Annotated in this window: 44 protein-coding genes (1 of these 44 running past the window's edge); 34 read left to right on the forward strand and 10 right to left on the reverse strand. The window is 60.6% G+C overall.

Features of this window, described 5'->3' with window-relative positions:
- The first annotated feature begins 504 nt into the window (after positions 1-504).
- Complete coding sequence (locus tag HUV26_RS07425) at positions 505-1,977, forward strand: DUF438 domain-containing protein (protein WP_174409474.1); 1,473 nt, start codon at positions 505-507, stop codon at positions 1,975-1,977.
- 67 nt (positions 1,978-2,044) lie between these two features.
- Here the strand turns inward: HUV26_RS07425 and HUV26_RS07430 are convergent, their stop codons facing one another.
- Positions 2,045-2,848 carry a sugar phosphate isomerase/epimerase family protein gene (locus tag HUV26_RS07430; RefSeq protein ID WP_174409475.1) on the reverse strand — a complete coding sequence of 268 codons (804 nt, stop codon included), beginning with the start codon at positions 2,846-2,848 and terminating at the stop codon, positions 2,045-2,047.
- 369 nt (positions 2,849-3,217) lie between these two features.
- On the opposite strand from HUV26_RS07430, the gene HUV26_RS07435 reads away from it, so the two are divergent.
- Both HUV26_RS07435 and HUV26_RS07440 read left to right on the forward strand, forming a co-directional pair.
- On the forward strand, positions 3,218-5,032 hold the full coding sequence (locus HUV26_RS07435) for a methyl-accepting chemotaxis protein (protein WP_174409476.1): 1,815 nt from the start codon (positions 3,218-3,220) through the stop codon (positions 5,030-5,032).
- A 94-nt stretch (positions 5,033-5,126) separates the two neighbouring features.
- Positions 5,127-8,153 (forward strand): hybrid sensor histidine kinase/response regulator, encoded by a 3,027-nt coding sequence (locus tag HUV26_RS07440; RefSeq protein ID WP_174409477.1) that lies wholly within the window; start codon positions 5,127-5,129, stop codon positions 8,151-8,153.
- A 137-nt stretch (positions 8,154-8,290) separates the two neighbouring features.
- On the opposite strand, the gene HUV26_RS07445 is transcribed toward HUV26_RS07440, so the two are convergent.
- The 3 genes from HUV26_RS07445 to HUV26_RS07455 are packed head-to-tail and all read right to left on the reverse strand — an operon-like array spanning position 8,291 to position 11,389.
- Positions 8,291-8,890: an epoxyqueuosine reductase QueH gene (locus HUV26_RS07445; RefSeq protein WP_174409478.1), complete on the reverse strand. Its 600-nt coding sequence runs from the start codon at positions 8,888-8,890 to the stop codon at positions 8,291-8,293.
- Between the two features lie 2 nt (positions 8,891-8,892).
- Positions 8,893-10,362, reverse strand: coding sequence for an Rne/Rng family ribonuclease (locus HUV26_RS07450; RefSeq protein WP_174409479.1), 1,470 nt, complete (start codon positions 10,360-10,362; stop codon positions 8,893-8,895).
- A gap of 46 nt (positions 10,363-10,408) precedes the next feature.
- The gene (locus tag HUV26_RS07455; protein WP_174409480.1) at positions 10,409-11,389 is read right to left on the reverse strand and encodes a radical SAM protein; all 981 of its coding nucleotides are present in this window, start codon (positions 11,387-11,389) and stop codon (positions 10,409-10,411) included.
- Positions 11,390-11,687: 298 nt separating this feature from the next.
- Here HUV26_RS07455 and HUV26_RS07460 point away from each other — a divergent pair, with 298 nt between their 5' ends.
- Positions 11,688-12,602 carry a tRNA (adenine-N1)-methyltransferase gene (locus tag HUV26_RS07460; RefSeq protein ID WP_174409481.1) on the forward strand — a complete coding sequence of 305 codons (915 nt, stop codon included), beginning with the start codon at positions 11,688-11,690 and terminating at the stop codon, positions 12,600-12,602.
- Between the two features lie 171 nt (positions 12,603-12,773).
- Here HUV26_RS07460 and HUV26_RS07465 read toward each other — a convergent pair whose 3' ends face one another.
- Positions 12,774-14,066 (reverse strand): phenylacetate--CoA ligase, encoded by a 1,293-nt coding sequence (locus HUV26_RS07465; protein WP_174409482.1) that lies wholly within the window; start codon positions 14,064-14,066, stop codon positions 12,774-12,776.
- Positions 14,067-14,245: 179 nt separating this feature from the next.
- Between HUV26_RS07465 and purD the strand changes: the two genes are divergently transcribed.
- The 22 genes from purD to HUV26_RS07575 all read left to right on the forward strand — a co-directional run bounded on the left by purD (position 14,246) and on the right by HUV26_RS07575 (position 38,601).
- Positions 14,246-15,514 (forward strand): phosphoribosylamine--glycine ligase, encoded by a 1,269-nt coding sequence (gene purD / locus HUV26_RS07470; protein WP_174409483.1) that lies wholly within the window; start codon positions 14,246-14,248, stop codon positions 15,512-15,514.
- A gap of 45 nt (positions 15,515-15,559) precedes the next feature.
- Positions 15,560-16,063 (forward strand): 5-(carboxyamino)imidazole ribonucleotide mutase, encoded by a 504-nt coding sequence (gene purE / locus HUV26_RS07475; RefSeq protein ID WP_174409484.1) that lies wholly within the window; start codon positions 15,560-15,562, stop codon positions 16,061-16,063.
- A gap of 180 nt (positions 16,064-16,243) precedes the next feature.
- Positions 16,244-16,681 (forward strand): hypothetical protein, encoded by a 438-nt coding sequence (locus HUV26_RS07480; RefSeq protein WP_174409485.1) that lies wholly within the window; start codon positions 16,244-16,246, stop codon positions 16,679-16,681.
- Between the two features lie 194 nt (positions 16,682-16,875).
- Complete coding sequence (locus HUV26_RS07485; RefSeq protein ID WP_174409486.1) at positions 16,876-19,668, forward strand: ATP-dependent DNA helicase; 2,793 nt, start codon at positions 16,876-16,878, stop codon at positions 19,666-19,668.
- 497 nt (positions 19,669-20,165) lie between these two features.
- The gene (hmcA, locus tag HUV26_RS07490; protein WP_174409487.1) at positions 20,166-21,782 is read left to right on the forward strand and encodes a sulfate respiration complex hexadecaheme cytochrome HmcA; all 1,617 of its coding nucleotides are present in this window, start codon (positions 20,166-20,168) and stop codon (positions 21,780-21,782) included.
- 14 nt (positions 21,783-21,796) lie between these two features.
- Positions 21,797-22,906, forward strand: a complete 1,110-nt coding sequence (gene hmcB, locus HUV26_RS07495) for a sulfate respiration complex iron-sulfur protein HmcB (protein WP_174409488.1) — start codon at positions 21,797-21,799, stop codon at positions 22,904-22,906.
- A complete protein-coding gene (hmcC, locus tag HUV26_RS07500; protein WP_174409489.1) occupies positions 22,907-24,067 on the forward strand; it encodes a sulfate respiration complex protein HmcC in 1,161 nt (386 codons plus the stop codon).
- An 18-nt stretch (positions 24,068-24,085) separates the two neighbouring features.
- Positions 24,086-24,229 (forward strand): sulfate respiration complex protein HmcD, encoded by a 144-nt coding sequence (gene hmcD, locus HUV26_RS07505; protein ID WP_174409490.1) that lies wholly within the window; start codon positions 24,086-24,088, stop codon positions 24,227-24,229.
- Positions 24,230-24,268: 39 nt separating this feature from the next.
- A complete protein-coding gene (hmcE, locus tag HUV26_RS07510) occupies positions 24,269-24,949 on the forward strand; it encodes a sulfate respiration complex protein HmcE (RefSeq protein ID WP_174409491.1) in 681 nt (226 codons plus the stop codon).
- Positions 24,950-24,972: 23 nt separating this feature from the next.
- Positions 24,973-26,367, forward strand: a complete 1,395-nt coding sequence (gene hmcF / locus HUV26_RS07515) for a sulfate respiration complex iron-sulfur protein HmcF (RefSeq protein WP_174409492.1) — start codon at positions 24,973-24,975, stop codon at positions 26,365-26,367.
- Between the two features lie 83 nt (positions 26,368-26,450).
- On the forward strand, positions 26,451-26,807 hold the full coding sequence (locus HUV26_RS07520) for a response regulator (protein ID WP_174409493.1): 357 nt from the start codon (positions 26,451-26,453) through the stop codon (positions 26,805-26,807).
- A gap of 61 nt (positions 26,808-26,868) precedes the next feature.
- The gene (locus tag HUV26_RS07525; RefSeq protein ID WP_174409494.1) at positions 26,869-27,318 is read left to right on the forward strand and encodes an Rrf2 family transcriptional regulator; all 450 of its coding nucleotides are present in this window, start codon (positions 26,869-26,871) and stop codon (positions 27,316-27,318) included.
- A 434-nt stretch (positions 27,319-27,752) separates the two neighbouring features.
- Positions 27,753-28,256: an LSm family protein gene (locus HUV26_RS07530; RefSeq protein ID WP_174409495.1), complete on the forward strand. Its 504-nt coding sequence runs from the start codon at positions 27,753-27,755 to the stop codon at positions 28,254-28,256.
- Positions 28,257-28,319: 63 nt separating this feature from the next.
- Entirely contained in the window at positions 28,320-29,633 is a 1,314-nt protein-coding gene (nusA, locus tag HUV26_RS07535; protein WP_174409496.1) for a transcription termination factor NusA, read from the forward strand.
- Between the two features lie 45 nt (positions 29,634-29,678).
- Complete coding sequence (locus HUV26_RS07540; protein WP_243451310.1) at positions 29,679-29,867, forward strand: YlxR family protein; 189 nt, start codon at positions 29,679-29,681, stop codon at positions 29,865-29,867.
- A gap of 15 nt (positions 29,868-29,882) precedes the next feature.
- A complete protein-coding gene (gene infB, locus HUV26_RS07545) occupies positions 29,883-32,987 on the forward strand; it encodes a translation initiation factor IF-2 (RefSeq protein ID WP_174409498.1) in 3,105 nt (1,034 codons plus the stop codon).
- Positions 32,988-33,059: 72 nt separating this feature from the next.
- The gene (locus HUV26_RS07550; RefSeq protein WP_174409499.1) at positions 33,060-33,350 is read left to right on the forward strand and encodes a DUF503 domain-containing protein; all 291 of its coding nucleotides are present in this window, start codon (positions 33,060-33,062) and stop codon (positions 33,348-33,350) included.
- Between the two features lie 31 nt (positions 33,351-33,381).
- Positions 33,382-34,362: a DHH family phosphoesterase gene (locus tag HUV26_RS07555; RefSeq protein ID WP_243451306.1), complete on the forward strand. Its 981-nt coding sequence runs from the start codon at positions 33,382-33,384 to the stop codon at positions 34,360-34,362.
- Between the two features lie 4 nt (positions 34,363-34,366).
- Positions 34,367-35,293 (forward strand): tRNA pseudouridine(55) synthase TruB, encoded by a 927-nt coding sequence (gene truB / locus HUV26_RS07560; RefSeq protein WP_174409501.1) that lies wholly within the window; start codon positions 34,367-34,369, stop codon positions 35,291-35,293.
- Positions 35,294-35,321: 28 nt separating this feature from the next.
- Positions 35,322-35,591 carry a 30S ribosomal protein S15 gene (rpsO, locus tag HUV26_RS07565; RefSeq protein ID WP_174409502.1) on the forward strand — a complete coding sequence of 90 codons (270 nt, stop codon included), beginning with the start codon at positions 35,322-35,324 and terminating at the stop codon, positions 35,589-35,591.
- A 187-nt stretch (positions 35,592-35,778) separates the two neighbouring features.
- Positions 35,779-38,031, forward strand: a complete 2,253-nt coding sequence (pnp, locus tag HUV26_RS07570; RefSeq protein ID WP_174409503.1) for a polyribonucleotide nucleotidyltransferase — start codon at positions 35,779-35,781, stop codon at positions 38,029-38,031.
- 297 nt (positions 38,032-38,328) lie between these two features.
- Positions 38,329-38,601 (forward strand): hypothetical protein, encoded by a 273-nt coding sequence (locus HUV26_RS07575; protein WP_174409504.1) that lies wholly within the window; start codon positions 38,329-38,331, stop codon positions 38,599-38,601.
- 129 nt (positions 38,602-38,730) lie between these two features.
- Here the strand turns inward: HUV26_RS07575 and selB are convergent, their stop codons facing one another.
- Positions 38,731-40,650 (reverse strand): selenocysteine-specific translation elongation factor, encoded by a 1,920-nt coding sequence (gene selB, locus HUV26_RS07580; RefSeq protein WP_174409505.1) that lies wholly within the window; start codon positions 40,648-40,650, stop codon positions 38,731-38,733.
- Between the two features lie 365 nt (positions 40,651-41,015).
- Here selB and HUV26_RS07585 point away from each other — a divergent pair, with 365 nt between their 5' ends.
- Positions 41,016-41,411: a secondary thiamine-phosphate synthase enzyme YjbQ gene (locus HUV26_RS07585; protein ID WP_174409506.1), complete on the forward strand. Its 396-nt coding sequence runs from the start codon at positions 41,016-41,018 to the stop codon at positions 41,409-41,411.
- Positions 41,412-41,522: 111 nt separating this feature from the next.
- Here HUV26_RS07585 and ahcY read toward each other — a convergent pair whose 3' ends face one another.
- Entirely contained in the window at positions 41,523-42,962 is a 1,440-nt protein-coding gene (gene ahcY, locus HUV26_RS07590; RefSeq protein ID WP_174409507.1) for an adenosylhomocysteinase, read from the reverse strand.
- A 24-nt stretch (positions 42,963-42,986) separates the two neighbouring features.
- A complete protein-coding gene (locus HUV26_RS07595; RefSeq protein WP_174409508.1) occupies positions 42,987-43,910 on the reverse strand; it encodes an ArsR/SmtB family transcription factor in 924 nt (307 codons plus the stop codon).
- Positions 43,911-44,250: 340 nt separating this feature from the next.
- Between HUV26_RS07595 and polA the strand changes: the two genes are divergently transcribed.
- From polA to argC, 5 genes are all read left to right on the forward strand, one after another.
- On the forward strand, positions 44,251-47,127 hold the full coding sequence (gene polA, locus HUV26_RS07600) for a DNA polymerase I (protein WP_174409509.1): 2,877 nt from the start codon (positions 44,251-44,253) through the stop codon (positions 47,125-47,127).
- 42 nt (positions 47,128-47,169) lie between these two features.
- Complete coding sequence (locus HUV26_RS07605; protein WP_174409510.1) at positions 47,170-48,372, forward strand: class I SAM-dependent rRNA methyltransferase; 1,203 nt, start codon at positions 47,170-47,172, stop codon at positions 48,370-48,372.
- Positions 48,373-48,590: 218 nt separating this feature from the next.
- On the forward strand, positions 48,591-49,757 hold the full coding sequence (locus tag HUV26_RS07610) for a pyridoxal-phosphate-dependent aminotransferase family protein (RefSeq protein ID WP_174409511.1): 1,167 nt from the start codon (positions 48,591-48,593) through the stop codon (positions 49,755-49,757).
- Positions 49,758-49,805: 48 nt separating this feature from the next.
- On the forward strand, positions 49,806-50,123 hold the full coding sequence (locus HUV26_RS07615; RefSeq protein WP_174409512.1) for a DUF1844 domain-containing protein: 318 nt from the start codon (positions 49,806-49,808) through the stop codon (positions 50,121-50,123).
- Positions 50,124-50,297: 174 nt separating this feature from the next.
- Positions 50,298-51,350 carry an N-acetyl-gamma-glutamyl-phosphate reductase gene (gene argC / locus HUV26_RS07620; RefSeq protein WP_174409513.1) on the forward strand — a complete coding sequence of 351 codons (1,053 nt, stop codon included), beginning with the start codon at positions 50,298-50,300 and terminating at the stop codon, positions 51,348-51,350.
- 202 nt (positions 51,351-51,552) lie between these two features.
- Here argC and HUV26_RS07625 read toward each other — a convergent pair whose 3' ends face one another.
- A complete protein-coding gene (locus HUV26_RS07625; RefSeq protein WP_174409514.1) occupies positions 51,553-53,580 on the reverse strand; it encodes a methyl-accepting chemotaxis protein in 2,028 nt (675 codons plus the stop codon).
- Between the two features lie 185 nt (positions 53,581-53,765).
- Positions 53,766-54,119 carry a hypothetical protein gene (locus HUV26_RS07630; protein ID WP_174409515.1) on the reverse strand — a complete coding sequence of 118 codons (354 nt, stop codon included), beginning with the start codon at positions 54,117-54,119 and terminating at the stop codon, positions 53,766-53,768.
- A gap of 522 nt (positions 54,120-54,641) precedes the next feature.
- On the opposite strand from HUV26_RS07630, the gene HUV26_RS07635 reads away from it, so the two are divergent.
- Both HUV26_RS07635 and HUV26_RS07640 read left to right on the forward strand, forming a co-directional pair.
- On the forward strand, positions 54,642-56,390 hold the full coding sequence (locus HUV26_RS07635; RefSeq protein WP_174409516.1) for a methyl-accepting chemotaxis protein: 1,749 nt from the start codon (positions 54,642-54,644) through the stop codon (positions 56,388-56,390).
- Between the two features lie 362 nt (positions 56,391-56,752).
- Positions 56,753-57,671 carry the 5' portion of a sigma-54 interaction domain-containing protein gene (locus HUV26_RS07640; RefSeq protein ID WP_174409517.1) on the forward strand. Its footprint extends 698 nt past the window's final position, so the window shows 919 of its 1,617 coding nt (coding positions 1-919); the start codon lies at positions 56,753-56,755; the stop codon falls past the right edge of the window.

The following is a 57,671-nucleotide window of genomic DNA, read 5'->3' on the forward strand; positions in this document are numbered from 1 at the left end:
AGGAAAAATCCGCCCGCAAAAGCCACCCCCTCCTGCCCGATGCGTAGTCATATCAGCGCCATTCCCTGCCAGAACCGCACCGCCGCTGCTCCGCGAGCACCTCTCCAGCACCTGAGAGTGCCTCCCTAAAGAAAATGGTCACTCACACCGATATGCGGGTAACGGATATCGTTCCCGGGTCAGTAACGGGAATCATGCCACACCGGCCAAAGATTATCAGCGTCAGGGCACCGACGGAATGTACCGGCAGCCCGGTGCGACACCATCCGGCATGGGGAGATGCCGGAGGCGCAAGCCCGCACCGGACACTGGCCGCAAGGCCCGAACACCGCACACCCGTTTTTCATGATGCAACCGCGCCGGGAACGATATCCTCCGCCAGCCGCCTGCCCTGCAATGGGCATCGTGTTTTTCCGTATCCATCCTTGTCCTTGCCGCCCAGACCGTGCTACCCTTCCGTCATTCGCCCCCCAAGCATACTCTCCGCCATGACAAGGAGCCCATATGGAATTACGCAACGATACCAAGATATTGGACCTGACCAAGCAATACCCCTTTCTCGTGGAAGCTCTGGCAAACTACAACACCGCCTATGAAAAACTGCGCAACCCCGTGCTGCGCAACACACTGGGCCGCGTGGCCACCCTGTCGCAGGCTGCTTCCATGGGGCAGGTGGCCCCGGTGGACCTTCTTGTCTTCATCGCGGGCGAGATCATGCGCCAAACAGGCGAAGCGGTAACGGTGGTGCCGCCGCAGGTGGCCGCCCCCGCCTCCAAGGGACTTTCAGACGCGGAACGCCGCACCAAACTCAAGGAAATGATCCGCGCCCTGCACGACGGAGAGAGCGTGGAATCGCTGAAAGCCCGCTTTGCCGAAACCGTGGGCGATATCTCTGCGGCAGAAATAGCCACCCTGGAACAGTCTCTGGTGGCGGAAGGGTTGCCGGAAACAGAAATCAAACGCCTGTGCAGCCTGCATGTGGAACTCTTCAAAGACGGGCTGGACTGCAACGACCGTCCCTCCATGCCCGCAGGGCATCCGGTGCACACCTACATGGCCGAAAACAATCAGGCCGTGGAATTTGCAGACGAAATTCTCAGCCAGCTGGACCGCATGGGCCACCCCGTCTCCAAGACCGTCTGGGCATTCTCCGACCAATATCTCCGCCAGACGTTTGACGACCTTACCAACATCCGCATCCACTACTCCCGCAAGGAATACCAGCTCTTTCCCCTGCTGGAGGAAAACGGCATAGAAGCGCCCCCCAAGGTCATGTGGGCGGTGCACGACGATATCCGCGCGCTGCTGAAGAAAACCGCCGGGGAATGGGACCGCGAAAACCCGCAGCAGACGCTGGACAACCTGCGCGAAGCCTGCCTCGCCATCAAGGACATGGTGTACAAGGAGGAGCATGTGCTCTTCCCCATGGCGCTGGAATCGCTCAGCGAGGAGCAGTGGTCGCGGGCACGGCACGGCGAGGATGAAATAGGCTACGCCTGGGTCACTCCCGGCATAGAATGGATTCCCGGCGCCCGGAACGATGCGCCCAAAAATACTGCCGCACCGCAGGACACCGTTCGTCTGGATACGGGCAGGCTGCAACCCCACGTGCTCAACCTCATGCTCAAGCACCTGCCCATAGACATGACCTTCGTGGACGCAGACGACAAGGTGGCCTACTACTCAGACAGCAGCCATCGCATATTCCCCCGCTCGGCGGGCATCATCGGGCGCGATGTACGCAACTGCCATCCGTCCAAGTCCGTACACATGGTGGAAGAAATCGTCGCCAAGTTCAAAAACGGCGAACGCGATTCCGCAGAGTTCTGGCTCCAGATGCACGGGCAGTTCATCCACATCCGCTACTTTGCGGTGCGGGACGAGGCAGGCACCTACCTCGGCTGCCTTGAAGTCTCGCAGGAGCTGTCGGCCCTGCGCGCCCTGCAGGGCGAACGCAGGCTGCTGGAATGGTCATAACAACCTGAGCGGACAAGAGTATCCGGCTGTGCCTGCTTCTGCCCTGCCGGGGGGACTTCGGAACAGGCTATTCCGTGCGCAGGGCGGCAACCCAATCGCTGCGCTGCTCCAGAACAGCCAGTGAAATCTCAAACGCCCCTTCGTCATGCGGCTCCAGCGTGGCGGAGGGGCGTACCCCTGATGCGGCAAGCACGCCGAACAGCTCCTCAAGGGGAATGCTTCCCGCCCCCAGCCCCGCATGCTGGTCGTCGCTGCCGTCATTATCATGCAGGTGCAGGTGCCGCAGCCGCGCCCCGGCACGCTCAAGCCATTCCGTAAGATCCCGGTTGCGCCATCCCTGCGCAAAGGCATGCCAGTGCCCCACGTCCAGACACAGCCCCGTGCGGGCGGCGGGCAGCATATCCAGCAGGTCCAGAATGGGTTGCAGGGCGCGCTCGTGGGTATTTTCAAGGAACAGGGGCACATCCGGCACCTGTTCCAGCACGCCGTGCCATGTCTGCACGCCCCGGCGCAGCCACTCTTGTGCGCGGGGTTCGTGTTCCCCCCTGTTGTAGTGCGGGTGCCCCACAAAATGCTGCGGGGCATACAGCGCGGCAAGTTCCGCCGCACGGCGCAACGTCGTGCGGGTGGCATCCAGCACGGCATCATTCAGGCTTCCCGGCGAAAGGTCAAAGAACGGCAGATGTACGGCACAGGTAATCCCCGCCTGCCGGAACCGCGCCGCTGTTTCCCGGTGCCACGACTCCGGCAGCGACTGCACGGCATGTGTATCCATGCCCAATTCAGGGCACACCTTGCGGCTGATGAACATCTCGATATATTCTGGCTGCCGTGCGGCATAGCTGAGTGGCAGGTTCACAAAAACTGGCATGCACGCCCTCCGGTTCCGGTTAGCTTGTGGTGCGCGGACTGACAAACACCTTCTCAAGCGCATGTATTTTCGCCGCTCCCGTTGCCAGTCCTACACAAAGAGTCCGGCATGAACAATGGAGAACACGCCACACGGGCACGCCCATGCACAATACCTCCTGCACTGCGCCTTTTCCCTGCGTCCGATGGTCAGCATAAACGCTGAACTATAGAACACGCAGGCACGTTCATGCGCCCGCTCCTTTAAGGGTATTCACGAACAACCGGGTGCGCACAGTGCACAAAAACGGAGTTATACTTGCAAAGAAGGGAGTGGACGCGTAGGCTGTACATGGTTGGGAATAATCAATTTTCAGGAGAGCTACATTATATGTTCAGAAGCATTTCCATAGGCAAACGGGTTATTGCCCTGCTGCTGCTCATGATCCTGTTCATGGCGGGAATAGTGCTTGCATTCATCAACCTCACGGGGCGCGTGGCCAGCACCGGCATAACGGAAACCCAGAATGTGATGATAGAAGACCACAAAAGCCGCCTCAAGCTGGCAACGGAAACCATCGTCACCGCCATGGGCATTCTCATCCGCGATGTGCCCACAGAGGCGGAAAAGATAGCCCTTATCCGCCGCGCCATTAACGATTACCGGTTCGAGGCGGACAAATCCGGCTACTACTTCGTCTACCGCAACACCACGGTGCAGATACTGCCTCCTAACGCTGCGCTGGAAGGCAAAGACCTTACGGACATGAAGGATGCCAACGGCGTCTACGTCATCCGCGACCTGAACAAGGCCGCGCAGGCGGGCGGAGGCTTTGTCACCTACCTGTGGGACAAGCCCGGTGCCGGTTCCGTGCTCAAACTCAGCTATGCCATGATGATCCCCGGCACGGAGTTCTGGATGGGCACAGGCGTCTACATAGACAACGTGGACGCGGAAAAAGCCCGCATAAAGCAGCATCTTGACGAACTGGTCAATTCCGACCTCGCATGGACGCTGGGCATCATCATCGCTGTGCTCGGCCTGATCATCCTGCCCTTCTGCATCATGCTGGTGCTCTCCATCGTGCGCCCCCTGCGGGCGGCAACGGAAGCGGCAGACGCCGTGGCTCGCGGCAATCTGGACGTCAAGCTGGACACGGCGGGCAAGGACGAAATCTCCAAGCTGCAACTGTCGCTTAACGCCATGACCGTGACCCTTAAGGCAAACCTGCAGGACATGGCTGCCAAGGGCGAAGAAGCCAACCGGCAGGCACAGGCTGCGCAGCTTGCCGCGCGCAGGGCAGAAGACGCCATGGCACAGGCGGAAAACGCCACCCGGGAAGGCATGCTCACCGCCGCAAGCAGGCTGGAGGGCGTGGTGGCAAACATCAACGCCGCCACCGGCGACCTTGCCAACCGCAGTGACGATATCCGGCAGGGAACCGATACCCAGATGGCACGTATAAACGAAACCGCCACCGCCATGGAAGAAATGAACGCCACAGTGTTGGAAGTAGCCCGTAACGCAGGGCAGGCAGCCGAGCAGACCGAGCGGTCGCGCCAGAAGGCACTGGAAGGTTCAAGCGTTGTGTCAGATACGGTCAAGGCCATGAACTCGCTGCAGGATCTCACCGGAACCCTTAAGGACAATATGCACAGGCTGGGCGAGCAGTCGGTGGCCATCGGCAACGTCATGAACGTCATCAACGACATTGCGGACCAGACCAACCTGCTGGCTCTGAACGCGGCCATAGAAGCCGCCCGCGCAGGCGAAGCAGGACGCGGATTCGCCGTGGTGGCGGACGAGGTGCGCAAGCTGGCGGAAAAGACCATGACCGCCACCAAGGAAGTGGGCCAGAACATCAAGTCCATTCAGGATCTGGCCCAGATAAACGTGCAGGGCATGGACAGCGCCGTCACCGCCATAAACGGTGCCACGCAGCTCTCCAACAAATCAGGCGAGGTGCTGCACGAAATAGTCTCCATGGCGCAGGACGCGGCCGGGCAGGTGCAGTCCATTGCCACGGCGGCGGAAGAACAGTCCGCCGCTTCGGAGCAGATTACCAACAGCGTGGACGAGATTAACGCCATAGCGCAGGACAACGCCCAGCGCGTAACGGAGTCGGATAACGACATCCGCGAACTGGCACGGCAGGCCACGGAACTGAGCAAGCTCATCGCACAGCTGCAGGACGACGCCAAGTAACCGCAAAGAGGCCGCCCCGTGAGCTCGGGGCGGCCCTTTCTCCGCATTCCTTACAATCCGCACTCTCACCCAGACTCAGATAACGGAAATCACCATGCAGATGTTCGCCCCCCCCTCCTTCACACCGGGAAATCGTATCCGGTCAATCCTGCTTCTCATCCTGTGCTGCGGCATGGGGCTTCTGGGCAACTATGCAAAACTGGAACTCTTCTTCAATGTCGATTTCCTGTTCGGCAGCATCGCCACGCTCTTCGCCCTCTACTATCTCGGGCTTGTGCCCGGGGTGTTGTGCGCCGCCATTGCAGGCAGCTGGACCTATGTACTGTGGAACCACCCCTACGCCATCATCATTCTGGTGGCAGAGGCGGCCTTCATAGGGCTGCTGTGGGGGCGTGAACGGAGAAATCTGGTTCTGCTCACCGTGCTCTACTGGCTGGTTCTGGGCATGCCGCTGGTATGGATATTCTACCGCGAAGTCATGGGCATGGCTGGCCCGTCCGTTGTCTCCATCATGCTCAAGCAGGGTATAAACGGCATTTCCAACGCGGTCATGGCGTTCCTGCTCATCCTGTGCGTAAACGTGTGGAAGGCGTATTTTGCAGGGCAGAACAGCAGCGCGCAGCCGGCAGATTCTCCCGGCAGTTCCGATCACCCCGGTCATACGGGTAAATCGGACAAAGCGCCTCACATACCCGTTACCCACTCTTACCGGGAACTGCTCTTTGTCACGCTGGTCAGCTTTGTGCTCTTTCCCGGACTCATGGCTGCCCGCCTGAACATCCATGAAGAGGTTCAGGATACGGAACGGAGCGTGCGGGAGGGGCTGCTCTCCACGGCACGCCTCAATTCGGAACAATTCGACCTATGGCTGCACCAGCACATTGAGGTAATAGCCGCCCTTGCGGATACCATCCGTGACGTGCCGCTCAATTCCCCGCAGGTACGCAACGAGGTACGCGCAGCCCTGCGCTATAACGGCGAGCTGCTGCGCGTGGGCGTGGGCAACACACAGGGCAGGGGCATACTGAACTTTTCCCGCGAAGGGGAACTGAGCCTGCCCCCCGGCGGTGTGGACTATTCGGACCGGCCCTATTTTCAGGAGATCAACCGCACGCTGCTGCCTGTTGTTTCATGGGTGCCCGCCGCGCGTACAGGAAGCCCGGACCCCATCATCGTGCTCGCCGCCCCGGTGCTGCGGCAGAACGACTTCGGCGGCTTCATCAACGCGGTTGTTCCCGTGCACAGCCTCACAGGTACACTCCTCAGCCTGTTCCGCCATTCCGGCATGGGCGCGACCATTCTGGACAACCACGGCATCGTGGTCACCTCCACCAACCCGGACCGCGAATCCGGCCATGCCTTCACAGCCTTTTCGGAGCACGGCGTGGTCAGGGAACAGGGTATACAGGGAGAGCAGGCGGGCATCCGCATCTGGATGAAGGATGTCAGCCCCAACATCTCCGTCATGAACCGCTGGAAAAACTCGGTCTACTTCACGGAAATGCCGTTGGGGCACGGCGGCTGGACCATCATTGTGGAAACAACCACTGCCACGCACATGATCGCCCTGCTCAAGCTCCTGCAAAGCAGGTTGCTGCTGCTCATGTCCGTCGTGCTTGCCAGCGTTGCCCTTTCATGGGTTCTGGCGGCCATGCTGGTTAAGCCTCTGCGGCAGATAAGCGCGCTTACCACCAACCTGCCCCAAAAAATTTCCCACGGCGAGGAGCCAATCTGGCCCGACAGAACATGGATAGCCGAACCGGCGCATCTGGTGAAGAACTTCCGGCATATGTCCGATTCGTTGCGCGCCCGGTTTCAGGATATCAAGGAAAGCACAATACGCCTTGCCGCCGCCAAGGACATGGTAGAAGAAGCCAGCCGCGCCAAAAGCGAATTTCTGGCAAACATGAGCCACGAAATACGCACCCCCATGAACGGCATCATGGGCATGCTGCAAATTCTGCAATCCGAACATCCCCGCCCGGATCAGGAACGCTCTATTTCCGTGGCCATATCCTCATCCAAACGCCTCCTGCGCCTGCTCTCCGACATACTGGACCTTTCCAGGGTAGAGGCGGGCAAGCTGGAAATCCGCCATGAGCAGTTCTGCATCAGGGACGTGCTGGAAACGGTAGCCACCCTTCTGGAACCCGCAGGCGCGGAAAAGGCCCTGCACTTCTCCGTTGATCTGGACCCCGCCATCCCCCGCGCGCTTATGGGAGACAGCGTGCGCGTTCAGCAAATCCTGTTCAATCTCACGGGCAATGCCATCAAGTTCACAGAGCAGGGACACATCACCCTCTCCGCGCACCTGCTGCCATCGCCCCGCCCGGAAACGGCCCGGGTGCTCTTTTCCGTGGAAGACACAGGCCGGGGCATCCCGGATTCGCTCTTAGACAAGGTGCTGGAACCCTTCTCGCAGGCAGACGGCAACTACACCCGCATCCACGATGGCGCGGGACTGGGCCTTGCCATCGTCCGGCGTCTGGTCCGGCTCATGAACGGCAGCATGGCCGTAGAAAGTGAGGACGGAAGAGGCACCACCGTGCACGTCTGCATCACCTTCGGAATGCCGGAACAGACCTGCACAGAGAATTCTGGCAAGGAAGATTCAGGTCCAGAGGCTTCAGGCACGGTGGATTCAGGCAAGGAGACTCCCCTTCCCTGCAGCGGCCCGTTCAAAATTCTGCTGGCGGAAGATGAAGAAGTGAACGAGATGGTGGCGCGGCGGCATCTGGAACGGCTGGGGCACACCGTCACCTCCGTTTCCAACGGGCAACTGGCGCTGGAAGCGTTGCTGCGGGACGAGTTCGACCTTGTGCTCATGGACATTCAGATGCCGGTTATGGATGGCGTGCAGGCCACGCGCGCCCTGCGCACCCTGCCGGAATACTCCCGTCTGGCGCAGCTTCCCGTGGTGGTCATGACCGCCCACGCCATGAGCGGAGCGCGGGAAACCTTTCTGGAAACAGGAGCCGACGGCTACATTGCCAAGCCCTTTGAACCGGACGAACTTATCCGGACAATAGACAAAACCATGAGTCAGGCCGCAGCCCGGCCCCATGCGGAACAGGGTGCGCAGGCGGACGATACTGCGGACACGCAGGCCGATGTGAATTAAAAGGCAGATACGATTTCAGGCGTGCAAAAGGCCCCCGCGCATGGTTTATGCGTGAGGGCCTGAATATTCCGTCTACACGGCAGCCAGACTTCCGGCAGCCTGCTGGCAGCCTGCCGCAAAAACACCACAGGGCGTGCTCAGCCCCTGTCCTCTCCGTCCTCCTGCCCGTGGCTTCGCGCGGCACAGCCCGAAACCTCCCGCAGTTCACTGGCGTAGCGTTCGCCCTCGCTGTACAGGCAGCCGCAGTACTGCTGGCGGTACACGCCCCAGTTCTTCGAGGTCTCTATCCCTTCCTGCCAGCCTTCGCGGAAATCGCGGTACCAAAACCGCACGCTGCCGCCCCCGGCCATATCCTCACCAAGCTGCCGCACCATCTCGTGCCGCTGCTTGCGGGAATAGAGTATGGAGGTGGTCATGGCGTCAAAACGCCCCCGCCGGGCAATGGACATGGCCCGCTCCAGCCGCAGGGCATAGCAGTGGAAGCAGCGGTTTTCCTCGCGGAAGCTTACCGCCCGGAACCAGAGCTTGGGGTCATACTCGTTGTCCTTGCAGATAACGGAAATGCCCAGTTCACGCGCCACGTCCAGCACGGCCTCCCGCCGCCGCAGATACTCCCGCAGCGGGTGGATGTTGGGATTCCAGAAGAACCCCGTCACCTCGTGGCCTTCTTCCTGCAATCTGCGAACGGGCACAATGGCGCACGGTCCGCAGCACATATGCAGCAACACGCGGGCCATGGCTAATCCTTCTTGGGCGTAACCTCAATGCGCAGTTCGTATTTCTGTTCCAGTTCAAACAGTCGTTCGCGCTTGTGGTTCAGCAGATACAGAGCCAGTTCAACATTGCATTCGTAGCGCAGCGTGCCGTTAAGCTTATCGTGGGTAAGCCGGTGCAAAATCTCTTTCAAAGCCTGCAGTGCCTGCCATTCCATGTTACGCCGTGTGCCGGAACCGCCGCAGCAGGGGCACAACTCGGAGCTTATGGACAGAGCGGAAGATCCCAGACGCTGCCGCACCACCTGCAACAGCCCGAACCGGCTCATCTTGCCCACATCGTGCCGTGCGCGGTCGTTCTTCATGGCCTGCCGCAGGGTCTTTTCCACCTCGCGCCAGTGGTTGCGGTCGCGCATTTCGATGAAGTCGATGACCACCTGCCCGCCCACGTCCCGCAGCTTAAGCTGCTGGGCAATGGTGGTGGCCGCTTCCATGTTCGTCTTCAGCGCCATGGATTCGAAATTGGTCTTGCCCGCAATCTTGCCGGAGTTAATGTCTATGGCCATCAGCGCCTCGGTCTGGTCAAAGACCAGCCTGCCGCCGGAAGGCATGTTCACCTCGCGGGAATAAATCTGCTCAATCTGCTTTTGCAGGCTGAACCGCTCCCACAGGGAAATCTCGCTGTTGTTGTGCAGGCGCACCTGCAACCCGCGCCGGGGAAAGACCAGCGCGGCAAATTCCTCTACGGACTTGGCGGTGGCATCGTCATCCACCCACACCTCATTCACATCATCGGTCAGGTAGTCGCGTATGGAGCGGGTGGCAAGGTCGCGTTCCTGATAGATAAGGCTGGGCGAAGGCTCGGTGGTGGCCTTTTTGCGCACGTCCTTCCACAGGCGTTTCAAAAAGCTCAGGTCGCGCTGCAACGATGTTTTGGGCTGGTCCACACTCACCGTGCGCACTATAACGCCCAGATTCTCGCCGGGGTCCAGCCCTTCCAGCAGCTTCTTCAGCCGCTGGCGTTCCCCGTCGTCTTCCACCTTGCGCGAAACGCCTATCTGGTCACGTCCCGGCGTGAGCACCAAAAACCGACCCGGCAGGGAAAGATAGGAAGTGACAAACGCGCCCTTGGACCCCGTAGGCTCCTTGACCACCTGCACCAGCACCTCCTGCCCGGAGCGCAGTACCTTCTGAATAAGCGGATATTTGCGGCCCTTGTTGGGGTCGTGCGGGGCGGAGTAGTATTCCGGGTGCACCTCGTCTATCTGAAGGAACCCGTTCTTCTCCGCGCCGTAGTTCACAAAGGCGGCCTGCAGGTTGGTGTCTATGTTATTGATGGTTCCCTTGTAGATGTTGCCCTTGGTCTTGGCCTGGTGCACCATCTCCACATAATATTCCTGTACCTCGCCGTCTTCGGCCAGTGCCACTTCCACCTGCTCGCCGGGCAGCACGCTGATGTACAGCTTGCGCTTGCCCTTACGTGGGGTGTTCGTCATGGGTATCCTCACAAAAGTTCTCCGCCCCGTTGCGGCCGGTGCGGCTCTACTGGCAGGAATAGAAAGGCTCGTGCGTGTCCAGATGCTCGGTCATGCCCTGCGCGCGATGAATAATTCCCTCGTGCAGCAGAATGGCAAGGGCGTGTTCCACCCTTTCCAACGGCAGCGACAGCGACAGCGCAAGCTGCCCCGGCGTCTGCGGTCTGCGGCGCAGGGAGCGCGCCACCGTGTCGGCAACGGTCTTCTGGTCGCGTTCCACGTGGTCCGCGCGTTGTCCGGTACGCAGAAACACCGAACCCGGTGCCTCCCGCTCCTGCGGACAAAAGGCGGCAAACTCGCCGCACCACCGTTCCCGCACTTCCGGGGCAACGGGTTTGGCGACAGGATACGCGCCTGGGCGCGACAGCGTGGTCACATCCACCCTGTCAGGCCCGAGCCTCTTCACAAATTCCCTGAGCAGGGCCAGATTCTCCTCCGAATCGTTCATGCCCTGCGCCAGCAGTATTTCAAGAAAGATTTTGCCGCCGAACATCCGCCGGAACTGCAACAGCGATTCCGCGATACCGGCTGCGGTAAGCCCCCCGCAGGGGCGATTCAGTTTGTTGAATTCTTCCTCCACCAACGAATCCAGAGAGGGCAGCACCACATCGGCCAGTGCAAGCTCTTCTCGCACGGCCGGGTCCGCCATCAGGGTGCTGTTGGTAAGGACGGCCACGGGCACCTCGGGCAAAATACGGCGACAGCCACGTATTATGGCTCCCAGCTCGCTGTTCAGGCACGGTTCTCCCGCGCCCCCCAAGGTCACATGGTCCGGAAAAATCGTATTCCCTTCGCGCCACCGCTCCAGTTCTTCAAGCAGTACATCGGCGGGAACGTAGGGCGCACGCAAAAGGGTAAGCTCATCCGTCCGGCCCACCTCACAATAGAGGCAGTCCATGGAGCAGATGCGGCTTCCCAGCAGGTCCAGCCCCAACGACCTGCCCAGCCTGCTGGAGGCCACGGGCCCGAATATATACGTAAACGCCATTACGCTTTACTATCCTCGTCACAGTGATATGTCTCACTATAGCGCACAGCGCGAAAAAACAACACGATTATTTCGTCCTGTCCGCACGGCAGGGGCGTTTTCGCCCTTCCGGTGCCCCGGCCCATGTCCGGCTGTAACCGCTAATCCTGATGGAATCCGGCATAACCCGGCAACGCCCGCCCGCACGAACCTTGACAGCGAAGGCGTTGCACAGTAGGGCCATGCACCGGAAAGAAGCCATCCCCCGCACCCACCGGGCACGCTCAGCAAGCCTGCCCGCCAACCACGGAGAACAGGTATGCCGAAGTTAGGTGAACTGGTACTGCTCGTAAGCCCGCGCGGCAAGCGGTACATGCGCCGCGTGGAGCCGGATAACGACATCCACGGCACCGACGGGCTGCTCAAGATGGCAGACATCATGTCCGCCGGATACGGCAGCATCGTCCACACCCACAAGGGCAAGCCATACCGTGTGCAACGCCCCACCCTGCACGACCTTGTCAAAGGCGTTAAGCGGCAGACACAGGTCATTTATCCCAAAGACATCGGCTACATCTGCATGAAGCTGGGCGTAGGCAACGGCGTAAAGGTCATAGAGGCCGGTTCCGGTTCGGGCAGCCTTACGCTGGCACTCAGCTGGTTCGCGGGTGAGCGGGGTCAGATTCACACCCACGAGGCGCGCGAAGAATTCATGAACCTGTGCCGCCGCAACCTCGACTGGGCAGGCGTGGGCCAGAACGTCACCCTCTATCATCACGATATCGCCAACGGCTTTCTGGTGAACGATGCAGACGCCCTGTTTCTGGACGTGCGCGATCCGTGGGAATACGTGCGGCACATACCCGCCGCCATCAGGCCCGGCGCGGTATGCGGCTTTCTTGTACCCACCATAGATCAGGTTTCCAGCCTGCTGGTGGAACTGGAAAAAGGCCCCTTTGACGAGGTGGAAGTTTCCGAACTGCTGCTGCGCGGCTGGAAGGCCGTGCCGGACCGCATGCGCCCCAACGACCGCATGATCGCACACACGGGCTTCCTCATTTTCTGCCGCCATCAGGAAGGGCTTGAGCAGGTCAAGGCGCAGGTTTCGCTGGGCACACGCGAACGCAAGCAGGAAGCCGCCCGGCTGGAACGCATGGCCGCAAGCCGCTCAGAAGACCACGACATTGCCGGAGACGACCTTTCCGATGCCGACGGCGATAACGGCGACGAATAGCCCGTCCCCGTAGCTGTTCTCCATGTGCGGCAGGCACCTGAAACACGGTTCCGCTCCGGCTGCACAAACAGCTTGTGACTGACACACAAAAAAGACCCGCTGCGGAACTGCGCACCATGCGCCCCGCAGCGGGTCTGTTTCTTATGTGGTCGAACGCGCGCCGGGCTGAAACTATTCCTGCTCCCGCATATCCACCACGCGCTTCGACTTGCCGAACGAGCGCGGCAGTGCGCCGGGGTCCACAATCTCCACCTCGGTGCGGGCCATGAGCTTTTTGTGCAGGTCCGCGCCCACGGCCTTGGCAAGGCCCGCGTCCGTGTCCGAACCGGCATCGGCGTGGCGTTCCAGCCTGAGCAGCAGATGATCGCGCCCCTCGCGCCGGGTGAGCACAATCTGATATTCCGCGCCCGCCTCCGGAAACCGCTGCAGCGCATCGGCTATCTGACCGGGATAAATATTCACCCCACGGAAGATGATCATATCGTCAGAACGCCCCAGAATATGGTCGTGCCGGGGAATCTGCAATCCGCAGGCACAGATGCCCGGCACCATGCGCGAAAGGTCGCGTGTACGGTAGCGGATGAGCGGCGCAGCCTCTTTGCACAGGCTGGTCACCACCATTTCACCCACTTCGCCCACAGGCACGGGCTGCAACGTTTCCGGGTCCAGAATTTCTATGATAAACAAATCCGCCCAGTAGTGCAGCCCGTCGTGGGCATCGCACTCCAGCGCGGTGCCGGGGCCATACATCTCGGTCATGCCCGCTATGTCGTAGCTGCCCTGCAACCCCAGCTTTTCCTCAAAGGCCCTGCGCATCTTGGGGCTGTGCGCCTCTGCGCCAAAAATAACCTTGCGCAGCCTGCACCGGTCACGCAGGCCGTTGCGCTCCACTTCTTCCGCCATCAGCAGCGCCATGGACGCGGTGGAACACAGGCAGGTGGTGCCCATATCCGCCATAAGCTGCAACTGCATCTCCAGATTGCCCGGCCCCACGGGAACCGTCAGCGCGCCAAACCGCTCGCTGCCCAGCTGAAACCCCGCTCCCGCCGTCCACAAGCCGTAGCCCACGGCTATCTGCACGCGGTCCTTCACCGTCAGCCCCGCAATCTCGTAGCATCGCGCCATCTGCAGGGCAAAGGTGTCCACATCCTTCTGCGTATAGGCCAGAATCTTGCGCTTGCCCGTGGTGCCCGAAGAGGCGTGAATACGCACCACCTGCTCCTCCGGCACGGCCAGCAACGGCAGCGGATATCCTTCCCGCAGGTCTTCCACCGTGGTAAAGGGAAGAGAGCGAAGATGGTCAAGGCTGGTTATGCCGCCCGGTTCCACGCCCGCCGCACGCAGTTTCGCACGGTAAGCGGGGCTGTTCTCATAGGCGTGGCGTACGGTCCATTGCAGACCGGCAAGCTGGTGTTCGGCCAGCGCCTCTTCCGGCAGGTGCGGCAAAAATCGATGTGAGACCATGGGGAATAGCTCCTAACATGCTGGCGTGGCAGTAGAAATATGCAACTTGAACCAAACGGCAAAAACCTGTATCAGGCGCACACTGCAACACGCATACGCGCGCTATACGGCGTGCCTGACCCTGCTATCATGAAACAGGCCGGGGGAAAACCCCGCCTCAAGCCATACGGAGGCCAAACGTGCGGATTCTTATTGTCGGCAACGGCGGTCGCGAACATGCCCTTGCATGGAAGCTGCGGCAAAGCCCCAAGGTGAAGGATATCTTCATCGCTCCCGGCAACGGCGGCACCGCCCTGGAAGGCACCAACGTGCCCATTGCCGTGGACGACCTGCCCGCACTGGTGGCCTTTGCCAAGGAACAGGGCATAGACCTTGTGGTTCCCGGGCCGGAACTGCCCCTCGTGCTGGGCATAAAAGATGCGCTGGACCTTGCGGGCATCCCCTGCTTCGGCCCCAACGCCTTTGCCGCGCAGCTGGAAGGCTCCAAGGCCTTTGCCAAATACATCATGGAAGAGGCAGGCGTGCCCACCGCCGCCTTCGGCGTTTTCAACGAATTTGAAGACGCGCGGGAATACGTGCTGAATGTGGGTGCCCCCATCGTGGTCAAGGCAGACGGGCTTGCGGCGGGCAAGGGCGTGGTCGTTGCCCAAACAACGGACGAGGCCATCACCGCGCTGGAAGAGATCATGCTCAAGCAGGCGTTCGGCTCCTCAGGCGCGCACGTGGTCATAGAAGAATGCCTCGTGGGAGAAGAAGTCTCGTTCATCGCCTTCTGCGATGGCAAAACCGTAAAGCCCCTGCCCTCCTCGCAGGACCACAAGGCCGCGGGCGAAGGGGACACCGGCCCCAACACCGGCGGCATGGGCGCATACAGCCCCGCCCCCGCCCTACCCGCAGACCGCTATGACGAGATCATCGATCTGGTCATGAAGCCGGTATGCGAAACGCTGGGCAGAAAAGACAAGCCCTTCATCGGCATTCTCTACGCAGGGTTGATGATGACCGCAAAAGGCCCCTACGTGCTGGAATTCAACGTGCGCTTCGGCGACCCCGAATGCCAGCCCCTGCTCATGCGCCTGCACAGCGACCTCGCGGAAGTCATGATGGCCTGCGTACAGGGACGCCTTGCCGAAACCCCGCTGGAAGCCAAGCCGGAAACCACCCTCGGCGTGGTGGTGGCGGCGGAAGGCTACCCCGGCAGCTACCCCAGAGGCATGGAAATAAGCGGGTTTGAAGAGGCAGAGACCGTCCCCGGCGTCAAGGTGTTTCAGGCAGGAACAGTGCTGGATAACGGCGTCACGCGCGCCAACGGCGGGCGCGTGCTGTGCGTTACGGCACTGGGTGCCACCCTCGCGGAAGCGCAGAAACGCGCTTACGAGGGTGTGGCGAAAATACGGATGGACAAGGCCTACTACCGCCGTGACATCGGTTTCAAGGGATTGAGATAACGAGTTACCGTTTACCCATTACCGCAACCCTTCAGGAGAACAGGTATGCCACAGGTCGGCATTTTCATGGGCAGCATTTCAGACGAGGACACCATGCGCCCCTGCACCGAGGTGCTGGACACGCTGGGAATAACCTACCACTTTACCGTAAGTTCGGCGCACCGCACCCCGGAGCGCACTGAGCAGCTCATCGATTCGCTGGAAAAAGACGGCTGTCAGGTCTTCATCTGCGCGGCGGGCATGGCCGCGCATCTGGCAGGTGCCGTTGCCGCGCGCACGCTCAAGCCCGTTCTCGGGGTGCCTGTCACGGCATCCAAGCTGGGCGGCATGGATGCCCTGCTCGCCACGGTGATGATGCCCCCCGGCTATCCCGTAGGCACCGTGGCGCTGGATAAGGCCGGTGCCAAAAACGCAGGCTGGCTTGCCGCGCAGATCATCGCCCTGCAAGACCCCGCCGTGGCGCAGAAACTGGCCGCAGCCCGTGCCGAGTTCAAGGAACAGGTCATCAGGGGCGCAGAAGAGCTGGAAGCCCGCATGGCTGCCAAGTAGCCTTTCGCGCATACGAAACAACAAAGGGCCGTCCGAAGGGGCGGCCTTTTCTTATCTCTCCAGCATTGTTAAAAAGTTATAATTCCTCCTCTCCATTCATCGAGTATCCTGTACGGCAATAAGAACTGGAGCCAGTCACGGACAAAGATCCGCTGGCCCCGCCAACAAATGGAGAACATCATGAAAAAACGTACCGCCGTCCGCCTGTGCATAGCCCTTATTGCAGCCCTCCTTCTGATCTCAGGCCCGGCCTTGCTCAACGCCGCCCCGCCTGCTGCGGACCACTCGGCCCATGTAGGTCACGAAGCCGTTGAGGCCGCCGGCGAGATGATTGAAGGCGCAGATACCATGTTGGAAGCGACTGATGCCATGGACAAGGAAGCCATGACTAAAGGCGAAATGAAGATGGAACATGGCAAGAGCAAAATGGATAAGCACTCCGGCATGAGTGAAGGCAAAAAAATGATGATGGAAGGGCATTCCAAGATGATGGAAGGCAAGAAGATGATGGAAGGCGGCGATATGGAAAAATGCAAGATGATGATGCAGGAAGGCCACGCCAAAATGATGGAAGGCAAGAAGATGATGGAAAAAGAAGCTGAAGCCCCGAAGCAGTAATCAAAAATCCCCCCAATCAAAAATCCCCCCTGTCCGCCAATGTCACTACACAGTGCGGGCAGGGGGTTATTTTCCCCCTCACCCCGCAAACCCTGCATATTCCATATTCCACGCAGCCTCCCTTTCCGGCACTGCCCCGTTTTCCTCCCCTCTTCCCACCTGACAGCCGCCGCCGGTTCGGCTACAAGGAACACATGTTCCAGCCGCTCATGCACCCCATAGGCGATATCGGCTTTGTTTTCGCCCACATGGCCACCCCGCCCGGCCATGCCGCCACGCCGTATGCCGTGGCGGCCATACGCCTTTCTCCCGCAGGGGTGCAGACGGAATATACCTCGCTCATCCGCTGCCCCCTCACCCGTGCCCGCGACTACATGCACTCCCATGTCAGCCGCAGGCAGCTTGCGGCGGCACCGTCCCATGAGCAGGTGCGGGAAGAGCTGTGCGCCTTTCTTGCCGGACTGGAATGCGTGCTCTGCTTCGACCCCTACGATGCCGCCCCCGCGCTGAAAACCCTGCTGGACGGCACCCGCGTGTTCGACCTCGGCTTTGCGGCAGATTTCTTCATGCCGTGGGCATCCACCGCCTCCCCCCGCCAGATGTGGGAGGTCATCCACGGACAACCGCGAGACAAGGTGAGCTTTTCTGCGGAAGAAGGCGCGGAACTGTGCCTTGCCTTCACCCGGCACCTCTTCGGCACCGTGCTGGCAGACAGCCGCTTCCCCGGTGCGCGCTCCCTGCGGCACTACCTTGCACACAGCGACACCCTGTTCGGCGATATGTGCCGCCACCTCATGCACCGCCACGGCGACTACTTCGGCGGCGGACTCGTGCCTCCGGTCACGGCGGAAGATACTGCGGATTGGCAGCAGTTTCTGGAACAGGCCCCGGCGGTGGACAAGCAGGCGGGCAACGCGCCCTCCGGCGGTCAGGCCTTCACCCCCGTGCCGGAAAAAGAGATACGCCAGCTGTACGAGCAACTGGCACATACGCGCAAAGGCTACCGGGTGCGCGAACCGCAGGTCGCCTATGCCGGGCACGTTGCCCACGCGCTGAACATCAACGCCGTGGCCTGTCTGGAAGCAGGCACCGGAACGGGCAAAACACTGGGCTACCTGCTGCCCGTCATGGAATTTCTCAAACGCAACCCCGGCCAGCGTGTGGCCATCGCCACCTACACCAAGAGCCTGCAAAACCAGCTTCACGGCAACGAACTGGAAGCCTGCCGCGCCCTGTTCGGGCAGTACCGCAGCATCCCGTCCGCCCTCATCAAGGGCAAAAGCAATTACGTGTGCGCCGCCAAACTGGACGATGTGCTCTCGCCAGACCTGCGCGGCCCCGGGCTGCTGGCATGGCTCTTCTTTGTGAACATCTGCTTCCGCTACCGCCTTGCGGATTGCGAGGACATCTCCCCGCGCCTGCGCAGACGGCTGGATGCAGACCGCCAGCTCACCTCGCTCATGCTGGAAGTTTCGGCAGGCAGCGGGTGCCACGCCACGCACACCCGGTGTCCCGCGCAGGTGGTCACGGCAGAGGCAGCCAATGCCCGCCTTGTCATCACCAACCATAACAAACTCATCCTCATGGAAAAGGACGGCAAACTGAGCGGGCTGTTCCGCCACTGCATCATAGATGAAGCCAACCACTTCGAAGATGCGGTGCGCAGTGCCATGAGCCCGGAAATAGCCGCATCCGACGTGCGCGGTCATGTGCGCTACCTGCGTGAACAGTGCCGCAGGCTGTCAGTATCGCCCTCTGCCCCCGAACCGGACAGGCGCAAGGCCGAATCCGCCGTGGAGGCCATGGGCACCCTGCTGCGCGCCATGGACGACCTGCGCGACAAATTTCTGTCCATGGACAGGGGGGCACTGGGCGGCGCGGTCTCCATCCCCCCCGCGCACAGCGCCTTCAGCGGCGGCAGCCTTGCCCACGAGCTGAAACGCCTGCATGCCCTCATGGAATCGGTGCACGAGCACACGGCCCTGTTCGCGGGCAAGGAATCGGCGCGCCTGCCCATGCACTACAAGGCACTCTCCCGCTGCCGCACCATGCGCACCCTTGTGCACGAGTCCATGTTCAGCCTTGCCCAACTGCGCACCGGGCTGGATTCGGAAGGCACGTGGCAGTCCGTACAGGTCTTTCCGCGCAGCTGGACCATAAGCGGCGGGCATGTCTACGTGGGACCACTGGTGCGCAACCACATTCTGTCCCGGCGCGATACCGTGGTCTTCACCTCCGCCACGCTCACCCATCAGGCCAGTTTCGACCCCTTCCGGCGCAGTCTCGGGCTGGGCAAGGGCACGCAGCCTGTCATTTTCGACAACCCGGAACTTCCGCCCAAACCTTGCTTCGTCACCCGCGTTGCGCCCCCCTTTGAGCCGGACTTCTCCCTTGTGGTGCCCTCCGGCGCGCCCACCGCCGTGTTTGAGCACAAAACCACATGGCTCAACTACGCCGCGCAGGAAATCCCCCGCCTCATAGACGCCAACCACGGCGCAACACTGGTCCTCTGCGCCAGCTATGACGACCTTGAGGCACTGCGCGAACGGCTGGAACAGGAGTACGACGGTGAATATCCCCTCCTGTTCCAGAAGAAGGGAGAACCGCCCGCCGCCCTGTGCGACGAATTCCGCGCCGCCCGCGAAAGCGTGCTCTTCGGGGTGGAAACCTTCTGGCACGGGGTGGACTTTCCCGGCGACACCCTCACGCAGGTCATCATCACCCGCCTGCCCTATCCTTCGCCCGCCTCGCCTCTCATGGACGCCCGCCACCGCTGCCTGCCGGAAGCCGCCTACTGGGACCGCTACCGCTACGAAACCGCCATTAAATTCCGGCAGGGCGTGGGCAGGCTCATCCGGCGCGAAACGGACAGCGGCATTGTGGTGGTGCTGGATAACCGCCTGCTTGCCAACAGAAACCTCGCCCCCTGCCCCATCATTGAAGGGCTGCACAACCTTCCGGAGCGTCACAGGCGCGGCAGGCGGTAATACCCGCGCGTAATTCTCGGAAAAAATTCGCTCCATTCCGCGCAGGGTTATTTCCTACCGGAGTTGTCCATAACCCTTTTCCCACCTGCCTTCCGGGGCCGGGCCTCCCTCAAGACTGGTCACTTGAACAGTTTTAGGCGCAATCATTTCAGCACATTACCCACGCAAAACGCACCCGAAAAAATTTCAAAATCGCTTGACGACCCCTGTCATTTCGCCTACCTGATGGGTAGGAATTAACTCATACCAACATGGTAGGTTTTTACCTGTAGGAGGTATGGGTTTACGGCAGCCGTGCGGAAGGGCGCGACTGCCGGAAAAACCAAGACAAACGCCGCAAACCATTCTGCTCAGCCACCATATGTCTCATATGGCGGTTTCGCTTTTGCGGCAGGGTCTCATACCTGTCACACGTTCCGACGGGAACCGGAACGGAGACATCTGGCTGAGGGAAGTCTGAAGGACGTGTGTGTAATTTCATCGAAAGGACTGCCACTATGATGAAAGGAAGATCACTGCTGCGATGGGCGGGACTGCTGATTGCGGTTGCGCTTGTCTCGGTCTGGGGGCACGAAGCGCGTAGCTCCAAGGCCGCAGGTGACTCTGCCGCAGGTTATGCCGATATCATCACCATCGATATCGTCGGGGAGATGGGAAGCACGGAGCTGCCTCCTGTCACCTATCGTCATGACCTGCATACGGAAGCAATGAAAAAACTGAACAAGGATTGCTCCGCCTGCCACAAAACGCAGGATGACAAAATGTCCCTCAAATTCATGCGCACCGAAGACGGCAGCGTAGCGGAGATGAAGGAACTGTACCACTCCAACTGTTTTGCCTGCCACGCGGAACAGGCTGCTGCGGGCAACAATACCGGCCCGCAGGACGGCCAGTGTCGCTCCTGTCACAACCCACGTCCCGCCGCAAATTCGGAATGGAAGGACGTGGGCATGGACAAGTCGCTCCACTACCGCCACATCGCTGCCAAGACCATCAAGGTGGACGGGCAGGACGTGAACTGTGCGGCATGCCACCATGTGTACGACGAAACCGCGCAGAAGGCCGTGTGGAAGAAGAACACGGAAGATTCCTGCCGCGCCTGTCACAAAAACGCCCCCACCCCCGTGGTTGAGGGCGGCGAAGCAATGAAGCCCGCCCTGAACGATGCGGCTCACCTTGCCTGCGTCACCTGCCACGTTTCCACCGCCACTGCGGGCGGCGACACCGGCCCCGTGACCTGTGCTGGCTGCCACACCGATGAGGCACAGAAGCAGTACAAGGTTGTGGCCGAAGTGCCCCGCCTTGAACGCGGACAGCCCGATGCAACGCTCGTCACCGCAGACAACCTGAAGAAGGCCACCCTTCCCGCCGTTGCCTTCAACCACAAGCTGCACGAAGCCGCGCTGGACAACTGCCGCACCTGCCACCATGAAGGCATAGCCACCTGCACCACCTGCCACACGCTGGCGGGCAAGGCAGAAGGCAACTTCGTTCAGCTTGAGCAGGCCATGCACTCCCTGAAGTCGCAGGCATCCTGCGTGGGCTGCCACGACACCAAAAAGCAAGACCCCTCCTGCGCCGGCTGCCACAGCATGATGCCTGCCTCGTCCGCATCGCAGCAGTCCTGCGCTTCCTGCCATAACACCACGGGCTTCAAGCCTGAAGAACTGGAAGGCATGAGCAACGACGTAAAGCGCGCCGTGGCAGACGCCATAGTGGCGGAACGCCCCACCGCAATGCCTACCTTCCGCGATGAGGACATACCGGAAACCGTGAAGATCGACGCCCTTGTCGATAAGTACGAAGCTTCCAACATGCCCCACCGCAAGATCGTAAAGACCATGATTGCCGCTGTTGCCGACAGCCGGATGGCCGCCGGATTCCATACCGACGCCGCCACCTTCTGTCAGGGCTGCCACCATAACAGTCCCCTCAGCAAAACGCCTCCCAAGTGCCAGAGCTGCCACGGCAAGCCCTTTGAACCCTCCAAGGGCGACCGCCCCGGGCTCAAGGCCGCCTACCACCAGCAGTGCATGGGCTGCCACACGGCAATGAAGCTTGAAAAGCCTCAGGCAACGGCATGCGCAGACTGCCATGCCGAGCGCACGAACTAGGAGGAGCAGTTAATATGCATCGCAGAAAATTCCTGAGCCTGCTGGGCGGTGCCGGGCTTGCCTCCGCAATGGGAGTAACCAAGTCCCAGGCCGCCAGCGGTCACTCGTTCAACGGCTACCCCGATGCCATGGGCGTGCTGCACGACAGCACCCGCTGCATCGGCTGCCGCAAGTGTGAAGAGGCCTGTTATCAGGTGAACGACCTGCCCAAGCCGGAAAAGGAATTCAAAGACCTTACCGTGCTGGATACCAAGCGCAGAACGGACGCAAAAACCTACACCGTGGTGAACAAATACAACACGGCAGGGCTTGAGCATCCCATCTTCCGCAAACAGCAGTGTAACCACTGCATGGAACCTGCCTGCGCTTCCGCCTGCTTTGTCAAGGCGTTCACCAAAAACTCCGACGGTTCCGTTACCTATAACGGTGATCTGTGCGTGGGCTGCCGCTACTGCATGATCGCATGCCCGTTCAGCGTGCCCACCTTTGAATATGACGACGCCTTCGACCCGCTTATCCAGAAGTGCACCATGTGTCATCCGCGCATTCAGGAAGGCAAACTCCCCGGCTGCGTGGAGATATGCCCCAAAGAAGCGCTTACCTTCGGACGCCGCGAAGACCTGCTGGGCATCGCACGCGACCGCATCCGCAAGTACCCCGACCGCTACGTGAAGCACATCTACGGTGAACACGAAGCGGGCGGCACCAACTGGCTGTACCTTTCCGGCGTGCCGCACACGGAACTGGGCCAGATTGAAGTGGGCAAAACCTCCGCGCCTGAGCTTACTTCCGGCGCGCTGGGTGCCGTGCCCATGGTTGTGGGCATCTGGCCTGTGCTGCTGACCGGCGCCTACGCCATCAGCAAGCGCAAGGAAAAGATCGCGCAGGAAGAAAAGGCCGAGGCCGTGCGTGCCACCCGCGAATCCGCGCAGGAAGAGGCGGAAGCAGCGCTGAAGGCAGCCATGGATAAGGCTACCAAGGACAAGGCTGCCGCCGTGGAGCGCGAGGTGAAAAAGGCCGTGGCGGAAGCCGAAAAGGCCTTTGAGGAAAAGCTCGCCGCCGCGCAGGCTCCTGCCGGGGAAGCAGACACCGGTGCCGGGGAATCCCCGGAGGAGGAAGCATAAATGAGCAGCAATCAGAAATCGTTCTGGACGCCGGGCAACATCCTCACCGCCTTCATTCTGGCGGGCGGGCTGGTGCTCACGGTCCTGCGCTTCACGCAGGGCATCGGCGCGGTCACCAATCTTGACGACAACAACCCCTGGGGGGTCTGGATCGGGTTCGACCTGCTGTGCGGCGTGGCCCTTGCCGCCGGCGGCTACGTAACCTCCGCCTCCTGCTACCTCTTCGGCCTGAAGAAATACCACTCCGCCGTGCGTCCCGCCATTACCACGGCCTTCCTCGGCTACTTCTTCGTGGTCATCGCCCTCTTGTACGACCTTGGTCACCCGTGGCGTCTGCCCTACCCGCTGGTATGGTCGCAGGGTACCACCTCGCTTCTGTTCGAAGTGGGCCTGTGCGTCGCCACCTACGTCACCGTGTTGTTCGTGGAATGGTCCCCCGCCGCGCTGGAGTGGCTGGGCTTCCGCAAAATCCGCAACTTCGTGATCAAACTCACCCTGCCGCTCACCATTCTGGGCGTGGTGCTCTCCACCATGCACCAGAGTTCTCTGGGCGCGCTGTTCGTCATTGCCCCCGGCAAGCTGCATCCTCTGTGGTATTCCAGCTTCCTTCCGGTGTTCTTCTTCATGTCGTCCATGGTGGCAGGCGCCTCCATGGTCATCTTCGAAGGGGCGCTGACGCACAAGGGGCTGCACCATAAGATGGACAAGACCCATCTGGAAGAGGCGGAAGGCGTGGCCTTCGGCATGGCCAAGGCTGCCTCGTTCATCCTGCTGGGCTACTTCTTCATTAAGATGTTCGACATCACCATGGATAACGACTGGCACTACCTCGCCACCGGCTACGGCGCACTGTTCATGGTAGAAATGCTGGGCTTTGTGGCCCTGCCCGCCTTCCTCTACGCCCTTGGTGTGCGCGAAAAGAACCTGACCATGGTTCGCGTGGCCTCCGTGTTCGGCGTGCTGGGAATCGTATTCAACCGCTTCAACGTAAGCATGCTGGCCTTCAACTGGCAGCTGCCCGCGTCTGAGCGCTACTTCCCGCACTGGATGGAGATAGGCATCTCCATCTTCATCGTCACCCTCATCGTCACCACCTACCGGTTCATTGCGACCAAGATGCCCGTTCTGTACGAGCATCCTGAGTACAAGGACGCCCACTAGGCCAAAGGAGCAAGAACAATGGAACACATTTTCTACACCCTCCACGACTTCATGCTGCACACCAAGACCATCACCTATCTTCTGATGGGTCTGGCACTGGTCAGCTTTGTCGGCTACTGGCTGTTCCTTACCGGCAGAGACGAGAAAATCCGGAAGTACTAGCCGGCGCGTCTGCCGCCTCAGCAAGACAAGGAGAATACGATGATTGGATTCCTTACCGGACCGATGCTCATGATATCCCTTGCGATTTTCTTCGGGGGACTCGCGTATCGCGCCGTCATGTATGTAAGGGGCCTTAGCTGGCAGCTCGACAGGGTGGCCTACAAGCCCCACTTTACCCACGGCCTGAAGGGTGCCCTGCACTCCATCCGCCGCTGGATGATTCCCGGCGGAACCTACGGCTGGCGTACCCAGCCTTTCATGGCCGCCGCCTTCTTCCTGTTCCACATCGGCGCAGTGCTGGTACCCCTGTTCCTTCTGGGACATCAGGTACTGCTCAAGCAACTGCTCGGCTTCAGCCTGCCCACGCTGCCCTCGCTGGCAGCGGACGTGCTGACCGTTGTGGCCATTATCGGCGGCGTAATGCTGGCCCTGCGCCGCATTGCCCTGACCGAGGTGCGCATCCTCACCACGCCGTACGACTGGTTCATTCTGGCCGTCTCCGTGGCACCGTTTGTGACAGGCTTCATCGCCCGTATGCACTGGGGCAACTATGATTTCTGGATCATAGCCCACATCCTTACCGGCGAACTGCTGCTCATTATCGCTCCCTTCACCAAGCTCTCGCATATCGTGCTTTTCTTCATGTCCCGCGGTCAGCTGGGCATGGACTACAGCATCAAGCGCGGCGGCATGAAGCGGAACTACGCCTTCCCCTGGTAACAGCGAGCCTCTAGGAGTAACCCATGCCTGAAGGTACCTTTTGCAATAAGCAGCCCATCAACACCGAGGAAGACCTTAAGTCTCTTCTCGGAGACAAGGGCGGCGCGCAATACTATGAAGAGATGAAGCATCTGGACGTGGACGTGCCCGCGCTGGCCGCCACACTGGAAAAAACCTGCAAGGCGCGCATCCGCACGTGGCTCGAAATATGCGCCCACTGCGGCATGTGTGCAGACTCCTGCTTTCTGTATCGCGTTTCCGAACGCGACCCCAAGCAGGTTCCCGCTTACAAAATACAGTCCACCCTTGGCGTCATCGTCAAGAACAAGGGCAACGTCAGCAACGAGTTCATGCGCCACTGCGTGGACGTGGCATGGTCGCAGTGCACCTGCTGCAACCGCTGCGGCATGTACTGCCCCCACGGCATAGACATGGGCGTTATGTTCAGCTACCTGCGCGGCCTGCTGTTCTCTCAGGGCTTTGTGCCGTGGGAGATGAAGATAGGTTCCGGCATGCACCGCGTGTACAACGCCCAGATGGACGTGACCGAAGAAGACTGGGTGGATACCTGTGAATGGATGGCCGACGAATACGGCGAAGAATGGCCCGGCCTTGAGATTCCGGTGGACAAGGAAGACGCGGACATCATGTACACCCTGAACGCCCGCGAACCCAAGCACTACCCGGAAGACCTCGCGGAAGCGGCCATTCTCTTCCACATTGCCGGAGAAAACTGGACCGTACCCAGCACCGGGTGGGAACAGACCTCGCTTGCCATGTTCGCCGGAGACTGGGCCGCCTGTAAAAAGCAGGTGGAAACCGTTTACAGCGCCATAGAGCGTCTGCGTCCCAAACGGGTTGTGGGCACCGAATGCGGCCATGCGCACCGTGCAACGGTCATAGAAGGCCCCTACTGGGCAGGACGTGAAGACGGTCTGCCGCCCGCCCCCTATATCCACTATGTGGAATGGCTGGCAGAGGCCCTGCGCACCGGCAAGATAAAGATAGACCCCAGCAAGAAGATCAAGGAACCTGTCACGCTGCAGGACTCCTGCAACTATATCCGCAACCACGGGCTTTCCAACATTACCCGCGAAATCATGAGCTATATCGCTGAAGACTTCCGGGAAATGGCGCCCAACCGCGAGCACAACTACTGCTGCGGCGGCGGTGGCGGATTCAACGGTATCGGCAAATACCGCCATCAGCGCAACGAAGCCCTGAAGACCAAGCGTGACCAGATACTCGACACCGGCTGCAAACTGGTGGTGGCCCCCTGCCATAACTGCTGGGACGCCATCCGTGACCTTGAGGAAGAATTCGAAATCGGCATACGGTGGACCTTCCTCAAGCCGCTCATCCTGAAAATGGCCATCATACCCGACCACCTCAAGCTCCAAGAGGATGAGGACGAATAGGCCGCAACGCGGGGAGGCCCTGCGCCTCCCCGCTTCACTTTCCTCAGGTGCCGCAATGCGGCACGCCAACAGGAGCGGATGTCATGGCTCAACACATTCTGGTGATCGACGATGATGAGAACATTGTCGAATACCTTGTGAATGTCCTGACAGCCCGCGGGTACGAAGCAGATGGAGCCACCGGCCGCGAGCAGGCCCTGCGCCTTGCAAAGGAAAATCCGCCGGACCTTGTCACTCTGGACATGGAAATGCCCGGAGAGGAAGGGGCCCTGCTCTACAGGGATCTCGCGGCCCTGCCGGGGATGGAGCACATCCCCTTCGTGCTCATGTGCGGACTTCAGGGCATACACCACGCGGTGCCCAACGCCGTGGCCACGGTGAACAAGCCTTTCGACCCGGACAAGCTGGCGGGCATAATCCGCAGCGCAACAAAAGTATAGCGGTTCCGGCGCGCACCATGCGCGCCGGAACACATTACCCGAAAAAAAGACCAAACCCCGCATGAAACTGACCACACGAAGCCGCTACGGCACCCGCATGCTGCTGGATATTGCCATGAATCAGGAAGATGGCCCCGTATCCATAAAGGATATCGCCTTGCGTCAGGAGATTTCGCTGAAATATCTGGAAAAGCTCATGCGGGTTCTGAAAAAAGAAGGCTACATAAAGAGCCGCCTCGGTGCTCACGGCGGATACATTCTCGCCCGCGATCCGGCAGATATTCCCATTGGTGATGTGGCCTATGCTCTGGAAAAAACAGCCCCTTGCTACGACTGCGACGAGCGGCAGAACTGCTGCCCGCGCATGCATGTGTGCCTTACCCGCACCATATGGGAAGAGGGTGCCAAGGCCCTGTACAACAAGCTGAATACCTTCACCCTTGCCGACCTGATCCGCGACACCTCCCTCTGCCCCAAAAACCAGCCGGATTCCGTGCCGCCACGCGTATAGGCCCCTGCGCACAAGTCCGCATGTTCGTGCAATGCGCCATGAACACTCCGCAACAGCGTTACAATGCCCCACACTGAAGCACTATGGTGCATTTTCCGACAAACGTCTGCTGCAAGATGATGCCCCTCTGCCACACTACAGAAGCCGCCCTCCCGTTCTATGCTGCGGGAAGTAGAATACCTTGCACAAACCTCCCGCCACCACGCCAAAATGCTTGACACAACACTATCCAATGCGTATCAGTTCATGGTTTGGCAGCGCCGGAGGACCGTTTCTCCGGCTGTCGCAGGTCCGGCGTTCGCGCCCTCATGCGGCAATGCCGAGACATCCTGTAGCCGCTTGGCGGCAATGACCGGGGTGGCCGTGCGGCCCCCTTTTTTATTGCCCCATGCCAGCGCGCAAGGCGAATTTTCTTACGGACGGAGGGCACCCGCATGGGTGGCGACGCAACAAGGCAACGCATTAAAGACATTGTGGAACCCATTCTCGAACCCATGGGCGTTGCCCTGTGGGGGGTGGAGCTGGGAGCGGGACCACGCCTGCTTGTCCGCATCTATGTGGAAGGGCCGGAAGGCGTTACCATTGACCAGTGCGCAGAAATCTCGCGGCACACAGGTCTTGCCATGGAAGTGGAAGATGTGCTCTCCAACGCGTATATTCTGGAAGTCTCCTCGCCGGGACTGGAACGCCCTTTCTTCAGCCCGGCGCAGATGGCAACATATGTCGGTTCTCCCGTTGTCGTGGTGCTGCGCGAAGCGCACCCCGACATGGCCGGCCGCCGCAAATTTCAGGGCGAACTGACAGGGGTGGAGGACGAAACCGTCACCCTGCGCCTTCCCGAGCAGGACTGCACACTTTCCGTGCATTGGAACGATATTAAGAAAACGCATCTCGTCCATGTTTTCCCCGACACGGGCAAGGGCAAGAAAAAGCGTTAGCATGGCCGCAAGGCATACACGAAAGCCACGAGAGCCACGAGAGCGAGTCGGAGGACAAGAAGCATGAGCATGGAACTCAAAAAAGCCATAGACCAGATCAGCAAAGACAGAGGTCTTGACCGCGAAATGCTGGTTGATACGCTGGAAGAAGCGGTGCGCACCTCTGTGGTCCGCAAGTACGGCGAAGATCTGGATGTGGAAGTGAGCTTCAACGAAGAATCCGGAGAAATTGAAGTTTTTCAGTTCAAGATCGTCACCAAAGATGTGGAGAACGATCTTACCCAGATTTCGCTGGAAGAGGCTCGTCAGCACGACCCGTCCGTTCAGCTTGATGATGAAATGGGCTTCCGCCTGAAGGTGGAAGACCTCGGCCGTATTGCCGCGCAGTCTGCCAAGCAGGTCATCATCCAGCGTATGCGCGATGCCGAGCAGGAAATCATCTACGAAGAATTCAAAGATCGCATGGGCGACATCATCAGCGGCATCGTGCAGCGGCGCGACAAGTCCGGCTGGATCATCAACCTTGGCCGCACGGAAGCACTGCTTCCCAAGGACGAGCAGATCCCACGCGAACACTATAAGCGCGGCGACCGCGTACAGGCCATCATCATCGAAGTGCGCAAGGAAGGACGCGGACCGCAGGTCATCGTCTCCCGTTCGCACCCCGACTACATGGCCGTGCTGTTCAAGCGCGAAGTTCCCGAGGTGGACGACGGCACCGTTGTCATAATGAACGTAGCCCGCGACCCGGGCAGCCGCGCCAAGGCGGCGGTCATGTCGCGCGACCGCGATGTGGACCCGGTAGGCGCCTGTGTGGGCATCCGCGGCTCCCGCATTCAGAACATCGTCCAGGAACTGCGCGGCGAACGCATAGACATCGTGGTCTGGAGCCCCGATGTTGCCACCTATGCACGCAACGCACTCTCTCCCGCCCTCATCAGCCGCATTATCATTGATGAGGACGAAAACATGCTGGAAGTGGTGGTGCCGGACGACCAGCTCACCAATGCCATCGGCCGCAAGGGGCAGAACGTTAAGCTCGCCTCCAAGCTGCTGGGATGGAAAATCGATATATTTACGGAAAGCCGCTACAACGAGGCAAACGCCATCGGTCAGGGGCTGGAGCAAATCGCCAGCGTTGCGGAAGTTCCGCTGGAGGTATTCGTCGGAGCCGGTTTCCAGACCATCCAGAGTCTGCGCAATGCCAGCGAAGAGGAATTGTTGGCCGTTCCGGGACTCACTGTCTCCAAGATAGCGGACCTGAGAACAGCCATCAACTTCCTGTTCTCGGCAGTGGAGGAACCCGGAGATGACGGCAAGGCCGCACCGCAGGAAGCGGAGACTTCCGCGACGACAAGCGGTGAGGAAGCGGAATAACGCCGGATGGAGCATACCGTTCGGAAAGCCCATGCGCCAACGCGCATGTGCGTGATATGCAGAAGCAGGCACCTTAAGCGCACGCTTCTGCGGTACGTCTGCCCCCCGGCAGATAACAGGGAGGCCGCGCTGATCTTCGATCAGGCGCAGCGGTTACCAGGCCGGGGTTATTACATCTGCACCAATCCTGACTGTGCGCAACGGTTTGCCCGGTTTAAGGTTCGGCGGAAGTAAGGGGGTTTGAAAGCAATGAGTGACGAAAAAACAAAGATACGCGATGTGTCCGCTGAACTGGGCGTTCCCGCCAAGGACCTTATGTCCATGCTCCGGGAGCTTGGCGTTAACGCCAAAAGCCCCATGAGCACCATCAGCACGGAAGATCTCGCCCGCCTCAAGGACCGTGTGAAGTCCGGTCCGGCACAGCGCGAAGTGCTGCGCAAGGAAACCGCCTCCGGGGTTATCGTGCGTCGCAGGCAGCAGGCCGACAAGCCCGCCAGAACGGCGGACAAGACTCCGGAGCCTGCACCGGCAAAGCCCGCGCGAGCAGAAGAGGCTGCCCCTCAGAAGCCCGCTGAAGAACCTGTGCGTGCACGCATCATCCGGTCTGCAGGCGAAGAAGCTGCCAAGGCGGAAGCTCCTGCGGCTCGCATTGAGGCGCCTGCGCCCAAGCCCGCCGCAGAAACTGCCGCCCCCGCAGCAGCCGAGCATACCGCTCCCGAAGCGGTAGCCTTGGAAAAGGCCCAGCCTGCTGGCCAGACGACTGGTCAGGCAACTGGTCAGGCGACTGGTCAGGCTCCAGCCCAACCGACAGGTCAGGCCACAGGCCAGACCGAAAGGCCCCGGGAATACTCCGGTGCCGCTGCTGCTGCCGAAGCCGCTGCCCGCCCCCTGTCGCGTGATGGCGATGCCGCAGAAGGCGAAGATGACGAAGCCGCCCGCAGACGCAAGAAAAAGAAGCCCAAGAAGCGCGAAGAATTTGCCGCACCGCAGGTGCGCATCATCTCCATGCCTTCGCCGGTGAAGCCTGAACCCGAACCGGTTCGGGCAGCCCAGCCTGCAGAAAGGACCGACCGTCCAGACTACCGCCCCGCTGACCGGACCGGAGAAAGAACCGACCGTCGTCCCGACTACCGTCAGGACAGAGGTGACGGACGTCCCCGTCCGGCCGGAGCACCCGGTGGTGCACCCGGCGGCGCAAGGCCTCCGTATGGACGCGACGGGCAACGCCCCGGCGGATTTACCGGCGGACCGAAGCCGACCGACGGTCGTGATGCCGGTCGTGACGGACAGCGCCCCGGCGGCCCCCGTCCCGGCGCGCCGCGTCCCGGCGGGTTCTCCCGTCCCGCTCCTGCCGATGCGCCCGTACCCGCCACCGAAGAATCACGCAAACGCCACGCCAAGACCAAGCGCACTGTGGAATTCGGACGCACGGAAACCGCCACAGAAGACTTTGGCAAGAAGGGCGTGCGCGGCACGAAAAAGGGAACCAAGGATCAGGCCGTTACCGCTTCCGATGAATGGCATCGTGGCCGTAAGCCCAAGCGCGGCAAGCGCAAAGAGCAGACGGGTTCCACCCAGCCCATCAAGGCGGCCAAGCGCAAGATCAAGGTGGATGAAGCCATCCGCGTGTCCGACATGGCCCACCAGATGGGTGTGAAGGGCTCCGAGGTCATCAAGGTTCTCATGAAGCTTGGCGTGTTTGCCACTATAAACCAGTCGCTGGATATAGACACCGCCACCCTGGTGGGCGCCGAATTCGAATACGAAGTGGAAAAGGTGGGCTACTCCGAAGAAAACCTCCTGCTGCCCCGTGCGCAAGATGTGGATTCCGCAGAGAACCTCAAGCCCCGTCCGCCCGTTGTTACCATCATGGGCCACGTTGACCACGGCAAAACCTCTCTGCTGGACGCCATCCGTACGTCCACCATTGCAGAAGCCGAGGCAGGCGGCATCACGCAGCACATAGGCGCATACCATGTGACCACCAAGCGGGGCGACCTGTGCTTCCTCGACACCCCCGGCCACGAAGCGTTTACCGCCATGCGTGCCCGCGGTGCCAAGGTTACGGACATCGTCATCCTCGTGGTGGCCGCCGATGACGGCGTCATGGAGCAGACCCGCGAGGCCATAAGCCACGCCAAGGCTGCCGGCGTTCCCATCGTGGTGGCCGTGAACAAGATTGACAAGGAAACCGCCAACCCCGATCGCGTTATGCGCGAACTCTCCGAACAGGGCCTTGTTTCGGAAGAATGGGGCGGCGATACCATATTCGCCAAGGTCTCCGCCAAGACCCGCGAGGGTCTGGACGACCTGCTGGAACTGCTGGCCCTGCAGTCCGAAGTGCTGGAACTGAAGGCCAACCCGGACAAACTTGCCCGTGGCCACATAGTGGAAGCCAAGCTGGACAAGGGCCGTGGCCCGGTTGCCACAGTTCTGGTGCAGGAAGGCACGCTCAATCAGGGCGATGTGTTCGTGTGCGGCAGCTTCTCCGGCCGTGTGCGCGCCATGTTCAACGATCAGGGCAAGAAAGTGCTGAGCGCAGGTCCTTCTACTCCGGTAGAAGTGCAGGGCTTTGACGGCGTGCCCGAAGCCGGTGACGAGTACGTGGCGCTGGAAGATGAAAAGGTGGCACGCCGCATTGCGGAACAGCGCGCGGTCAAGCTGCGCGAGCGCACCCTTGCACGCGAATCCAAGGTCACGCTGGAAACCTTCCTCTCCCGCAATGCGGACACGAAGGAAGCGCAGAACCTTAACGTGGTGCTCAAGGCAGACGTGCAGGGCTCGGTGGAAGCCATCGTGGAAGCCCTGCGCAAGCTGGCCACCGAAAAAGTGCGGGTGGAAGTCATCCACAGCGGTGCCGGTTCCATCACGGAATCCGACATCCTGCTGGCTTCTGCATCCGATGCGGTCATCATCGGCTTTAACGTGCGTCCCACGGTCAAGGTCAAGGAAATGGCCGACCGCGAAGGCGTGGATATCCGCTTCTACGACATCATCTACAAGCTGGTGGAAGAGATAAAGGCGGCCATGGCCGGTATGCTGGCTCCGGTGATCAAGGAAGTGTACCTCGGCCAGGCCGAAGTACGCGAAACCTTCAGTGTGCCCAAGGTGGGCATCATCGCAGGCTGCATTGTGGAAGGCGGCAAGATCACCCGCAACGCGGGCATCCGCCTGCTGCGCGGCGGTGTGGTTATCTACACCGGCAAAGCCACCTCCCTGCGCCGCTTCAAGGATGACGTGAAGGAAGTGACCAAGGGCTACGAATGCGGTATCGGACTTGAAAACTTCAACGACATCAAGGTCGGTGACGTCATCGAAGCCTTCGATACCGTGGAAGAGGCCGCTACCCTCTAGACAAGCACTCCCGGGGCCGGACGGAAACGTCCGTCCGGCCCCGTTTTTTTTTCCGCAGGCAGGCAGTAAATCATGGTCATCGGCGTGCTTTCGGTGGAATACAGACTGCACGGCAACGACTCGCTCAAGGGCAAGCGGCGCATCGCCAACAGCCTGAAGCAGAAGGTACGCAACACGTTCAACGTGTCCATAGCCGAAGTAGGTTCGGAAGACTCGCTCAGCCGCCTCTCCCTTGCCGTTGTGTCGGTCAGCAACAGTGAACGGCATCTTCAGAGCAGGCTCACCAAATGCCTCAGCATGATGGAAGCCGTCTGCCACGAGGAAATGGTTTACAGTGACATGGAATTTTTCGGCATAGAGTAGAAACGCAATGCAAAGCACCGTGCAGAAGGTAATGCACATACTGCGGGAAGAGGACGACTTCCTCGTTACCGCCCACGTAAACCCGGACGGCGATGCCATAGGCTCCATGAGCGCGCTCGCGTGGATGCTTTCGCGCATGGGCAAGCGCGTTGCCGCGTATAATGAAACGGGTATTCCGCATTATCTGCAGTGGGTGGAATTTCCCTGCCCCTTCTCCAGCAGCCTGCACCATCTTCCCTTCACACCGCGCCGCCTCATCGTTCTGGACTGCGGCAGCGCCGCACGGGGCGGCGAGGCTCTGGAACAATACGCGCAGGGCATGCCTTCCCTCTGCATTGACCACCACATCAATACCCCCGGCTTTGCCGATGTAAACTGGATAGACCCCGGATTTGCCGCCGTGGGCGAAATGCTGGCTACTCTGGCACTGCAAATGGATATTTCGCTGGAAGGCCCTCTGGGCGAAGCCGTGTATCTGGCCATGGCATCAGACACGGGCAACTTCTCCTACGGCAACACCACCCCGCGCACGCTGGAGATAGCGGCGGCCATTGTCCGCAGCGGGCTGGATCTGGAATCCTTCACCGCCAAGCATGAGACCAACTGGTCGCTGAACCGCGTGCACCTTTGGGGCAGACTGTTTAACAGCGTGCATCTGGCACTGGACGGTCAGGTGGCCTACATGACCCTGCCGGATTCCCTGTTTGAAGAGACAGGCACCGCCCTGGAAGATGCAGAAGGTATTGTCAACTACCTGCGCCGCATCGTGGGCGTGAAAGTGGCCCTTACCCTGCGCGATGCCGGACCGGATAAATGCAAGATAAGCCTGCGCACCCACGGCGCGCTGAACGTGCAGCAGGTGGCGGCGGAATTCGGCGGCGGCGGTCACCGCAATGCGGCCGGAGCCGTTCTTGCCATGCCCATAGACAGGGCGCTGGAAGCCGTGCTTGACGTGCTGGCCCGGAAACTGGGACCGGGCGCACACCCGGGACTGGACGAATTGCGGGCTTAAGTATATGCCAAAACAGTATCCCGAACAGCAAGACGGCGTGCTGGTGGTTTATAAGCCCAAAGGGCCGTCTTCCGGTGCGTGCATTGGCAGCATTAAACGTCTGGGACAAAAAAAGATAGGACACGCCGGAACGCTGGACCCCATGGCGCAGGGCGTGCTTATCGTGTTGCTGGGACAGGGCACCAAACTGTCCGGCCACCTCATGTCCGGCGGCGAAAAGGTTTACTCCGGCACCCTTAAGCTGGGAGAAACCACTGATACGCTGGATGCCGAAGGCACTGTTGTTTCCACCGCACCGTGGAACCACGTGACCGAGGCGGATATACGCCGCGAAGTGCAGGCATGGCTGCATCTCTCGGAACAGGAGGTTCCCTCCTACTCTGCCGCCAAGCACAACGGGCAGCCGCTTTACAAGCTGGCGCGCAAGGGCGACGAAACCCCGGTCAAGATTAAGACCGTGCAAATTTCCCAAGCGGAAGTTCTATCGTGTGAACTTCCGTACGTACGTTTCCGGGTGCGTTGCAGCACCGGCACCTACATTCGGTCCCTGGCCCACAGCCTGGGGGAACGATTGCAGTGCGGCGCGGTGCTCACGGAACTCATCCGGGAATACAGCCACCCGTTCTCGCTGGACCAGGCATATGCGCTGGACGAGATCGTAGCGGCTCCGCACACCCTGCCCGAGCGGGTCATCCCGCTTGAAAAGGCCCTGCCCCAGTGGCCCAAGATTGTCTTGGATGCCGCAGAGGCGAGGAATGTGCAAAACGGGCTGACGGTTCCCTACTGCCCGGAACGTATTGCCAACATGCCTTTTTCCGAAGGCATATGCGCAATGCTTCTGGGACCGGACCGCACCCCGCTGGCACTGGCGGAAACGCAACTCGTACAGAACCGGCCTGCATGGACCATCGTGCGCGGACTGTGGCGTTAATCAACCTCAAGACTCGGAGGATATTGCTGTGGTAATGACGCCTGAACAGAAAAAGGCCATTATTGACGAACACGCCCAGAAAGAAGGCGACACCGGTTCCCCTGAAGTGCAGGTTGCGCTGCTCACCGCACGCATCCAGTACCTTACCGGCCACTTCAAGGACCACAAGAAAGACTTCCACTCCCGCACCGGCCTGCTCAAGATGGTCGGTCAGCGCCGTAAGCTGCTTAAGTACCTTCAGAGCAAGGACATTCAGCGCTACCGCGAACTGATCAAGAAGCTCGGCCTCCGGAAGTAGGCTTTCAACGGGGAACCCCGTGCGGGGTTCCCCGTTCACTTCACGCGGCACAGGCCGCACTACGCAGTCGCGTGAAAGGGGGGTCCGGGAAGAGTATCTTGCAGGCCGCACGCATCGGCCCGCCGCAGGGCACGCAAGGTTTTCCCCCCGGAATCCCCTTCACGCAAAGAAGAAAGGATTCATAGTTATGGAAAATCTGTTTGGCGCAAAGCGCATCGTAAAAACCGTCGGCGGTAAAGAAGTCTTCTTCGAGACAGGCCGCCTTGCCAATCAGGCCGACGGAGCCGTGTGGATTCAGTGCGGCGGAACAGTCGTTCTGGTTACCGCATGCTCCCAGCCCCTTGTCCGCGACATGGGCTTCTTCCCGCTCACCGTGGAATACTCCGAAAAGATGTACGCCGCAGGCCGCATTCCCGGCTCGTTCTTCCGCCGCGAAATAGGCCGCCCCAGCGAGCGCGAAACCCTGTGCGCCCGCGTCATAGACCGCCCCATCCGCCCCATGTTCCCCAAGGGGTTCAGGGATGAGGTGCAGGTGCTGGCAAACGTCATCTCTTCGGACCAGACGCAGGAATCGGACGTTCTGGCTCTTACCGGTGCCTCTGCAGCCCTGACCATCTCTTCCATCCCGTTCAACGGCCCCGTGGCCGGTGCCCGCGTTTGCCGCATTAACGGCGAATTCGTGCTCAACCCGGACATCAAGGAAATGGCCGCCGCAGACCTTAATCTGGTATTCGCCGCCTCCCGCGATGCCGTGGTCATGGTGGAAGGCGAAGCGCGCTTCGTGCCCGAATCCGTGGTGGCTGCCGCTCTGGAATGGGGCCACAAGGAAATCGGCCCCCTGCTGGACGCGCAGGAAGAACTGCGCGCCCTTGCCGGAAACAAAGAAAAAATCACCTTCGTGGTGCCTACCCCGAATGCTGCCCTGCTGGAAAAGGTCACCGCCCTTGCCATGGCCGATCTGGAAGAAGCCCTGCGCATTCCTGAAAAGATGGCCCGCAAGGACGCACGCAAGGCCGTGAAGGCAAAGGTGCTGGAAGCACTGGCAGAAGACCCGGACTACGTGGAAGACCCCACCCCCCTGCAGGAAGTGGGCGACATGCTGTCCGGACTGGAAAAGAAGATCGTGCGTGCCCGCATCCAGAAGGAAGGCGTGCGCCTTGACGGACGCGACATGCGCACCGTGCGCCCCATCAAAATCGAAGCAGGCATGCTGCCGCGCACCCATGGTTCCGCCCTGTTCGCACGCGGCGAAACCAAGTCGCTGGTAGTGGCCACCCTTGGCAGCTCCACGGATGAGCAGCGCATGGACTCCCTGACCGGCGATGTAACCAAGCGCTTTATGCTGCACTACAACTTTGCCCCCTACTGCGTGGGCGAGGTAAAAATGGTGCGTGTTTCCCGCCGCGAAATCGGCCACGGCGCACTGGCGGAAAAGGCCCTGCGCCCCATCCTGCCCGGCCCGGAAGATTTTCCCTTCACCCTGCGCGTGGTGGCAGAGACCATGGAATCTAACGGTTCCTCCTCCATGGCCGCTGTGTGCGGCGGCTGCCTCTCGCTCATGGACGCGGGTGTACCGGTTTCCGCTCCTGTAGCGGGCATCGCCATGGGACTTATCAAGGAAGGCGACGACTACATCGTGCTCACCGACATCCTCGGCGATGAAGACGCCCTCGGCGATATGGACTTCAAAATCGCCGGCACCGCAGAAGGCGTTACCGCCGTCCAGATGGACATCAAGATCTCCGGCATTCCTTCGGATGTCATGGCCCGCGCCCTTGATCAGGCACGTGAGGCCCGTCTGCACATTCTGGAAGAGATGAACAAGGTTCTCCCCGCCTCCCGTCCCAAGCTGTCGGACTACGCCCCGCAGATTGCCGTGCTGGAAGTGAACCCGGAGATCATCCGCGTCATCATCGGCCCCGGCGGCAAGAACATCAAGGCCATCACCGGAGCCACCGGTGCCTCCATCGACATAGAGGACAGCGGCAAGGTAACCATCTTTGCCCCCACCCTCGAAGCGCTGGAACAGGCCCGCGAGATGGTGCAGTACTATGACCAGCGCGCAGACGTGGGCAAGGACTACATGGGCAAGGTCAAAAAGATTCTGGAAATCGGCGCCATTGTCGAAATCCTGCCCAATGTGGAAGCCCTTGTGCACATCTCGCAGCTGGATATCGCCCGCGTGGAAAAGACCGAAGACGTCTGCGCCCTTGGCGAAGACATGAAGGTCAAGGTCATCGAAGTTTCCGACGGACGCGTCCGCGCCAGCCGCAAGGCTGTGTTGCTGGAGGCAGAAGGCACCCCGTGGAACCCTGAGGACACTGCCCGTCCCCGCGGCGGTGCGCGCAATGACCGCGGCGGCGACAGAGGTGACCGTGGCGGACGCGGTGGCGACCGTGGCCGCGGCGGTGACCGTGGCGACAGAGGCGGCCGCCGCTAACCCGGCTGCCGGTCTGCGCATGCCGCATACCGCTACAAATCTCCGAAACTGACGAAACGGGCGCGCAAGCGCCCGTTTTTTACGTCTGTCCGCCACTGGCTGCCGCCTTTATTGCCCGTTGCGCATGTCCGCCACGCACACACCAATCGCTGCGTCCACTTGCATATTGACAGTGCGCTTCTTTGGGCGCATATAGAGCGTCCACCGCCTTTGTCGGCTCTCGGGAAGTACCGACAGGACGGCTCACGTGGGGGGATAACCGCTGCCGGGGCAGCGAAGCCACGTCGAGAGAGTGCCATGTATTCAGTGGATCATCTGGTGCACCAGCACCAAAAGCAGATGGATAAGTTATCGCGTCAGCAGGAAAAAGCTGCGCGCAAACGGGAAAAGCAAAGCCTCCGGCTGGAAGACGCCTTCTCACGGCTGCGTGAAGAAGTGACGCAGACCGTATGCCAGGAAACCGGCGTTGTGGTGCCTGCACTGGACAAAGGTGCGCGCCCAGCACGTTTCGGCGGCAGTCGCACTGCCCGGTGGAGCTTCATGCACACCCTGCGCAGCCTGCTCTTCTGATGCCAAGCACCCGCGCGGTGCTCTGCCTATATGCTCCTGCACACAAGGAAGCCGCCCCGTGGGCGGCTTCTTCGTTCAGTTCCCGGCAAACAAATGGCGCTGCAAATCACCTTGCAGGCTCTCCTGTCCCTATTGCCCGCCCCGCAGCTTGCGCCTGTCACCCACACGGATAGTTACCTTGGCCTTGTCAAAGTACTCCAGCAGCGGAATGAGATACTTGCGGGAAAGCCCGGTCAGGTCACGGAATTCGTTGGGGCCAAGATCCTCATGCGTGGCAAAGTAGCCGCGTACCATGCCCACCAGCTGCTCCATGGCCGCGCCGTGAAAATACATGCCGTCCTTCACCTTCACCAGCTCACCGGAAGTTTCCAGCAGCCGCAGCACGGGTGCCGCCTCCTTGGCATCCACGCTCAGCGGCTCAAGCACATCCTTGAGGTTGGGCGGGGTAATGCCTGCCGATGCGTGCGCCTCAAGCAGAGCCTTGCGCAGCCCTTCCTGATCCGCTGCAAGCGAGACCTTGTGGTCGGCCAGCCGCAGCACATCGCCTTCCACCACCAGCCTGCCCTGTTTCAGCAGCCGCTCCACAATAAAGTGCACAAGCTTGGGCGCAAGCCGCCTGCCCCAACCGGATGTGAGCATGCCGCGCGCCATGCCGGGCTTGAGGGGCTCCCGGCGGTGATAGTCGGCCACAAACGTCACAGCACCGTCCGAAAGCTCGTCCATGATATTCCCGGCCACATACATCCGTTCTTCCTTGTCAAAGCAGGCCAGCTCCTGCCTGCCACCCAGCAGGGCAAGCCCCTTATCCAGCGCCTTGGTCTCAATATCCGTAAGAATGCACAGCTCCCGGAAGCTCACGCCGCCCTCCGCCGCAATCCCCACATGCAACCGGATGCGTTCTTCCGGCTTGGCTTTGCCAAGGCGCTGCAACGCCTCCAGTATTTCTGCGTAGCGCGGATGCTTTTTGCGCAGCGGGGTTGCGTTGGGATGCAGCAGCTTTCCGCCCGCCACAGTCCGCAACGGCGAGAAGGAGCGCACCACGCAGCGGTCGCCGTACACGCCTACCATGGGGTCGGCAAACCGCATCTCGCACAGGGCGGTTTCTCCGGGCATGAGCTTGTCGCGGTCCGGGAAATACAACCGTGCCAGTGTCTCGCGCGAGCCGTGGTGCACGTGCACTTCCGTGCGGTTCTTCAGGGGGGTGGGCGCGGAAGAAAGGCACATAAGCTCCACATGCCACGTGTGCGAGGCAAACAGCGCCCCCGGCAGGGCCACCACGTTGCCGCGCTCAACATCCGCCACCTCCAGCCCGTGCAGGTTCATGGCCGTGCGCCTGCCCGCCGGGGCCACATCCACCGTGCCGCCATGGCTCTGCAAGCCGCGCACCTTGGTCATGCGGTCGCCGGGATACAACTGCACGTCCGTGCCCACGGACACGGAGCCGGAAATCATGGTTCCCGTCACCACCGTGCCGTGTCCGCGCATGGTAAACACTCTGTCCACGGGCAGGCGGAACAGGTCGGAACGGCGCTGCGGCGCAAGCTCTTTATCCATACGCGCAATGTGCTGGCGTATGGCCTCCAGCCCCTGCCCCGTATGGGATGAAACCGGAAAGATGGGTGCGCCCTCAAGGAACGATCCTGCAAGAAAGTTGGCCACGTCCTCCTGCACCAGCGCAAGCCATTCCTCATCCACCATGTCCACCTTGGTCAGAGCCACAAACCCTGTGGGAATACCCAGCAGCGAACAGATTTCCAGATGCTCCCGCGTCTGCGGCATCACGCCTTCGTCCGCCGCGATGACCAGCATCACAAAATCAATGCCGGAGGCTCCGGCCACCATGTTTTTGACAAACCGCTCGTGCCCCGGCACGTCCACAATGCCCATGCGTCCGCCGTCCGGCAGGTCAAAGAAGGCAAACCCCAGTTCAATGGTAATGCCGCGCTTCTTCTCCTCTTCCAGCCGGTCGCAGTCTATGCCCGTAAGGGCTTTGACCAGAGTGGTTTTTCCGTGGTCTATGTGTCCGGCGGTGCCCAGTACAACTGGCATGGCGGCTCCTTGGCTTGGTGTGATCGGTTGCGGCGTGTGCGGTGGCGAAAGGTCGGCTGCCGCCGTGACGCAGGTTCACGGCGGGCATGAAGGTTGTAGGGCAAAAACGCCTTGTGCTCAAGCGGGCAGGCGGGGGACACGGCAAACGCCGGAGCACCCCGCGCCGGGGCTTGGCCTTGAGGCGTTTTTCACGCTACACATGGATGGGAATAGATAGCGGATAGAGACCGATTGAGACCCATTGCGCCCGGCTGAAACGGCGAGCACCCGATAGAGAGCGACAGTGCCCGATAGAGGCAGGCAAAATCAATATATGACAAGGACACAGACCGCACAACGGTCTTACCCCTGCAGGAGGCAGCACCATGCAGAAACTGGATATCCGCACCACAGAACGCGAGCAGCTTATAGACATTACCGCAGACGTGCGCCGCGCCGTGCGTTCGCAGGGCTGGCAGCAGGGCATGCTGCTGCTCTACTGCCCCCACACCACAGGGGCCGTAACAATAAACGAAGGGGCAGACCCGGACGTAAAGCGCGATATTGTGGTGAACATGCGGGCCATGGTGCCGCGCCGTGGCGACTACCATCATGCAGAAGGTAACAGCGATGCCCACATAAAGACATCACTGTTCGGCCCGGCTCAGATGCTCATAGTAGATGCCGGGGATGTTATGCTCGGCACATGGCAGGTTATTTATTTCTGCGAGTTTGACGGGCCACGGCAGCGCACCCTGTGGATGCAGTTTGTGGGCGAGTAGCAGCCGTTCACCTGCCACCTGTACAGAGCAAGCAAAAACCGCCCTCCCTTGCGGGAGAGCGGCTTAGATTCATACATTGCCGTTGTGCAGGGCAAACACCCTGCGGCAACCTTAGTAGCGATAATGGCCGGGCTTGTAGGGGCCTTCCAGCGGCACGTCCAGATACTCTGCCTGCTCGGGGGTCAGCTTGGTCAGCTTCACGCCAAGACGGTCAAGGTGCAGGCGGGCCACTTCTTCGTCCAGCTTCTTGGGCAGGGTATACACCTTCTTTTCCAGATTGGGATTGGTAGCCAGTTCAATCTGGGCAAGCGCCTGGTTGGTGAAGGAGTTGGACATAACAAACGAAGGATGCCCGGTGGCGCAGCCAAGGTTCACAAGGCGGCCTTCTGCCAGCACAATGATGGAACGGCCGGATTCCAGCGTCCACTTGTCCACCTGCGGCTTAATGTTCAGCCTGCTGCACTTGGGGTTGCGCTCAAGGTAAGACATTTCGATTTCGTTGTCGAAGTGCCCGATATTGCAGACAATGGCCTCGTTCTTCATCTTCTCCATGTGCTTGCCGGTAATGACATTAAAATTGCCGGTAGCCGTGACAAAAATATCCGCCTCCGCCACGCAGTCATCCATGGTGGTCACTTCATAGCCTTCCATGGCGGCCTGCAGCGCGCAGATGGGGTCAATTTCGGTAATAAGCACACGGGCACCCATGCCGCGCATGGACTGGGCGCAGCCCTTGCCCACGTCGCCGTAGCCCAGCACAACCACCTTCTTGCCCGCCACCATCACGTCGGTGGCGCGCTTAATGCCGTCCACCAGCGATTCGCGGCAGCCGTACAGGTTGTCAAACTTGGACTTGGTAACGGAATCGTTCACGTTAATGGCGGGGAAGAGCAGCTTGCCTTCCTTTTCCATGTGGTACAGGCGGTGCACGCCGGTGGTGGTTTCTTCAGAAACGCCCCGAACCTTGGCGGCAATGCGGGCCCACTTGCCGGAATCCGTCTTGTAAGACAGCGCAAGGCGGTCCATGAAGATGCTGAATTCCTTGTTGTCGTACGACTTTTCCAGCAGCGAGGGGTCTTTTTCCACCTCAAGGCCCTTGTGAATCATCATGGTGGCGTCGCCGCCATCGTCCACAATAAGGTCAGGCCCGGAACCGTCCGGCCACGTCAGGGCCATCTCGGTGCACCACCAGTACTCTTCAAGAGACTCGCCCTTCCATGCAAACACCTTGGACATGCCGGAATCGGCAATGGCTGCCGCCGCGTGGTCCTGCGTGGAGAAAATGTTGCACGATGCCCAGCGCAGGTCCGCGCCCAGTTCGTACAGGGTCTTTATGAGCATGGCGGTCTGAATGGTCATGTGCAGCGAGCCCATGACCTTAAGGCCCTTAAGCGGCTTCTGGGGACCGTATTTTGCTATGGTTGCCATCAGGCCGGGCATTTCCAGCTCAGAAAGCTGCATTTCCTTGTAGCCCAGTTCGGCGTCCTTGATATTGCGAACCTTGTTCTCCACGCTCAGGTCAAGCGGAATGGCGCGGGTTGCGTCTGTCATTGGGGGTGCCTCCAGTATCTATTGTTATGGTTGGGAATTTTCTGCCACGATCAGATGAATGGAAAGCCCGCGCTCCACGGGAAAGGACCTGCTGGACTTCAGCGAAAATCCTGCCTCCGAGAGCTTTAGGGCCAGCGATGTCATATCAAAACCGAGCCAGCGGTCGCCGTATTCCGACCGCATCTTCTCGTTCTCATGCTTGTCAAAGTCGGCCAGCACCAGCCGCCCGCCATGGCGCAGCACGCGGCGTATCTCCTTAAGCGCATCGCCGGGATGCGAAAGATGGTGCAGCACCATGTTCACCACGGCAAAGTCTGCCTCGCCATCGCGCAGGGGCAGGTGCTCAAGCTCGCCTATGCGCAGCGATACCCGGTCCGTCTCTTCCACAAGCCGCCGCTTGGCCAGTTCAAGCATCCGCGGCGAACCGTCCACGCCGATAACGGAAAGCGACTTCTCCAGCATGCGCTCCATAAGCGAACCCGTCCCGCACCCCAAATCCAGCGCCACCTTGCAGCGGGGCATGTTGTCAATGATGGTCGCGGGCAGGTCAAAGCTGCCTATGATGTCGCGGTTCAGCTGGTCCCAGTCTTCGGCAATGGAGTTGAAAAACTGTTTGGTCTTGCGGGCGCGTTCCTCAATGATTTTTTCCGCCATGTCCGCATCCGCCTGCAAGGCAGGGTCTGTGACGATGAACGGCATGAGCGCCTCTATGAACTCCCGGCCCGGCCCTTCCTCCGGCGCGGAATAGAACACCCACAGCCCGTCGCGGCGCGAATCCAGCAACCCCGCTCCGGTGAGTATCTTCAGGTGCCGCGATACGCGCGACTGCCCCATTTCCAGAATAGCCACCAGTTCGTTCACGCTCAGCTCAAAACGGTTCAGCACATGCATAAGCCGCAGACGCGTCTCGTCCGCCAATGCCTTGATAAGGGGAAGTGCCGTGCTCATTGCCTGCTCCTACGCTATTTCCGACTGGCTTGATATGCTTGCATCAAGAAAAGTTGATATGGCTTTATCCTCATCACGAAATATAGTCAATGCTCCGCACGGCAACGCATGGAATGGACATCCACCCCACGCAACACCTCTTCTTTCAACCCCCGTGCCCGGCGCCCCCGTGCCTTCCCGGCACATTCCATCCTTGTAGCCACGCCTGGTTATGGTTTACACCCGCCGCGCTTCCCCGTAACATAGCCATGCCTCTCGCGCCGGTCCCCAGACTGCGCACGCGCGGGTATCCGCGCAGCCCCACGCCCGAACATTCAACCACAGGAACGGACCCGCTGCCATGTCCCTGAAAGAACGCCTCGGCCTTACCACGGAACCGCTCTACCTTATGGATGGCTCCGCTTTCATATTCCGCGCCTTCTACGCCATGCAATCCATGCAGCGGTCAGACGGTTTCCCCACCAACGCGCTCTTCATCGTCACGCGCATCCTGCTGAAGTTTCTCAAGGACGAGCACCCCACCTATTTCGGGTTCATTCTGGACGGCAAGGGGAAAAACTTCCGGCACGATATCTACCCGGAATACAAGGCTAACCGCTCCGCGACACCCGAGCCGCTGGTGCAGCAGCTGGAACCCGTCACCCGTGCGGTGCGCACGCTGGGCCTGCATCTGGCGATTTCGGAAAACTGCGAGGCGGATGACTGCATCGCCTCCCTCGCCGCCCGCTACAAAAAAGAACGCCCGGTCATCATCATCGGTGCGGACAAAGACCTGAAACAGTGCCTTGATGACAACGTGTTCCTATGGGACCCCGGCGTAAAGCAGGAAAAACTCACCACCGTTGCAGACTTCCGCGAGGAAACAGGTCTGGACCCCGCGCAATGGCCGGACTTTCAGGCCGTTATTGGCGATTCTTCGGACAACATTCCCGGTGTGCCCGGCATAGGCCCCAAAACCGCCGCCAAGATATTTACGGAACACGGCTCGCTGGAAGCCATCCGCGACCATTTTCCGTCCCTTGCTCCCGCTGTGCAGAAGAAATTTGCGGAGCATCTGGATACCATGTTCACCTACCGCAGGCTCACCACCCTTGCCACTTCCGAGTGCGCAAACCTTACGCTGGACCACTTCCGCGTCTCTCCGGTGGATGCGGAAAAAACCGCCCTTTTCCTGCGGGAATTTGAACTGCGTACCCTCATGAAGGACATATCGGCCCTTGGCCCCCTGCTCGCCCCGTCAGGTCACATGGCGTCCACGACCAATGACCCGTCGGACGGCCCGACCACCTTGACCACGGGCAGCCCCAAGCCGGTTTCCGCACAGATGAGCCTGTTCGACTCCCCCGGCAGCGCAGCCCCGGCAGCCGCCCCGTTGAAGCAGACAGAACCTGCGGGAACACAGCGTTCCCTGAAAATAACTGCCGTGGACGATATCAGCAGCCTGCCCGACTGCGCCGGACGCCGCGTGGCACTGGTGGCCGTGGGCGATGTTCTGCACCGCGCAGAATGCACCACCCTGCCCCCCCTGCTCGGCATGGCCGCCCCCTCGCCGGACCGTTCCGTGTCCTTTGCAGATTCGGCAGGCCTCCCGGCATCGGAAAACCAGCAAGCCCGCAACGGTTCCACCACACAGACAGGCGATGCGGAACCGTGCGCACTGCATCTGCACCTTGCAGGCGATACGTGCGAATACCGCTATACCGGCTCGCTCACCGCACTGGCGGGCTACATGACCAAGGCGGAATACATCGTCACGCCGGACGTAAAGGCTCTGCTCACCACCCGTACCGGCTGGCGGGCGGTGGCAGAATCGCGCTGGTTCGACCTTGGCCTTGCCGCCTACCTGCTGGACCCCGAAGACCGCGACTACTCATGGCGCAGGCTTTCTGCCCGCGCCGATGAACTGGACCTGCCTGCGGAAAACCCTGCCCGGCTCGCCCTCGCCATTGCCGGAGATTTTGAGCGTCGATTGCAGGGCGGCGACCTTACGGACCTTATGCGCAATCTGGAAATCCCGCTCATACGGGTGCTTGCAGATATGGAAGAGGTCGGCATCCACATAAACCGCGCCGCGTTCGCAGAATTCCTCAACGAGGTGCAGCGCGAACTGGACCGCCTCACCCGCACCATCCATGAGGCAGCGGGCGGCCCTTTCAATATCCGCTCCGCGCAGCAACTGGGCGACCTGCTCTTCAACAGGCTCGGCCTCAAGCCCAAGGGCAAGACCAAGGGCGGCCAGATATCCACCTCGCAGGCGGTGCTGGAAAAGCTGGAAGGCGAACATCCGGTCATCGACCTGATTCTCGAATACCGCAAACTGGAAAAACTGCGCTCCACCTATCTGGAACCCATGCCCAAAATGGCAGACGAGCAGGGCCGCATCCACACCACATTCAATCAGCTGGCCACGGCCACGGGGCGTCTTTCTTCCAGCAACCCCAACCTGCAGAACATTCCCGTGCGCGGCAAATTCGGCCCGCGCATGCGCGCCTGCTTCACCGCCCGCGCGGGATGCAAGCTGGTCTCCGCCGACTATTCCCAGATTGAACTGCGCGTGCTGGCCCACTGCTCGCAGGACCCCACCCTGCTGGAAGCCTTCCGCAACGATGAAGACATCCACAGCCGCACCGCCTCCGTCCTCTTTGACGTGCCTGCGCAGGACGTAACCCCGGACCAGCGGCGCAACGCCAAGACCATCAACTTCGGCCTGGTCTACGGCATGGGTCCGCAAAAGCTGGCGCAGGAACTGAAAATCAGCCTCAACGAGGCAAAGGCATTCATAGAGCGCTACTTCGCCCGCCTGCAACGCCTTAAGGCATTCTACGAGCAGGTGGAGGCAGATGCGCGGGAAAACGGCTCCGTCACCACCCTCATCGGGCGGCGGCGGCACGTGCCGGATATCCAGTCCGGCAACAACCAGCTTCAGTCGCAGGCCCGCAGGCAGGCCATAAACACCGTCATTCAGGGCAGCGCGGCAGATATCATCAAAATCGCCATGCTCCGCACCGCGCAGGACGCGCAGCTCAAATCCCTGAAGGCCCGCCTTGTCTTGCAGGTGCATGACGAACTGCTTCTGGAAGTGCCTGCGGAAAACGCTCAGGCCGCCGCAGAACGCCTTGCCGACATCATGTCCGGCGTCCGTCCCGGCGGCAAACCGCTGGACGTGCCGCTCAAGGTGGATTACGGCATCGGCAGCGGCTGGCACGAGGCGCATTAGCCCCGCACGGCACCGCTCAAAGATCACACACGGAACCCGTACATGAAAAAACTCTTTCTGAAAAAAGGCGAAGACAAACGCCTGCGCGTAGGCCACCTGTGGATTTTCAGCAACGAGGTGGATACCGCCAAAAGCCCGATCAAGGATTTCGCCCCCGGCGAATGTGCCACGGTCATATCCGCGCAGGGCACGCCCGTGGGCAGCGCCTACGTGAATCCGGCATCGCTCATCAGCGCTCGCCTGTACTCCTCCCGGCCGGATACCCCGCTGGATGCCGACCTGCTGCGCAGCCGCCTTGCCCGTGCCATGGAACTGCGCAACAGCCTCTTTGCCGTGCCCTGCTACCGCCTTGCCTTTGCGGAGGGCGACTACCTGCCCGGCCTTGTGGTGGACCGCTACCACGGCACCCTTGTGGCGCAGATAAGCACCGCGGGCATGGAAACGGCGCAGGACGACATACTCAGCGTGCTGAACGACCTGTGCACCCCGTCCGGCATACTGCTGCGCAACGATATGGGCAGCCGCGACCTTGAAAACCTGCCCCGGTACACCCGCACCGCCACGGGCAGCGTCCCTGCGGAAATCACGCTGGAAGAGAACGGCGTTCTCTTCACCGCCCCCCTTACCGAAGGGCAGAAAACAGGCTGGTTCTACGACCAGCGCACCAACCGCGCGGACTTCGCCCGGTTCTGCAAGGATAAGCGCGTGCTGGATGCCTTCTGCTACGTGGGCAGCTTCGGCTGCAACGCCCTGCGGGGCGGAGCGGCAGCCGTCACCTTTCTCGATGCCTCGCAGACCGCGCTGGATTTTGCCCTGCGCAACGCGGGGGCAAACGGGGCTTCCGAGCGTTCCGTTCCTGTGGACACCGTGCACGGCGATGCGCTGGAAACCCTGCAACAGCTCAAGGATTCCGGCCGCCGTTTCGATGTCATCTGCGTGGACCCGCCCGCCTTCATCAAACGCAAAAAGGCCTATCACGAGGGGCTGGCCGCCTATCAGCGGGTCAACCGCCTTGCCATGGAACTGGTGGAAGACGGCGGCGTGGTCATGAGCTGTTCCTGCTCGCAGCACCTTCCTGCGGAAGACCTGCACCGCACCCTGCTGTACGCCGCCTCCAAGGCCGGTGTGCATGTGCAAACGCTCATTCAGGGGCATCAGGGACCGGACCACCCCGTGCATCCGGCCATGCCGGAAACGCACTACCTCAAAAGTTTCTGCGTGCGGGTGTTCAGGGGCCGCAGCTAGCCGCCGCTTTTGCCGCCCCGGGCGATCATTGCAAACAGGGCCGACAGGGCTGGCCGGATTGACCGGACTAGCCAGACTAGCCCGACTGGCCCGCCTAGCCCGACTGGCAAGGCAGGTAATGACCGCTGGTTTTTTTCCCCTTTTGTTTATATGGTTTGCCCCCGGCGGCGCAGCAAGGTCGCCACAAACATACACCCACACTCCCCACGGAGTCGCCCATGCTGAATAAACCCCGTCTCTTGACCCCCGGCCCCACGCCCCTGCCGGAACAGGTACGCCTTGTCATGGCGCAGGACATGATCCACCACCGCAAGGCAGACTTCAAACGCATCATGGAAGAGACGCAGCAGCGCCTGCGCCACCTCTTCGGCACCGTCCAGCCCGTGCTGCCGCTCTCATGTTCCGGCACAGGCGTCATGACGGCAGCCGTGACCAACCTCTTTGTCCCCGGCGAAAAGGTCATCGTGGTAGACGGCGGCAAGTTCGGTGAACGATGGGCAAAGATAGCCTCCGGCAGCGGCCTCACCGTGGTCACGCTTTCCGTGGAATGGGGCCATGCCGTCACGCCGGAGCAGTTGCAGGCAGCCCTTGCGGAACATCCGGACACCAGGGGCGTGCTTGTCCAGAATTCAGAAACCTCCACCGGCGTGCTGCATCCCGTGCGCGCGCTGGCATCCGTTACCCGTGCGCTGGACGTGCTGCTGGTGGTGGACGGCATCTCCTCCGTGGGCATATCGCCCTGCCCCATGGACGAATGGGGCGTGGACTGCCTGCTCACCGGCTCGCAGAAGGGCCTTATGCTGCCGCCCGGCCTCGGACTCATCGCGCTCAGCGAACGGGCATGGAAAAGGGCAGAGACCATCACCCCGCCCTGCTTCTATTTCAACCTTGCGGGCGAGCGGGAAAACGTGCGCAAGAACCAGACCCTGTTCACCTCGCCGGTAAGCCTCATTCTGGGCCTCAACGAAAGCCTGCGCATGTTTATGGAGACAGGGCTGGAGACAGTTTACCGCAAGCAATGGGCGCTCACCATGCTGGCACGCACGGGCATTCGCCGCATGGGGCTCGACCTGCTGGCACCGGACCATTTCACATGGGGCCTCACCAGCGTGCGCCTGCCGGACGGCGTGGACGGCGCACGGCTGCTGGAAGTGGCGGCAGAGCGATTCGGCGTCTTCATGGCGGGCGGACAGGACCACCTGAAGGGCCGCGCCATACGCATAGGCCACATGGGCTGGGTGGACTGGGCCGACCTTGCGGCAGGTCTGCACGCCGTGGCGGAATCCTTCCGCGTCTGCGGCGGATACATAGGCGCACGCGATTATCTCGAACAGGGCTTGCAAGCCTACCATGAGGCATTAGATACCGGATACGGCGCGCTGTAACCCGCCGTATTCCCCTTCCCCCACAAACGGGCACCAAGGAGCAATCGCATGGCAGACACGCATAAGGACACGCAGGGCTGCGGGTGCGGGTGTGGGTGTGGCGCAAAGGCGCAGCACCACATGCCTGCCGTCACCTTTTCCACCTTCATCCTTTCTCTCGGTTCCTCGGCGCTGGTGCATCTCGGCGAGGTTCCGGACCCGGAAACCGCCCAGACTGCGCCCAACCTGCTCATGGCCAAGCACACCATAGACGTGCTGACCATGCTGCAGGATAAGACCCGCAACTGCCTGGATGCGGATGAACGCAAACTGCTGGACGGCCTGTTGTATGAACTGCGCATGAAGTACGTGGTTCAGGCCCGCTGACAGGGTCCTTCCCGCATTGAAAAGGCAACCTGAAGGGCTGCCGCAGAATATTCCCGCCGTGCATGCCTCGCCGCACGTCCGGCCTGAATATCCGCAGCACTCTGCACCGACCATTTTTGAACGGCCTGCGTAAACCGCCTTGCATACGGCCGGAAAAGAGGAAACAACGTGTCCATGAACACAATACCTGTGGGACTTGTAGGGGTAACCGGCTACACGGGCATGGAACTCACCCGCCTGCTGGCAGGGCACGGGCGTTTCACGCTTACGCGCGTCACCTCCCGCTCTGAATGCGGCAAAAAACTTTCCGACATCTACCCCTTCCTGCAGGGGCTGCCCTGCGGCGATACCGTGATCACTGAACCGGACCCGGCAGACCTCGCATCCGCATGCGAACTTGTTTTTCTGGCCGTGCCGCACAAAACCGCCATGGAGATGGCGGCCGCCCTGCTGGACAAGGGGCTGAAGGTGGTGGACCTTTCGGCAGATTTCCGCCTGCGCGACCGCGAAACCTACGAACACTGGTACAAATGCGGTCACACGCAGCCGCACCTGCTTGAAACCGCCGTGTACGGCCTGCCGGAACTTTACGAAACAGCCATCCGTGCTGCGCGGCTCATCGCCAACCCCGGCTGCTACCCCACGTCCGCCATCCTTGGCCTGTATCCTGCCCTCAGAAACAGCATGGTGGATACCAAGGGCATTGTCATAGACGCCAAGTCCGGTGCCACGGGCGCAGGCAGAAAAGCCACCGTGGGCACCCTGTTCTGCGAGGTTTCAGATACCTTCCGCGCCTACGGCCTGCCCACGCACCGCCACACGCCGGAGATAGAACAGGAAATCGGCCTCATTGCAGGAGAGGAAATGACCGTCTCCTTCAATACGCATCTTCTGCCCATCAACCGGGGCATCCTGTCCACCATCTACACCACCCTCATCAAGGACATGACGCTGGACGACGTGCACGCCCTGTACGCAGAAGCCTACCGCTCCCATCCGTGGGTGCGCGTGCTGCCCGCAGGCACCCTGCCGGAAACACGGCACGTGCGCGGCACCATGTTCTGCGACATAGGGCTTGTGGTGGACAAACGCACCAATCGCCTCGTCATTCTCAGTGCCATAGATAACCTGTGCCGCGGCGCATCGGGCCAGGCCCTTGCCAACGCCAACCTCATGTGCGGTGTGGATATTGCCGAAGGCCTGCGCCTCGCCCCGCTCATGCCGTAACGGTCGCCATAACAACAGATGCCATACAAAAAGGGCTGCCCGGTATCAGGCAGCCCTTTTCACTTTTCACATCGCCTACCGGTCACGGCAGAACAAGACAGGGGAAACAGTCAGTGCCTGTTTCAGGGGCGCTGAGCAAGGCTGTGCGCAGAACGGAACAGGTCGCCACAACGCCGCAGAATCCCTTGGACAACGCCCTCCTCTAAAACCGCTCAAAATCGCTGTCCGATGTATCCATGTCCAATGCCAGCCCGGCAGCCCCCTTCTTGGGCGATGCGGAGCGTCCTGCGGGCAGTGGCTTGGGGCCGGGGGTTCTGGCCACCGTCTTTCTGGGAGCGGAGCCAAATTCGCCCGTATTCACGCGGAAGAAGCTGATCGTCTGCTGCAACTGCATGGCCTGACTGGAAAGTTCCTCCGATGTGGACGCCATCTCTTCCGATGCAGAGGCGTTCTGCTGCACCACGCTGTCCAGTTGCTGAATGGCCTTGCCTATCTGGTCCGCACCGTTGCTCTGTTCAGCGCTGGCAGCGGCAATCTCCTGCACCAGCGAGGCGTTCTTCTGAATATCGGGCACAATCTTGGCCAGCATTTCACCGGCCTTTTCCGCCACCTCCACACTGGAGCTGGAAAGCTCGCTTATTTCCGCCGCCGCCTGCCCGCTGCGTTCTGCCAGCTTGCGCACTTCTGCCGCCACCACGGCAAATCCCTTGCCGTGCTCGCCCGCCCGCGCTGCCTCAATGGCTGCGTTCAGGGCCAGCAGGTTGGTCTGCCGGGCAATTTCCTCAATGATGGTGATCTTGCCCGCAATATTCTTCATGGCCTCCACGGTCTGCCCCACTGCCCTGCCGCCTGCCTCGGCCTCGCGTGCCGCCTTGGTGGCAATCTCTTCGGTCAACTGGGCGTTGCTGGCATTCTGCTTGATGGTGGAAGTCATCTCTTCCATGGAAGAGGCCATTTCTTCCATGCTGGCCGCCTGCTCCGTTGCCCCCTGCGAAAGTGTTTCCGCAGAGGCACTCAGCTCCTCACTACCGGAAGCCACGTTTTCAGCAGCCCCCTGCACATCCACCACCACCTCGCGCAGCTTCTGCACCATGGCGTTCAGCGAGGCCGCAAGGATGCCTATCTCGTCCTTCTGGTCTATCTTCAGCGTCTGGGTAAAGTCCCCGCGCGACATGCCCTCCGCGAAGGAGACACCCAGCGCCACGGGCCTTGTTATGGCGCGGGTCAGCACCACGGCCACGATAATGCCCAGCAGCAGCGCCACGGCAAGCCCCGTAACCATGACCATGGAGGCGGCGGAAAGGCTTTCCACAGCCTGCTTGGCCACATGGTCGGTATGCTGCATGCCCGCCTGCGCGGTACTCTGTGAAACGCGCAGCACCTCCATGCCGATAACAGTGCGCAGACGGTTCACCTCCTGCAGGGCGCTCCAGTTGGAAGCAAGCGACTGCATGGCGCTCCGGTAACTGTTCGCCGCATTGTGTATGGAAGAAATCTGATCAAGGTTCACCTGCTGCCGCGTGGTGACGCGTATGGCGTTCAGGGTGCTCTCCACCGTTCCGAACTGGCCCATGACATCGGCGATAATCTTGGGATCGCGCAACGCCTGCGCCCGGAAGTTAGCAATCCGTATGGCATTGCCTGCGTTTATCACCTCGTTCACGCCGGTTATCTTGTCCAGCCGTTCCACAAGCCGGTCCGCAGGTGCGGCAGAGGCAATCTCCCGCTTCATGGCATCATTCTGCGAAACAAGAAACGCCGCCGCATTATCCATAAACTGACCCGCCGCCGCAGTCAGTGCCAGCCTGTCCGCCTCAATGCCCGTGTTCAGTTCCACGGTCTTGGTGATAAGCTGGTCATATTCATCCACCTTTGCCTGCGCCACGGACAGACCTTCCCGCAGCGCAGTCAATTCGGGATACCGGGCCACAAGCTCGGCGGCATCCGCAAGGCTTTTGCGCAAAACAACCAGCGCCTCACGCCCCTCCCTCAGGTTTTCCTCATTCTCTGAAAGCCCGTACCCCCGCAGCCCGTACATCATGAGCATGGCGTTGCGCTCTATGCTGTTGGCAATGGCAACTTCCGGAATATACTCATGCGCCAGCTTTTCAGATTCTCCCTCCACCGTTTTCATGTTCAGAATGGCAACCCCGCCCAAAGCGCATGCTATCAGTATCAGCACGCCAAACCCGCCGCCGATCTTCATCCCCAACTTTAGATTCTGAAGCATGATGCTCCTCCATAAGGCAATATGTCCCTGCCAATCTCCTACACACCCGCCTGTATCATAAAACAAGTAAGTATTTACTTACCAATACAGCCGCACAACCCACCCGCCATACCTTCCCGTCATGCTTCCTCCGCATGACAACCCCAGTCACAACACGCGTCAGGCCACCGGCATCCCGCGTCCTTTCAGCACAAAGACACCACGTAGTGTGGTGCTGCACCCTCATGCCGCTGGTCCATCCGCATGGCGCAAATCTCCATCACGGATTCTTCATCGCTTTTATCTACAAAGCACATGTGGCAATACTGATACGCATCGTCCTTGGGATGGCTCTCAAAAACATCTATAAACGTGTTTGTGCAACAGTACAAAGAATCAAAAAAATCACCGCCCGTGCAACGCGCCTCATGACATTCCAATATTTTCTTCAAAAGAACAGAGGTTATGGAAACCCTGATATTCACATTCCGTTTGCACGCAGCCATTGTTGCGTCAAAGAGAGTATATTTTTTCAGGATGGATTTTTCATCAGGCAACATATCAACCTCGCGTACCGCAACAGACTGGAATAGCAAGAGCAAATTTCCGCTGAAAAGACATGCCAGGCACATAATCACTATTCCTGCCCAGGCTCCGGAAAAGACGAACGTGGACAACACGCTTCAATACCCGCTTCAAGCAACATCACCGCTCTGTCACATGAGCCCTCCACGCATCATTTCAGGATGTTCCGCCTAATCCTATTCGCTGTCAATGATAGACGCCGGAATACAAAAAAACATCCGGCGTATTGATCACCGGACCGTTCTTTCCGCAATCAGACGCGTGCACACGCCAACCACGGTTGTCATATGCCAACGCAGGTTGGCGCGTTCAGCCCGTTTTATTTCATTCAGGTTACAGCCGCCCCCCTGCTTTTCCGGGCTGTTGGCAATCGGCATGCACTGGCATCCTCCTTGCTCAAGGCATTTGTCCGGCTGCGGCGGCTCACATACCCATATCGCCTAGAGTAGCCCCAATCGAACCGGACACACACCTGAAAGACAAGGAGCACTTTAGGGATGTTTCACACCATAAAGGGGAAGATACTCGGCCTCGTCGTCTGCTGCATTGCGGCACTGCTCTGCATGCTCGCCTTCTCTGTCACCACGCTTTCCACCCTGGAAACCGAATTTGACACCATGAAGCTGCAGGCGCTGGACGGACGCCAGGCAACCACCGCCATCAACCGCGATGTAAACTACATTGCCCGGCTCACCCGCAACATCATGCTGGGCAGCAATGCGGATAAGGACATAGAGGCACTGAAAAAACGCATCACCGCCATTGAAGCAGATTTCGCCATCCTGCGGGCAGGTGCGGCGGACGATGCGGAGCGCGCGCTCGTGGCACAGGCGCAACGGGCCGCCCTTGCCTTCGTGCAGGACGGACTGCGCTTTGCGGAAAACATGCGCACCATCCCCGTGGCAGAGCGGGCGCAGCAGTACGGGGCCTACAGCAAATCCGCCACCCCGCTTGCGGAAGAATCCCGCAAGTATTTCGGCGAACTGACCAAGGTGAAGGAAGAAGCCTGCGACCGTGCTGTACAGACCTTCCACAATGACATCATATGGGTGAAAATGTGGACCATCGGCCTGTCCGGCGGCATCATCTTCATCATCATCACCCTGTGCTGCCTGCTGCGCCGCGCCATTGTGCGCCCCCTGACGGAAATCACCGAATACACGCAGGCCGTTGCAGGCGGAGACTACGAGCGCACCATAGACGTGCAGCGCTTCCGTGGCGAACTGGGCATTACGGCAACCTCGGTTGCCAGCATGGTCCAGTCGCTCCGCGCAGGCATTGCGGCCATAGAAGAACAGGGCCGCAAGGCCGAGGAACAGGCACACAGGGCTGAATCCGCCCAACGTGAGGCAGAGGCGGACCGCACCCGCATCGCCGCCCTGCTGGACACCATGAACTCGCTTGCCGCGCAGTCCGCAGCCATTGTCCGCGAGCTGAACGCAGAAACCTCGGGCCTCTCGGAAGACTCGCGCCAGATTGCCCACGGAGCGGATTCTCAGCGCGCCCGTGCGCAGGAAACCGCCACCGCCATGGAAGAGATGACCGCCACCATCAACGAAGTTGCCCGCAACGCCTCACTCGCGGCAGGCAACATGGAGCAGACACGGACCGATGCGGAAAACGGCCTCACTCTCGTCCGACAGGTCATCACCGTGTCGGGCGAAGTGCAGACCCAGACATCCGGCCTGCAAGCCACTCTCGGCGACCTGAGCCGCCGGGTGGAAGACATCGGGGCCATCATGGGCGTCATCTCCGACATAGCGGACCAGACCAACCTGCTCGCCCTGAACGCCGCCATAGAGGCTGCCCGCGCGGGCGATGCAGGCCGCGGCTTTGCCGTGGTTGCCGACGAGGTGCGCAAGCTGGCCGAAAAGACCATGACCGCAACGCGCGAGGTGGGCGAATCCATCAAGGGCGTTCAGGCCGGTGCGGGCGAGAACGTGCGCGCCATGCACCTGGTTTCCGAAGCGGTCACCCGCAACTCCAGCCTCACCCACGAGGCGGGGAACGCGCTGGAGGCCATTGCCTCGCTGGTCAGCGAATGCGCCACGCAGGTCACATCCATCGCCACCTCGGCGGAGCAGCAGTCCATTGCCTGTGAGGACGTGAACAAGGCCACCGCCGCCGTGAGCGAAATCTCCGCCCACACCTCAGAGAGCGTGGCCCGCTCCGTACGCCGCATTCAGAATATTGCCGGTCTTGCCGAACAACTGCGGGACGTGACCGACCGTATAGAACAGCACTAACCCTTCACATACCCAACTCCCCCGACTCCGGAGCGGCCCGCCAATCTCCGCTGCCCGGAGTATCCCCGCCCCCCGCGCACGCCCATCCGCGCGGGGGGCTTTATTTTGCCTTCATCACCCTTTCGCATGGCGCAAAGCGTTTCACCACCCTCTGCCGGACGGAATCGGCCTGCACCACCGCATACAGCCGCTCCCTGCCCGCCCGCCCCTGTTCCGCGCAACCTGCTCCCCTTCAGTTTTGCAGAAGATGATTTTTTTGAGCATGATGCGTCTTGCCTCTGGACGGCGCACCAAGGTTCGGGATACGCTGACGATGCATCCGTGGATTGTTTCATAATGTTTCAAGGTCAGGGAAAAGCGCCATGGCTCACGCGCCCCAAGCACAGCCCCCGTCCCCCCCGCAGTCTCCGGTCAACACACCGGGAAAGGGCGTAACGGGCGGCATTACTCCGCTGCTCACCGGATTGCTGCCACAGTCTGTGGCGGCAGACGCCCTGCTGGACAGCCTGCCCTTCGGTATCGCCGTGCTCAGTGCCGAAAAACGCATCGTCCGGCTGAACAGCCGTGCGCAAGCCCTGCTGGGCGTAGGGGATGAGGCTCACGGACTCCCCTGCTACCACGTGGTGCGCTCTGCCCGCTGCCTGCGGGAATGCCCTGTTCCCGCCATTCTGCGCAGCCTGCGCGCAACGCAGGACGAACCCGCGGAATCCGGCTCCTGCCGGGGCGAAACAGCCCCCTGCGATACCGATATACTGGACAGACAGCGGCGCAAGGTGCCTGTACGCTCCTGCGTACTGCCTCTCTGCGACCCCGCCGGAGGAGCTGTCGGCTATCTGGAGGTTCTGGAAGAGGCCACCTGCCCCGCCCCCGGCCTTCCCCAGCAGGAAGAGGGCAGCAGCATGGAAGGCTTTATCGCCCGCAGCCCGGCCATGCAGCCCCTCTTTTCCGCCATGCGCATTATCGCGGAAACAGACTCCACCCTGCTTATCACGGGCGAAACAGGCACCGGTAAAGATCTTCTGGCAGAAGGCATCCACAAGGCGTCTCCGCGTTCAGGCGGCCCCTTTGTCAAAGTAAACTGCGGTGCCCTGCCTGAGCACCTTCTGGAATCAGAACTTTTCGGCCACATGCGCGGCGCGTTCACCGGCGCCGTCTCCGATAAACCCGGGCGCTTCCGCCTTGCGGCAGGCGGCACCCTGTTCCTTACGGAAATCGGCGACCTGCCGCTGGCACTTCAGGTCAAACTGCTCACCGTGCTGGACGACCAGTGCGTCCACCCGC

The sequence above is a fragment of the Desulfovibrio psychrotolerans genome (genome assembly GCF_013340305.1).
GTDB classification, from domain to species: domain Bacteria; phylum Desulfobacterota; class Desulfovibrionia; order Desulfovibrionales; family Desulfovibrionaceae; genus Halodesulfovibrio; species Halodesulfovibrio psychrotolerans.

Excerpts from the sequence above, each read along its gene's own strand:
- HUV26_RS07425 (WP_174409474.1), top strand. The coding sequence starts at position 505 with ATGGAATTACGCAACGATACCAAGATATTGGACCTGACCAAGCAATAC.
- HUV26_RS07430 (WP_174409475.1), bottom strand. The coding sequence starts at position 2,848 with ATGCCAGTTTTTGTGAACCTGCCACTCAGCTATGCCGCACGGCAGCCA.
- HUV26_RS07435 (WP_174409476.1), top strand. The coding sequence starts at position 3,218 with ATGTTCAGAAGCATTTCCATAGGCAAACGGGTTATTGCCCTGCTGCTG.
- HUV26_RS07440 (WP_174409477.1), top strand. The coding sequence starts at position 5,127 with ATGCAGATGTTCGCCCCCCCCTCCTTCACACCGGGAAATCGTATCCGG.
- HUV26_RS07445 (WP_174409478.1), bottom strand. The coding sequence starts at position 8,890 with ATGGCCCGCGTGTTGCTGCATATGTGCTGCGGACCGTGCGCCATTGTG.
- HUV26_RS07450 (WP_174409479.1), bottom strand. The coding sequence starts at position 10,362 with ATGACGAACACCCCACGTAAGGGCAAGCGCAAGCTGTACATCAGCGTG.
- HUV26_RS07455 (WP_174409480.1), bottom strand. The coding sequence starts at position 11,389 with ATGGCGTTTACGTATATATTCGGGCCCGTGGCCTCCAGCAGGCTGGGC.
- HUV26_RS07460 (WP_174409481.1), top strand. The coding sequence starts at position 11,688 with ATGCCGAAGTTAGGTGAACTGGTACTGCTCGTAAGCCCGCGCGGCAAG.
- HUV26_RS07465 (WP_174409482.1), bottom strand. The coding sequence starts at position 14,066 with ATGGTCTCACATCGATTTTTGCCGCACCTGCCGGAAGAGGCGCTGGCC.
- purE (WP_174409484.1), top strand. The coding sequence starts at position 15,560 with ATGCCACAGGTCGGCATTTTCATGGGCAGCATTTCAGACGAGGACACC.
- HUV26_RS07480 (WP_174409485.1), top strand. The coding sequence starts at position 16,244 with ATGAAAAAACGTACCGCCGTCCGCCTGTGCATAGCCCTTATTGCAGCC.
- HUV26_RS07485 (WP_174409486.1), top strand. The coding sequence starts at position 16,876 with ATGTTCCAGCCGCTCATGCACCCCATAGGCGATATCGGCTTTGTTTTC.
- hmcA (WP_174409487.1), top strand. The coding sequence starts at position 20,166 with ATGATGAAAGGAAGATCACTGCTGCGATGGGCGGGACTGCTGATTGCG.
- hmcB (WP_174409488.1), top strand. The coding sequence starts at position 21,797 with ATGCATCGCAGAAAATTCCTGAGCCTGCTGGGCGGTGCCGGGCTTGCC.
- hmcC (WP_174409489.1), top strand. The coding sequence starts at position 22,907 with ATGAGCAGCAATCAGAAATCGTTCTGGACGCCGGGCAACATCCTCACC.
- hmcD (WP_174409490.1), top strand. The coding sequence starts at position 24,086 with ATGGAACACATTTTCTACACCCTCCACGACTTCATGCTGCACACCAAG.
- hmcE (WP_174409491.1), top strand. The coding sequence starts at position 24,269 with ATGATTGGATTCCTTACCGGACCGATGCTCATGATATCCCTTGCGATT.
- hmcF (WP_174409492.1), top strand. The coding sequence starts at position 24,973 with ATGCCTGAAGGTACCTTTTGCAATAAGCAGCCCATCAACACCGAGGAA.
- HUV26_RS07520 (WP_174409493.1), top strand. The coding sequence starts at position 26,451 with ATGGCTCAACACATTCTGGTGATCGACGATGATGAGAACATTGTCGAA.
- HUV26_RS07525 (WP_174409494.1), top strand. The coding sequence starts at position 26,869 with ATGAAACTGACCACACGAAGCCGCTACGGCACCCGCATGCTGCTGGAT.
- HUV26_RS07530 (WP_174409495.1), top strand. The coding sequence starts at position 27,753 with ATGGGTGGCGACGCAACAAGGCAACGCATTAAAGACATTGTGGAACCC.
- nusA (WP_174409496.1), top strand. The coding sequence starts at position 28,320 with ATGAGCATGGAACTCAAAAAAGCCATAGACCAGATCAGCAAAGACAGA.
- HUV26_RS07540 (WP_243451310.1), top strand. The coding sequence starts at position 29,679 with ATGTGCGTGATATGCAGAAGCAGGCACCTTAAGCGCACGCTTCTGCGG.
- infB (WP_174409498.1), top strand. The coding sequence starts at position 29,883 with ATGAGTGACGAAAAAACAAAGATACGCGATGTGTCCGCTGAACTGGGC.
- HUV26_RS07550 (WP_174409499.1), top strand. The coding sequence starts at position 33,060 with ATGGTCATCGGCGTGCTTTCGGTGGAATACAGACTGCACGGCAACGAC.
- HUV26_RS07555 (WP_243451306.1), top strand. The coding sequence starts at position 33,382 with ATGCACATACTGCGGGAAGAGGACGACTTCCTCGTTACCGCCCACGTA.
- truB (WP_174409501.1), top strand. The coding sequence starts at position 34,367 with ATGCCAAAACAGTATCCCGAACAGCAAGACGGCGTGCTGGTGGTTTAT.
- pnp (WP_174409503.1), top strand. The coding sequence starts at position 35,779 with ATGGAAAATCTGTTTGGCGCAAAGCGCATCGTAAAAACCGTCGGCGGT.
- HUV26_RS07575 (WP_174409504.1), top strand. The coding sequence starts at position 38,329 with ATGTATTCAGTGGATCATCTGGTGCACCAGCACCAAAAGCAGATGGAT.
- selB (WP_174409505.1), bottom strand. The coding sequence starts at position 40,650 with ATGCCAGTTGTACTGGGCACCGCCGGACACATAGACCACGGAAAAACC.
- HUV26_RS07585 (WP_174409506.1), top strand. The coding sequence starts at position 41,016 with ATGCAGAAACTGGATATCCGCACCACAGAACGCGAGCAGCTTATAGAC.
- ahcY (WP_174409507.1), bottom strand. The coding sequence starts at position 42,962 with ATGACAGACGCAACCCGCGCCATTCCGCTTGACCTGAGCGTGGAGAAC.
- HUV26_RS07595 (WP_174409508.1), bottom strand. The coding sequence starts at position 43,910 with ATGAGCACGGCACTTCCCCTTATCAAGGCATTGGCGGACGAGACGCGT.
- polA (WP_174409509.1), top strand. The coding sequence starts at position 44,251 with ATGTCCCTGAAAGAACGCCTCGGCCTTACCACGGAACCGCTCTACCTT.
- HUV26_RS07605 (WP_174409510.1), top strand. The coding sequence starts at position 47,170 with ATGAAAAAACTCTTTCTGAAAAAAGGCGAAGACAAACGCCTGCGCGTA.
- HUV26_RS07610 (WP_174409511.1), top strand. The coding sequence starts at position 48,591 with ATGCTGAATAAACCCCGTCTCTTGACCCCCGGCCCCACGCCCCTGCCG.
- HUV26_RS07615 (WP_174409512.1), top strand. The coding sequence starts at position 49,806 with ATGGCAGACACGCATAAGGACACGCAGGGCTGCGGGTGCGGGTGTGGG.
- argC (WP_174409513.1), top strand. The coding sequence starts at position 50,298 with ATGAACACAATACCTGTGGGACTTGTAGGGGTAACCGGCTACACGGGC.
- HUV26_RS07625 (WP_174409514.1), bottom strand. The coding sequence starts at position 53,580 with ATGCTTCAGAATCTAAAGTTGGGGATGAAGATCGGCGGCGGGTTTGGC.
- HUV26_RS07630 (WP_174409515.1), bottom strand. The coding sequence starts at position 54,119 with ATGTTGCCTGATGAAAAATCCATCCTGAAAAAATATACTCTCTTTGAC.
- HUV26_RS07635 (WP_174409516.1), top strand. The coding sequence starts at position 54,642 with ATGTTTCACACCATAAAGGGGAAGATACTCGGCCTCGTCGTCTGCTGC.